The organism is Candidatus Thiodiazotropha sp. CDECU1, assembly GCF_963455295.1.
GTDB lineage: Bacteria > Pseudomonadota > Gammaproteobacteria > Chromatiales > Chromatiaceae > Thiodiazotropha.
In genome coordinates this window covers 115343-172650 of the sequence record NZ_OY734020.1, presented here as the reverse complement: position 1 = coordinate 172650, position 57308 = coordinate 115343, and the positions used below count along the sequence as shown (strand labels likewise).

Below are 57308 nucleotides of genomic sequence, written 5' to 3'. Positions count from 1 at the left end.
GGAGCCGCCTACGGCTCGGTGGTGGCCGATCTGCTGCAGGCCGTCGGCTACGATGTGCATCGTGAATACTATGTCAACGATGCAGGCCGCCAGATGGATATCCTGGCAACATCGGTCTGGCTGCGCTACCTGGAGCTGTGTGACGAGAACCTGACCTTCCCCGCCAACGGATACCGGGGGGACTATGTGTGGGATATCGCCGCCACACTTCACCGTGACCATGGCGAGGCCTACAAGCATGACGTGGAAACGGTTTTTACCGGGGTTGCTGCAGATGAACCCGCCGGGGGCGACAAGGAGGCGCATATCGATGATCTGATCGAGCGCGCCAAGCAACTGTTGGGGGATAACCGCTACCGTTTTGTCTTCGAGTTGGCACTCAACACCATTCTCGACGACATCCGTGATGACCTGGGGCTGTTCGGTGTCAACTATGAGGAGTGGTATTCCGAGCGCAGTCTCACGCAGAGTGGCGCTGTCACCCGTGCCGTCAAGCGCCTGCGCAGCAGCGGTCACCTCTATGACAAGGATGGCGCAGTCTGGTTTCGCTCCACTGACTATGGGGATGAAAAGGATCGAGTAGTGATACGCGATAACGGTCAGACGACCTATTTCGCATCCGATATCGCCTATCACATGGATAAATTGGAACGCGGTTTCGAGCGGGTCATCGATGTCTGGGGCGCCGACCACCATGGCTATGTACCGCGGGTCAAGGCGGCCCTGCAGGCATTGGGTGACGACGCCTCCAAACTGGATGTGTTACTGGTGCAGTTCGCGATCCTCTATCGCAACGGTGAAAAGGTCCCCATGTCCACCCGCTCCGGTCAGTTCGTCACCCTGCGGGAGCTGCGCAAGGAGGTGGGCGCGGATGCGGCCCGCTTCTTCTATGTGATGCGCAAATGCGAACAACACATGGATTTCGATCTCGATCTGGCCAAGTCCCAGTCGAATGACAATCCTGTCTACTATGTGCAATATGCCCATGCCCGTATCTGCAGTGTATTTCAGCAGGCAAGCGAGCAATCGATTCCATTCGAAAGTGATCCTTCCGTGGTCGACTACGGCTTGTTGAACGAACCCCATGAGCAGGCATTGATCACCAGCCTCGCCAAATATCCGGAGATCGTTGAGGCAGCGGCGCTGCACGAAGAGCCTCACCAGCTGACCCACTATCTGCGTGAACTGGCCAACGATTTCCACACCTACTACAACGCCCACAAATTCCTGATCTCAGACACTGCCCTGCGGGACTCCCGGTTACAGCTGATCCTGGCAACCCGACAGGTTGTACGCAACGGTTTGAATCTGCTTGGCGTCTCTGCACCGGAAAAGATGTGACATCATGGCTGACTACAAGCACCGCGCTCAGAAAAAAAAGAACAAACGCCAAAGCAGTGGAAACTGCCTGATCTACCTGTTCGGCGGTATTGTCATCGGCGCCTTCCTGACGGGGCTGGCCTGGTTGAGACTCGGACCCGGCCTCTCCAGCAACACGGTGCCAGGCGTCCCCAAACCCCGGCCAGACGCCATCAAGCAGGAGCAGTCGAACGCACCTAAACCCACCTTTGAGTTTTACACCATCCTGCCCGAAATGGAGGTGGTGATACCGGATGAAGAGATTGTCACTCCGGAGGGTGTCAGTGATAGAAAGATACCCAAGGAGGCCGCCACCCCAAGCAAAAGGGAGTCAGGCAGTTATATCCTGCAGATGGGCTCATTCAGGAAGCATCAGGATGCGGACCGACGCAAGGCAAAGCTCGCATTGATCGGGATAGAGGCGGAGATCCAGAAGGTAAGCATCAACAACCGGGACACCTATCATCGTGTCCGCAGCGGCCCCTATCGGAGCCAGTCCCGCTTGAATGCTGTCAGGCGCCTCGCCAAGGACAACAATATCAACAGCCTGGTCATCAAGCTGAAAAAGTAGCCTGTCCCGATTAGAGGGGGATGGGACCACATGGGAAAGCTGGCAGAAGCCTCAGCGGCTCAATGCCTGTTCAGGCGTTCGATCCAGACATAGAGTTCCATGGCAGCCGGATCACAACGGGTGCAACTGGTGCCGCAATTGGCCTCAACCTTGCGTTGTTCGACCCTGCCCTTACGTACCCACTGTTGCAGCATACCCCTCACCGCATCGGGATCCGCATCCACATGCAATGCGATATCGGCCAGGGTCGCCTGGCCGCGTTTGGATAGATAGTCCCTGATCGTGGTCAGCATCATTGCAGGTTCAGGCCCCCACCTCGGAAATCAACTGTTGCGAGCGTAGCGACCAGTATCTCAAGCCACCGATAATCGCCACCAGCAATACCAGCAGACCGATGATCCAAACAAATGCGCTTTGCGGATGATCGGCATAGGTCGCCAACTGATAGAAGAGACTTGCACTGATGAAGGCGATGCCGGTGGACCAGGCGACCACGAAGGCCGCCCAGCGTGGGCCTGCCTCACGCCGGATGGCACCGATAGTGGCCACACAGGGGGAGTAGAGCAATATGAACAGCAGATAGGCAAAGGCCCCGGCCTGACCATCGAAACGTGCGGCCATGGCGCCGAAGACCCCGACATTGACCTCCTGCTCCTCTGCTGCTGCGGCAGCGCTGCTGATGTCACCCACATCCATGGCCAGGGGATCGGTGAGAAGATCCTTCACCCCGAGGAGATTTTCCGGCACAGTCACCAGGGCACTGGAGACCGCCTGCCAGAAATCGAAGGGCTGATCATCGGCTGAGATACCTGCCTCCTCGTTGGCGAGATGGGTATAGAGGGCATCGAGGGTGCCCACTACCGTCTCCTTGGCCAGAATACCGGTGAAGACACCCACCGTGGCAGGCCAGTTGTCCTCATCTATGCCCATCGGGCCCAGCACAGGTGTTATCGCTTTACTGATGCTGCTGAGCACCGAGTGCTCGGTATCTTCATTGCCGAAGCTGCCATCGGTACCGATCGAATTCAAGGTATTGATCACCAGCACCATCAATACGATCACCTTCCCCGCCTCCTTGATGAACAGCTTGACCCTGTCCCAGGTACGCAACATGACCCCCCTGATGGTAGGCATATGGTAGTGGGGCAGCTCCATCATGAATCCCGCGCTCTCACCGGAGAGCAGGGTCTTCTTCATGATCATCCCAGTGAGAATCGCCACCACGATGCCGATGAGATAGAGGCCGAAGACCAGGTTCTGCCCATTCGCCGGAAAGAAGGCGGCGGCAAACAGCACATACACCGGCAACCGGGCACCACAGGACATGAAGGGATTCATCAGGATGGTCAGTTTTCGTTCTCTCTCACTCTCCAGGGTACGGGTCGCCATCACCGCCGGCACGTTACAACCAAAGCCGACGATCATCGGCACGAACGCCTTGCCCGGTAGTCCTATGGAACGCATGAAGCGATCCATGACAAAGGCGGCCCTGGCCATATAGCCGGAGTCCTCCACCACCGAGAGGAAAAGATAGAGGGCAGTGATGATGGGTATGAAGGTGGCCACCACCTGAATACCGCCGCCGGCACCGTCGGCCAGCAGCACGATCAACCAGTCCGCAACCCCCAGTGATCCCAACACCTGGCCGAAACCGTCGACGAAGATGGCGCCTGCGATACCGTCGAAGAGATCGATGAAGGCGCCACCGATATTGATCGCGAACATGAACATCAGGTACATCACGGCGAGGAACACCGGTATCCCGAAGAGGCGGCTCAATACCACCTTGTCGATACGATCACTCATGGTCTTCTCAACCCGGCCAGGCAGTTGGGTCACATTCTGGGAGATGGCATGGGCATGGCCGTAACGGGTATCCGCAATATGGATATCCGGGTCCTCGTCAACACGATCCTCGATCACCTCCTGCCACTGGTGGACCCGGGTCTGCAATGCCTCTTCCGCATAATCGAGAGCAAAGCGGTCACCCTCCAGCATCTTCAGCAGCAGCCAGCGCCGTTGCAAGTGGCTCTTTTGCCCGGCCTGGCGAAGCTCAGGCTCCATGGCCGTGATCGCCTGTTCCACCACTTCATCCTGGGCCAGGGCGAATCCGCCGCTCACTTCACCGGCGGCCAGATCCTGAATCGCGGCCTTCAGCTTGGTAACACCTTCGCCACTCACTGCTACTATGGGTACCACGGGACACCCCAGGTCCTGACTGAGACGTTGGATATCGATATCGATACCGCGCTTGCGTGCCACATCCATCATGTTCAGGGCCAGCAGCAGCGGCACCCCCATCTCCAGCATCTGAACGGAGAAATAGAGATTCCGCTCCAGATTGGAGGCATCCACGATGTTGACAATGAGATCCGCATCCCCGGAGAGGAGATAGTCCCGGGTCACCTTCTCATCCAGGGAGGTGGCATCCAGGGAGTAGATCCCGGGCAGGTCGACCACACTCACCTCGGTGCTGTCGATGCTGAAGCGCCCCTCCTTCCTGTCTACCGTCACCCCCGGCCAGTTCCCGGTACGCTGACGAATCCCGGTGAGGCTATTGAACAGGGCGGTCTTACCGCAATTGGGATTGCCCGCCAGGGCGATGGTCAGGGGATGCTGTGAGGGTGCAGACTCCGGAGAGCTCTCTTCATGACAGGCCACGACTACACCTAGGCCCGCTTGTTTGCTTCTTCAAGATCGAGTGGCAGCATCAACAACTTCTCGGCGACCCCCGCCCCGAGCGCCACCCTGGCGCCCTGGTTGGCCACCACCACGCCGGCACCGCGTCGTTGTATCAACTCGATTTCAGAGCCCATTCTCAATCCTAAACTCAGTAGTCTGTGGACCAGATGCCTGCCACCCATGATGCGCTTGATCCTGGCACGACGTCCCACCGGCAGCCTGGCCAGGGAGATCAATTCCTCTGTAATGGTGCTGTCGGAGGCCACAAACGATCCACAAACCTTTAAATGTTAATGATTCTCATTAAAGCAGGGAATCGGCCTGCTTGCAATCGGCAAACCAGAGTATATCCCAATTAACTAATATGCTTCCTGCACAGCAGGTCGATCCGGTGCGGCTTGAGAAACTCCGCACCCCGGGGGCCCAGATGTTCCATGAATGCCGCCCTGATCTTGGCATAGCGCTGCGGGTCGATCTGCAGCTTGGTATGGGTGACTTTCAGAAAACGGGATTCAAACACCTCCCAGGAGTCATATCTGCCGGGCACATTCAGGAAATGCTGACCCAGCAGGTCCATATCATCCCTCTCGGACAAAGACCGAATCGCCTTGAAGGCGATCTCTCTGACCCGTTTCTCGTCATGCACCAGGCTCATCAATGCATTGAATTCACCCGCATAGACAGGCTCTGAAAAATAGGCCCTACCGCCAGGTTTGAGCACCCTGGCAACCTCACTCATCGCATCGGGCATGACCGACTCGGGTACATGGTGGAGTGATTTCAGCATCATCACCACATCCACACTCTGATCAGGTTCACTGATCGATTGCGCCCCTTCCAGGCGAAAGCTGACATTGGTCACCGGGTCGTGCAGATTCTTCTCATGCTGAACAGCATCGACCTCAGTGGCAATAAAATGACAATCGGGATGTGCCTGTGCCAATTGACGGGTAATCCAGGCACTGCCGCAGCCTAACTCCAGGACCTTCGAGCCACTGAAGCTCAGCAGCTGTTGCATGAGTTCGATTTCTGTACCCGTTCGGTAGGCCGCCTGATTATCCAGAACCATTCGATTTGCTGACATACCGCTACTGCTCAAGTATATTAACCGACTATTACAAAGTGCCCATCCAGAGACAACCACAACCTGCGTAGACGCCAGTGAGTCATCCCTCGCCGGCGATAGGGACAGCACATAAGCCCGATCTACTCAGGGATGCGAATTCAGGACGTCGACCAACAATCACCCTCAGGTGTAGGCCAGCATATCACCTGACGGTGGCGGATGGACACCCAAGGTTCACATCAATAAACGCTAAACGACAGGTATCCCAATCGTGCCCTTTGCAGGGATTATCAACTGGTTAGACCGACTGCGTCTGCAACTCTCGCGTCACGATGCGCTGGTGATTCTATCCGTTTTAGGATTGATCTGCGGCTTCGTTACGGGGATTGTCATCATACTCTTCCGCCTCCTGGTCGAATCGACCCAGGCCAGCTTTCTGCCCGGCGGGGAGGTGGAGAATTATGAAGCCCTGCACCCCTTGATACGCGTTGTATTGCCCATCCTCGGCGGTCTGCTGCTCGGATTTATCTTTCTTCGTTTTGCCAAGGGCCTGCATGTACTGGGTATTCCAAGGGTGATGGAACGTCTGATCTACCACCAGGGCCATATCTCCCTGCGTGGTTTTATGCTGCAGTTTTTCGGCGCCGCCATCGCCATCATCAGCGGTCACTCGGTCGGTCGGGAAGGCCCCCATGTGTTTCTCGGTGCCGCCAGCGGCTCCCTGCTGGGACAATACCTATCACTGCCCAATAACAGCATTCGCACCCTGGTCGGTTGCGGTACCGCGGCCGGCATCTCCGCCTCCTTCGATACCCCACTGGCAGGAGTCATCTTTGCATTGGAAGTGGTGATGATGGAGTACACCCTGGTCAGCTTCATTCCGATCATGCTCGCCGCTGTCAGCGCCAACAGTCTCTCGCTGATCATTTTCGATGGTGAACGGGTATTCGATACCGCAATCATTGAATTGGGCTCCCTGCATGAGCTGATTTTCATCCTGCTGCTTGGCCTGGCGGCCGGTGTGGCCTCGGCGGCCTATGTCAGCCTGATCCAGTTGATCTCAGACAAGACCCAGAACATGACATTTTGGATGCGTAACGCCGCTGCCGGCGTGTTGATCGGCCTGATTGCCCTTGCGGTTCCCCAGGTGATGGGGATCGGTTATGACACGGTCAACCAGATCCTGCTCGGTGAGCTGGGGTATTACCTGATACTGACCCTGGTTGTGATGAAAATTGTGGCAACCGCGGTCAGTATAGGTTTGGGTATACCCGGCGGCACCATCGGACCCGCCCTTTTTATTGGCGCCGCGGTTGGCGGTGTTATCGCTCCCCTGCCCGGTATGATATTTGAGGGCCAGGTATCCGACCCCGGAGTCTATGCATTGATCGGTATGGGGGCGGTGATGGGGGCCGCCCTGCAGGCGCCCCTGGCCGCATTGACCGCCATCATCGAACTGACCCACAATCCTGAGATCATCATGCCGGGGATGCTTGCCATCGTCATCGCCAGCCTGGTCAACAGCGAGCTGTTCGGTAAATCATCGATGTTTCACACCCTGCTGGAAGCCACGGGCCTCAACTACCATACCGATCCGGTGATGCAATCCTTGCGCCGTATCGGTGCGGCAAGCTTTATGAACCGAAACCTTGCCCAGGTACAACCTCAATTACATCGTGATGCGGCAAGACTGCTGCTCGATAAGAATCCTGAGTGGATAGTGATCAAGGGGGAACAGGATCAGATGGCACTGATGCCGGCAGTGGATCTGCTGCGCATCCTGGAACAGCGAGGGGAGGAGGAGTTCGACCTGCTTTCACTGCCGGCCACCCGCTATGAACTGGCCCCGCTACGCATGCAGGCAACCCTACAGGAGGCGCTGGAATTATTGGACAACAGCCAGGCGGATGCACTCTATATCGAGTGGTACGATGAGGACCACTACTGGCGCATCCAAGGTATACTCACCCGTCCTATGATCGAATCGGCCTATCACTTTTAGTGATGCCCTCATCATTGGAAAAATAGCAACATTAAACGACCAAAAAGCATAAAATATCAGATTGGCAATGCAGCTTTGCAAGAAGGGGGCAATATGAGCGAAGACAACAAAAACCCTGAAACGATCTTAATCGATGAACAGCCTGTCAGGCTCGACGAACTGTTGAGCGACTACGAGCGCGTCAAACAGCAGATTGCGCAAGAGAAAAAAGACGACAAAAAGGCGATTCGACGATACAAAAGGGAGGAGGAGCTAAAGCCCTACCAGGCTGAGCTGATTCGTCTGCAGCAGTACCTGGAGAAGACCGGGACCCGCATGATCATCCTCTTCGAAGGGCGCGATGCCGCGGGCAAGGGCGGCACCATACGTCGGGTTACCCGCTATATGAACGAGAAGCATTATCGGGTGGTTGCCCTGGGCAAACCCACCGATGAACAGAAGACCCAGTGGTTTTTTCAGAAGTATGTCGCACAATTTCCGCGCGGTGGTGAAATAGTGCTGTTCGATCGCAGCTGGTACAACCGTGCAGTGGTCGAACCGATCTTCGGATTCTGTTCCAAGGAGGAGTATAACGACTTCATTACCGGCTGTCCGGGATTCGAGAAAGACCTGGTTCGACAGGGCACCATTCTGGTTAAGCTCTACTTCTCAGTCACCAAGGAGGAGCAGGCAAGACGCTTCGCGCGACGCAAGACGGATGCCCTGCGTCAGTGGAAGCTCTCTGAGATCGACGTTCAGGCCCAGGACCGGTGGGACGACTTCACCAATCAGAAATATGAGATGCTGAAGAACACAAACACCACCCATGCGCCCTGGACCATCATCCGCTCAAACGACAAACACCTGGCCCGCTTGAACGCCATGAAGGTGATCCTCAACTCGGTGCCCTATGATCGTCTCAATCACGATCTCGATTTCGTGCCCGATCACGAGATAGTGATCTCCGGCTCCCGGGAGCTGGAACTGATGGAGGCACAACGCCTGCAGCGGGGCAAGTTCGATCACTGACCGGGCTCAAAACGGGCGGCCTGTGTCGCCCGTTTCAATTGATAACAGGCGCGGACAGATCCCATGCCGACAACAACCGAGCTGATCCTGCTTGCCCTGGTCTGGTTGGTCTATTTCCTGATTCACTCCCTGCTTGCGTCATTGTGGGTAAAAAGGATGCTCGCGCAAAACCTGCCAGCAGTCATGCCCTGGTACCGACTGCTCTTCAATCTGCTGGCTCTGCTACTGATCCTACCGCCCCTCGCCATGCTCTGGTTCTACCGCTCCGATCCTCTGTGGCAGTGGCAGGGGGCCATGGCATGGCTGGCATACGCATTGATGATCCTCGCCGTCGCCGGCTTCATCTGGTCGATGCGCTACTACGACAGCAAAGCCTTTCTCGGCATCCTGCAACTGCGACGCCGGCAACAGGATATTGAAGACCAGGAGCAGCTGCATATCTCCCCGCTGCACCGCTTCGTACGCCATCCCTGGTACAGCCTCGGGCTGGTCCTGATATGGACTCAGGAGATGGATCCAGCGCGCCTGATATCGGCCCTTATCATTACAGCCTACCTGGTCTTGGGATCGCGCCTGGAGGAGACCAAGCTGCTGCTGTTGCATGGGGATCTCTATCGCTATTACCAGCAACGTGTACCGGGACTCATACCGCGTCCCTGGCGTTTTCTGACGCGAAAGCAAGCCGAACGCTTGCTGGCCGGAAAGGAACTTTAAGCCAAAAGAGCTGGCGTGAAGGGTTCACCCCGCGCCATCACCGCCGTCAGGGTCAAACGCCGCTGACCTGACGTGCGGTGAGGCCAGACACCCTACTGGTTAGGGTCCCAAAAGTTTTGTGGTGGGTAAGGTACCGGCCCTGGCCCATAACCATAGCCTTGGCCATACCCAGGGGTCATTCTCGGTGCAGAATCACCCTGACGCATGGCACAACCCTGATGGCCCATGCCACAACCCTGTCCCATTCCACCGCTGTGCCGCATGCCCATATGGCGCCGGTGCATGGCATGACAAGCCGCACGCTCTTCGTCGCTCATTCCCTCGATCACCTTCTGATGCTTGGCCCACTCTTCTTGCATCGCCTTTTGTCGGGCTACCCAGGGTGGGGTTTCAGGCATCTCCATACCCATCTCCTCGGCGCGGGCACGCATCTCCTCATGGCGCTGCTGGCGAAAGGCCTCCCGCTCCTCTTCAGACATGGCCATCATCTTTTTACGATGGGCCATGCGCTCTTCCATGCTCGGGCGCATCATCTGCCCCATCTCCGAACGCCAGGGGGGGCGCTCCGGCAGCATCACACCTGCCTCTTCGGCCCGTTCTCTCAAGGCTTGATACTGCTCCTCACGGGCCTTCCAGTGTTCTCTCATAGCATCTCTCGAGAGGGACTCTGCATCAGAGGCCTCACTAGCCATTGCGGCAGTTTCGGCCTCCCCTGTCCCGGTTTCCGCTGCTGGTGATTCTGGGGACTCGGTGGATACCTCGGCCTCAACGGCTGCCGTTTGCATAGCAACATCCTGGGTGCTGGCTGTTTCCTCCCCTGGGGATGCTGTTTCCTGGCCTTGGCTCTCCCCCTCTTCCGCCCACAGCCCAGGACTGAGCGATAACAGTAACGCGAAGGTCAGGGCTAGTGCTTTGTTGTTGTACATAGGTGCTCTCCTCCAGTGATCCTGACTAAGACACTGATTTATTGTTGGAACGGTGGTTGAATCAAAAAACTCTGCTTAGGGCCTGTTAACACTAATCCAATGCGCCCTGAAGGAAGTGCCCTTGGGGTGCACTCTGCTGGGACTGTTTTTGCGCCCAGCAAGGCAGAATGAGCGTGGTGTAGCCCGGCTACATGAGCGAATGATAACGCCGCTGGGCGCAAAAACAGCCCCAGCCCTTCGGGTTGCGCCCCGCAGGAAGTGCCCTTGGGGTGCGCCTGAAAAAGCGCCACTCAGCGTTGCTCGTCGTTCATTTGGAGTGACCAAACTTCTCTCCTCGCGCCTTGATTGGCGCTTTTTCAGGCACAACAGTGTGCATTGGATTAGTGTTAACAGGCCCTAATTCTTGCTTCCTCAAATCTCTGACAGGCCTACTTTTCAGCTGTGGCGGGGGCCTGCTCACTATTCTTGTTCTTGGCCTTGAGAGATGCAACCTTTTGCGCCAGTTCCGCCAGCAGACCCTCCATGCCCTTGCTCTTTACCAGATTCCGGAAAGAGGTGCGATAGTTGCTCACCAGACTCACCCCGTCCACCGCAACATCATAGGCGTACCAGTCATCATTGCGAAACCTCATCTTGTAGCTGACCGCAAGCTCCTTGTTTGCGGCCACGATGAAGGTCTGCACATTTGCCAACTTGCCTTTGGTGCGCTCCCTGCCCATACGTACTGACTGATCGCTATAGGTGTCAATGGCTGAGAAGTAGGTCTGCTCCAACAGCTCCCGAAACAGGGTGATGAACTGCTCACGCTGAGGTTGCGAGGCCTTGCGCCAATTGGCTGCCAGGATGACCTGGGACATGGATTCATAATCGAAACGCTTGCGTACGATCTCTTTCACCTGGTCGCGACGATCCTGCCTGCCCAAGGAGGAATCCTTCAGCACCTTCAACACCTGGTTTACAGTCTCTTCGATCCGCTCTGAAGGTGTGACCTTGGCTGCGGCGGAGAGACTGAAGGTAAAAAGAAATATAAGAAGAAGTGTGGCTGATAGTCTGATCATGGTTCCCTATTCCCCTAATTCCAACCTGTTATTGTGACAATACAAACACAGAAAGGTGCTTATGTTAATTTAATGACGGGCTATACAAAAACTCAATTAATAATATATAAGTTATTGAATATAAAGTATTTTAATCACGAATACCTTGTTTGCAACATGCATTCTAACCCAGGGGCGGCCAGCTCAGGCCATATAACCCTACAGGTTTACAATTCACACTGTTAACTAATCGGTCGAGTCAACCGCTATGGAGGGGTCTATCTTGCTGGAAATGAGCAGCAGATCCCCACCGGACCTGAAATAGTTATCCACATCCCAACAGATACCCACCCGTTTGCCTGAACCTTCACATTCACCGGGGACGTAGTGACTGTAGTCAAGCACTCTTCTCTCCCCTCCAGCGGGCAGTTGAAGCCGATAGGTGATGCGTATTTCATCCCGGTTGTCGTGGTCAAATAACTGGGCCACGTGTTTCCTGTCCTGCTCATGGACCAGATTCAGGATTGACGCCGGAACTGGTGTAAATTCCCCTCTCTCCTGTCCTGCCATGAGATACATCTCATCATCCCATTGGCAGTTCTCATCGGTCGGATCCCAACTCCACGCGCATGAGGGCAGCACCTCACTCAGAAAGTCCACCTGCTGACGTAAAGACTTGGCACGATAACGATAGCGCTTGGTCTTGTGTTTCAGACTCATCAACTTCTGTTTCAGCAGATTCTCTCTACGACGCAGGCGCTTGATGGATCGCTTTGTCTTACTCCGATGATGAGCCAATGCCTTTTGTGAATGCCGCCTCACCACCCAAGCCAGCAGCAGGCTCCATAGCAACAGAAACAGCCCCCATGAAATGTGGGTGACAACATCGCCTCCCTGCTTCACTGGAGATTCAACATCCTGCCAGTGATACCAGATATCATGCATATCCTCTCTACTGAGCCTGTCCAGGCCTTTTTGCAGCAGACTCTGCAGCACCGGTTCCGTGTAAAGGGTCGCTACCGCTACGTCCACCGTCATATCAAGCCGCATCATCTCTTTCATTCCAGCATAATTCTCCGTGGTTGAGAGCAGATGGTTAACGCTTGCGGCATCGCCAAGGTAGGCCTGGGCCCGGTCAGCGATAACCGCTTGCAGTGCCTGACCCAGATCGTTGAAGGCCATGACGTTCAGGGAGGGCAGGAGGTGGGGTATCCCCTCTTCCCAGATACTTCCGGTGACAACCGATATCTCTAGGCCGTCCAGCGCGGTCAGCTCTTTATCGGCAATCCTGTCGGTGGTGAAGAGGGCCGCGGGAAGGTTCAGATAGGGACGGGTGAAGTGGAGGTCTGGGGGGGAGAGGTGGGTCTGAACAGCCGCACCGATCATATCCACAACACCCTCACGCAAAGCCAGCAGCAACGCCTCCTGATCCGGGAAATGTTGTATCTGCAGCTGCAGACCCAGTTTATCGGCCAGCGCCCTCAGGTAATCGGGTACCAAACCCTTGGATTGGGACCTTTCAACATAGAGGATAGGGGGGGTCATCGGAACCACACCCGCCCTTAGATACTGATGATCTGCCAGCCATCCCTTTTCAGCGGGATTGTAACGTGAGACCTGTGCCACTCCCTGGGAGCAGATTGCAAAACCCAGTAGACAGAGGCCAATAAATCGATACCACACCCTTGCGATTCTCCGATCTGTCTGCCTTTAGGGCCTGTTAACACTAATCCAATGCACTCTGCTGGGACTGTTTTTGCGCCCAGCAAGGCAGAATGAGCGTGGTGTAGCCCGGCTACATGAGCGAATGATAACGCCGCTGGGCGCAAAAACAGCCCCAGCCCTTCGGGTTGCGCCTGAAAAAGCGCCACTCAGCGTTGCTCGTCGTTCATTTGGAGTGACCAAACTTCTCTCCTCGCGCCTTGATTGGCGCTTTTTCAGGCACAACAGTGTGCATTGGATTAGTGTTAACAGGCCCTAATTCAATATATATACCTGAAACCGTTATCATGCCATGATTTTGTATCAGTTGGGATTGAGGTGGGATTTTTGCGACATAACACAGATCTACGTCCTTGGCGGATCAGACTGGCAGCCGACATCATCCACAGGGGTGGTCTGGTGGCCTATCCCACTGAAGCGGTGTATGGGCTGGGGTGCCATCCCCTGGATCGTGATGCGGTGTCCAGGTTGCTGGTGCTGAAGCAGAGGCCCATGGCTAAGGGACTGATCCTGATCGCCGACAAGATAGAATCCCTCTACCCCTATATCGGCAGCCTGTCAGAAGAGATCATGCAACCGGTTCGCGAGAGCTGGCCCGGCCCCGCAACCTGGATCATCCCGGCGACACGCAATGTACCCTACTGGTTGACTGGGGAGCACAGCACCCTGGCAGTGCGGGTTACCGACCACCCCATCGCAGCGGCGCTATGTGGTGCAGCGGGGACCCCCCTGGTCTCGACCAGTGCCAATATCAGCAGGCATCCGCCAGCCCGCAACCCCCTTGAGGTTCACTTACGCTGTGGCAATGGGATTGATCTGATCCTGCATGGCAAGACCGGCGGCCTGGAGCGTCCAACACCCATCCGTGAAGCAGTGAGTGGCAGGGTGATTCGGGGATGAAAAAAAGCCCACCCGGGGAGGGGTGGGCCTAAAGCGCTATATTTCAGCGCCGGAGGAGGATCGAAACCATTAATACCAATTACCCTTTATTACGGCGCGAGATGAGAAAACTTGAGGGATTTTTCACACTTTCAAGCCAGTCGGACCGAAAGCTTGTAACTTATTGAAAAACAATATAATTACTTGATTGGTAAAATGATTGTAACCACTCCGTGGGTGTCAAGTTGTGAATTAAATTCAGCCTCTGGACTATGGCTTTCAGCCCTCGTGCGCACCAGCCAGGTAGTCCCCCAGATGCTCCTCGATCCACTCCCTCAGCCAATGGCTGGCCCTGGATCCATGAAAGCGCCCTATTTCATCACCATCGACAAACAGAATCACGGTGGGAAATCCACGCAGGCGATAGTGCCCGGCCAAGCGCATATTGTCGTCAACCTCGACCTTGGCCAGCACGACCAGCCCCTCCAGCTCTTTTACTACCCTCTCCAACGCCGGCGCCAGGGAGAGACAGGGAGCGCACCACTCAGCCCAGAAATCCACCACCACCGGCTGCTGCCGCGAAGCCTTCAGGACTTTCTCCTCATAGGTCGCCTCCGTGACATCGTAGATATAGGGCGAAAGCTGCTTTTTCTGGCTCATAACTCGCACGCTGACTGATTGGTGAGTGGTTCAGGGCGTGCATGATAGGTTATCTTAGGGGTTTGGCCCAAACCGAAAGAGAATTTGTGATGTCCAGCAACAACACTCGATCACCTTTTCCCACCACACGCATGCGGCGCATGCGGCGTGACGACTTCTCCCGTCGAATGATGCGGGAGACCCATCTAAGCCCCGCGGACTTTATCTATCCGGTATTCGTTCTGGAGGGGGAGGGGGCCCGGGAGGCGGTCCCCTCCATGCCCGGGGTGGAACGCATGAGCATCGACCTGTTGCTGGCAGAGGCGAAACAGATCGCTGGACTGGGCATCCCGGCGATGGCGCTATTTCCGGTTACCCCCCTATCCGTCAAGAGTGAAGATGCACGGGAGGCCTATAACCCTCAAGGGCTGGCGCAACGGGCTGTACGGGCTATCAAACAGGCGGTGCCGGACCTGGGCGTGATTACCGATGTCGCCCTCGATCCCTTTACCACCCATGGGCAGGACGGTCTGATCGACGCCAGTGGCTATGTGATGAACGATGAAACCAAAGAGGTCCTGGTCAAGCAAGCCCTATCCCACGCTGAGGCCGGCGCCGATATAGTCGCTCCCTCGGATATGATGGATGGGCGTATCGGTGCGATTCGGGATGAACTGGAGACGGGTGGCTACATCCATACCCGCATCCTCGCCTATGCCGCCAAGTATGCCTCCAGCTTCTATGGCCCCTTCCGCGACGCCGTCGGCTCAGCCGCCAATCTTGGCGGGGGCAACAAGTACAGCTATCAGATGGACCCGGCCAACAGCGACGAGGCCCTGCATGAGGTGGCCCTGGATCTGCAGGAGGGTGCCGACATGGTGATGGTAAAACCCGGCATGCCCTATCTGGATATCGTCAGACGCGTCAAAGAGACCTTCCAGGTCCCCACATTCGCATACCAGGTGAGTGGCGAATACGCGATGCTGAAGGCTGCATCGCAGCATGGATGGCTGGATGAACAGGCGGTGGTGATGGAGTCACTATTGTGTATAAAACGCGCCGGTTGCGACGGCATCCTCACCTATTTCGCCAAGCAGGCGGCGGAGTGGATGCAATGAGTTTTGGGCTCGTCTTCTGTAGAGCTGATCATTCAACAGAACAAGTACCGTCGGGTCGTCATGGATAAATACGCAGTAATCGGTAATCCCATCGAACACAGCAAATCACCCGAGATTCACAGGGCATTCGCCGAACAGACCGGCGAGCCTGTGGAATATGGCCGCATCCTGGGAAATATGGATGATTTTCCGGCTGATGTACGGCGTTTTGTCGCCGAGGGAGGCCTGGGTCTCAATGTCACCGTCCCTTTCAAGGAGGAAGCATGGCGCCTGGCGGATGAACTGAGTCCGAGGGCGCATACAGCCGGCGCGGTCAATACCTTGAGTCTGCTGGAGAACAATCAAATCCAGGGAGACAACACGGATGGCGCCGGGTTGGTGAGGGACCTGACCGTCAACCATGGCTTCCGCCTGGAAGGAAAACGGCTACTGATGCTGGGTGCAGGTGGCGCCGTACGAGGTGTAATCCGACCTCTGCTGGAGCAGCGACCAAAGCGGATAATCGTCGCCAACCGGACCGCCAGCAAGGCCTATTCTCTGGCTAACGGTGCTGCCGCCTATGGCCAAGTGGCCGGCTGCGGTCTCGACGAATTGGAGGGTATGCAGTTCGACCTGATCATTAACGGTACGGCTGCCGGACTTGCCGGGGAGGTGCCGTTGATTCCCGACACCGTACTGGCCAAGGGCGGCTGGTGCTATGACATGCTCTACGGCAATCAGGCCACCGCCTTCCAGGCATGGGGTTATCAACAGCGCGCGGCGCGTTCCCTGGATGGGCTTGGGATGCTGGTTGAGCAGGCGGCGGAGTCATTTCGTCTATGGCGGGGAATTCTGCCCGAAACAGCGCCGGTCATCGCCATGCTACGTCACTGATGTTATGCCTGATTCCGATGGCGTTTGGCCAATTTCACATAGTGTCCCGCGTTATATGCCATGATCTCCAGCTCCTGATCACTCAGCGGACGCACCCGCCTTGCGGGTTGCCCCAACCAGAGGTAGCCGCCATCCAGACGCTTTCCCTGGGGAACCAAAGCACCAGCACCCAACATCGTCTGCGGCTCTATCACCGCCCCATCAAGAATTATCGCCCCCATGCCGATAAAGCAATTGTCTGCGACCTCACAGCCGTGTAAAAGCACTTTGTGGCCAACCGTGACGCCCTCGCCGATGATCAATGGGCTGCCACCGGGCTGATAAAAACTGTCGTGGGAGACATGCAGCACTGAGCCATCCTGGATATTGCTCCTGGCGCCGATGCGGATCCGATTCACGTCACCGCGGATTGCGCATAGGGGCCAGACCGAGGCCTGAGATGCGATTGACACATCACCGATAACAACGGCACTGTCATCCACATAGGCATCTGCAGCGATGTTCGGATAAGCGGCTTCAAACTGACGTGGTTTTGGCATACAAGATTGAGGATTCTGATCTCATGGAAATTGTTAGCTTCGTCCTGATAGGGACAACCATCGCTATCCTGATCTATGGCGTGCTTATTTACAACAACCTGGTGCGCTTGAAACACGATGTCTCAAAGGCGTGGTCGAACATCGATGTTCTGTTGAAACAGCGCCACGATGAACTGCCGAAACTGGTGGAGACCTGTAAACAATACATGAAATTCGAGCAGGAAACCCTGGAGAAGGTGATGCTGGCGCGAAGCGCGGTCAATAACGCCTTGCGGCAAGGTGATGTGGCTGCAGTGGGTGCCGCAGAAAGCCAGATGCGTCTGGGTCTCGGCAACCTGTTCGCAGTGGCGGAAAACTACCCGGACCTGAAGGCCAATGAAACCTTTCTACACCTGCAGTCGAGAATAACCGGGCTTGAAAACAGCATCGCGGACCGACGCGAGTTCTACAACGACAGCGCGAATATCAACAACGTCCGCATCGAGCAGTTTCCCGACCTGATCCTGGCAAAACAGTTCGGCTTCAAAGCGGCGCAGCTGCTGGAATTCGATGAGACAGAATTGGCAGACGTCGATATGGGCGAAATGTTCAGCTAGGGTACAATGATAGGAAGTCTTGCCAATATCGGCGACGGCTATTTCTGGTCCTGGACCCTGCTGCTGACAGTGTTGACCCTGATCGCGCTCTACTTCACCTTCCGCAATCTCCACCGAGCCCGGTTGATCGAGGATACACCCACCTCCCTGATTCGATCGGCCCCCCAGGGTTATGTGGAACTGGTCGGCGAGGCGGCAATGATGGCCGGTGAGCCGGTGCTGGCCCCTCTCAGCGGCATGCCCTGTTGCTGGTGGCGTTACAAGATCGAAAAAAAGGGTGATAAGGGGTGGCGCGGGGTTCGCTCCGGCAAGAGCGACAGCCTGTTCCTGCTCAAGGATGCAACCGGAGAGTGTATCCTCGATCCCGAGGGGGCGAATATCAGCCCGAGTGAGAAGAGTATCTGGTATGGACCCAATGAGACACCCTCGGCCGGTCCCGATCGTGGCACTGGCACCACCCACCAGAAAGTCGAGCGTTTCGGCGTACGCATCTCCACCAACAATACTTTTGGTGGCGACTATCGCTATATCGAAGAGACCATCGTCCCGGGGGACCCGCTGTACGCCATCGGACGCTTCAGCTCGATTGGTGAACTAGATCGCAAGGCCATGCGTGACGACATGATCAAAGGCCGGCTGCGCCAATGGAAAGCGGATCATGCAACCCTGCTGGAACGATTCGACAGGAATGATGATGGCCAGATCGATTTACATGAGTGGGAATCTGTACGCCGCAGCGCCGCGCGGGAGGTCACCCGTGAACAGATGCAACAGGATCAACAGCCACTCCATACCCTGAGCAGCACAGGGACCCACCGGCGCCCCCTTCTAATATCGACCAAAGGGGAGTTTGAACTGGTGCGTCACTATCGCCTGCTCACACTCGCCGCACTGGCGGCATTCTTCGTGGTGGGATCCGGCGCCGTCATATTTGTCACTTCCCATTTGTCCCGGCTCTGAACTGAACGGCGTATAGATCAAGCTCGGACAAGCTGCCCGGCAGGTGGCTGTAATTTCCTGATGCCATGTAAAAAAATAGATCGGAAAAAGTAAGGCTGAATTTGGCACTGAGCTATTCCTACATTACCGCGGTAATGCGAGAATACGTCGCTGGATCACTGCGAAAACAGGTTGCTGAATGCTATTCCGGACGAATCTATTTGCCCTGATACTACTGCTTGGCATAGCGCCGCTGCAGGCCGATAATATCCTTACGGATGACGCTTCCGATGATCTTCTCTATCAGCCAAAGGCCGCTTTCCAGGAGGAGCAGACACCCCTCCCGGAGAGGATCGACATGGATGATCTCCAGGAATTTGAGGTGGGCGCCAATAATCCCAGATTCAAATACTATGTGGAACGCGGCTCACTCCTGACCGGGGGTGACAAGGTTACCCGATTCGTAGTGATTATCCGTTCACAGTCAGGCGCCACCAACACCTCCTACGAGGCCTTTCGCTGTGGTGAAAGACTACACAAGGTTTACGCTTATGGCAGCGCCGAGAAACTCTTTCCGGCAACGGAGACCCAGTGGCAGGAGATCCCCAAGGACGAGTCCACCGACTATCGCGCCGCCCTCTATGACGACCTGATCTGCAATCTGCTGACCGGCATGAGCAATCCACCCGAGGCCATCTTTCGCGCCATGGGTGAGAATCGTACTCTGAGCCATGACTAATTCGGAGCCCAAGCCATGAATCCCCTGATCAATATGCAAGGACTGCCACCCTTTTCCGCCATCACCCCTGAGATGGTTGAACCCGCCATGGATCAACTGCTGCAGGAGAACCGGCAGACCATTCAGCAACTACTCGGCTCGCAGAGGACGTTCACCTGGGAAAACCTGGTCGAACCCCTGGAGCAGGCAGAGGATCGCCTGAGCCGCGCCTGGTCCCCGGTGAGTCACATGAATGCGGTAGTCAATAACGACGAGCTGCGGGCGGCCTACAATGCCGTACTGCCCAAACTTAGCGAATACTCCACCGAAGTGGGACAAAACAGTCAGCTCTGTGATGCCTATAAGCAGGTGGCGGCTGGACCCGGGCTGGATCAGGCCCAGCAAAAGATGCTGCACAACGCACTCCTCGACTTTCATCTATCCGGGGTCGATCTGGAGGAAGCCAAGAAGCAGCGCTTCAAGGAGATCAGTCAGGAGCTGTCCCAGCTGACCACCAAGTTCGAAGAGAATCTGCTCGATGCCACCAACGCCTGGAGCAAACTCATCACCGATGAATCGGCCCTGCAGGGCCTGCCGGCGTCGGCCCTGGCCCTGGCCCGCCAGACCGCGGCACAGCGCGACCAGGAGGGATGGTTGCTGACCCTGGAATATCCCTCCTATCTGCCGCTGATGACCTACGCCGATGATCCCCAGCTACGCAGGGAGGTGTACGAAGCCTTCGCCACCCGCGCCTCGGATCAAGGACCGGATGCCGGACAGTGGGACAACACCTCAGTGATGGCGCGAATCTTAGAGCTACGCCATGAGCAGGCCGGCCTGTTGGGATTCACAAACTATGCCGATCGCTCCCTGGCAAAGAAAATGGCCCGTTCCAGTGATGAGGTGATCGCCTTCCTGACAGATCTCGCCGAGCGTTCTCGCCCGCAAGCAGAGCGTGAACTCAACGAGCTCAAGGAGTTTGCCCTGGCATCATATGGCATCGAAGAACTGGAGGCCTGGGATATCGGCTACTATGCGGAAAAACTACGCCAGCAACGCCATAACATCAGTCAGGAGGAGCTCAAACCCTACTTTCCGGAAACCCGGGTAATTCCGGGGATGTTCGCGGTGGTGGAGCGCCTATATGGGATTCGCATCGAAGCGGTGGAGGGTGTCGACAGCTGGCACCCCGATGTCCGCTTCTTCGAGATCCGCGACCGAGACCACCACCTGAGGGGTCAGTTCTATCTCGACCTCTATGCCCGCCCCAAAAAACGCGGTGGTGCCTGGATGGACGAGTGTGCAACCCGCTTCTTCACCAAAACCATGGACCAGATCCCGGTAGCCTATCTCACCTGTAACTTTTCCCCCCCGGTGGATGGCAAGCCATCCCTGCTGACCCATGACGAGGTGTTGACCCTGTTCCATGAATTCGGCCATGGCCTGCATCATCTGTTAACCACGGTGGACTACCCCGCTGTTGCAGGGATCAATGGCGTTGCCTGGGACGCGGTGGAGCTGCCCAGTCAGTTCATGGAAAACTGGTGCTGGGAAAAACAGGCCCTTGATCTCATATCGGGTCATATCGACAGCGGCGATCCCATACCCGATGAGCTCTACCAACGCATGTATAACGCGAGAAACTTCCAATCCGCGATGCAGATGCTGCGACAGCTTGAGTTTGCCCTCTTCGATTTTCGCATTCACCGTGAATATGAGCCGCAACGGGGCGGTCGCATCTACGAGATCCTCGAAGAGGTACGTCAGCAGGTGGCGGTGATCACACCACCTCCCTGGAACCGGTTCGCGCATGGTTTCTCGCATATCTTCGCCGGCGGTTATGCTGCAGGTTACTACAGCTACAAATGGGCGGAGGTGCTATCCGCCGACGCCTTTTCCCTGTTTGAGGAGCAAGGAATATTCAATGCAGATACTGGGCAGGCCTTTCTGCAGGAGGTATTGCAACAGGGAGGTTCCAGGGATGCGATGGAACTCTTCGTGGCCTTTAGAGGCAGAGAACCAGAGATCGAACCCTTGCTGCGGCATTGCGGTATCGCGGGTCAGGCATCAGCTCAGGATGTGCAAGGGTGAAAAAAACCGGGTGACGCTGGCGCGTCACCCCTGTCGGGCCAGTTGAATATAATACCCGACAAACACCACTGATCATTGCCTCAGACAATACCTTTCGCCGCTCTCGCAGTTTCGCAGTCGATTGGTAAGGCAGATCAACCAGTATTCGTTATTCTGTACAACGGGATCTAACCCTCTGCGACATAGTCATCCGTATCGTTGCCGCAGACTACTTTACGATCCTGCAATAGCATGTTCTGATAGATACTCTTGGTCACCTCGCTCTCGAAGTAGATCTCAACCCCATTGTCACCATCACCCTCATACAGACAGGGGTGTCCTTCCGTATCTGACACATCGTGCAGGGTAATGGGATCCAGGGTGGTTCGGATATTCATAATCGGCATCTCCCCCGAAGAATCACTTATCACCCTTTAAGCTATAGAAATACCCAGCAAAACAATCAAGTAAATATCGTCCCACAAACAAATGAGGAAAATGGGGAATTTACAGTGACCGCGCCGTTTTAACCTGGCTGACTATTCACCATAATCAGCCAGTTGTTTTTACAACAGCTTGCGCGTCGGTGAAATTCTTAATACCGGGTCTAAGCAGTTGTGAACAGCTCGAAGAAGAGCCAATAGACAAGGCTGGCCAATATAAGGCCGAAAAACATCACCGGCAGACCGGTGCGCATCCAAATCATGGGAGAGATTCTGGCCTCGGGCATGCCGCTCTTTTCCGATTCGCTGACCGCAATAATGTTTGCGGTAGCACCAAGATGGGTGCCGTTGCCTCCCAGACCGACCCCCAATGCCAAAGCCCACCACAGAGGGGCGATATTCACTCCACTGCTCTCGAGCCCGAGAATGATCGGGATCATGGTGACGGTAAAGGGAATATTATCGACCACCGCACTGAGTATCGCCGCCACCCACATCAGCAGCAGCCCGGTCAGCATCAGCATGGCGGGATCCTGTGCCAGATTTGCCAGCATATGGCCGAATAGATCGAGGAGACCCGATGACTCCACACCGCCCACAATGATGAATAAACCGGCGAAGAAAAACAGCACCGACCAGTTCACCGAGCCGAATAACTCCTCCATATCGGGACGCAGCAGCAGGAGTGCCACAGTGAGGCCGATAAATGAGGCATAGGCCGGCAACAGATGCAGATTGTGATGGATAAAGAACAGCACCACCACGATAAACAGGGCAAACAGGACTCTCCTCAGACCCTGTGCATCCTTAATCGCATGTGTCGCCACCAGTTTCTTGGGATCCTCGCCGCTATCTACAAGCTGCTCACGGAAAAGAAACAACATCAGTCCCACCGTGCCGACCCATACCACCAAAACCGGCAATCCCATATGCACCAGAAATGAGTTGAAACTGATATCGGCCGCGCTGCCGATCATCAGGTTCGGCGGGTCACCCACCAGGGTGGCGGCGCCGCCGATATTGGATAGCATCGCCTCCGCCATGAGATAGGGCATGGGATTGATCTTCAGCAGACGACAGATTAGCACCGTCAGCGGCGCGAACACGATCACGGTAGTCACGTTGTCCAGGATCATACTGATCACACTCACCGCAAAGCTGAGATAGATCAGCAACAGCTTGGGATTGCCGTTGGCCCAATGGGTGATGTGCACGGCGGCGTAGTCGAAGGCGCCGGTAGGTCGCAGCAGGGCCACCAGCATCATCATGGCGGCCAGCAATAGAATCGTGTTGCCGTCAACCGCCAGTACCGCGGCCTCCTGGGTATAGAAACCCATCCACATGCCAACACCGATCATCACCACCGCCCCAAGGATAGCGGCGATTGTCCTATGCATCCTCTCTGAAAAGATCAACACATATGAGACCACCAGCACCAGGGCGGAAGTCCACATTTCAGGGGTTATGGTCTGCATATGCTTGGGCGGCTACTCGACACAGCACTCTTTGGTGACAACCGCCCTGGCGATACTCATCCGGGTTACCACCCCCTGATACTCCTCCTCCTCGGTGACAAACAGATATTCGGTATTGTATTGCTCCATAATCGCCAGGGCCTTGATCGCCTGAAAATTGGCCGAGAGATGTATCGCATCGGGAAAAATATAGTTATCCACCGCCTCTTCCATCAGTTCGTCAGCACGCATGTGGGGAAAATCGAGATGTTCGATATCGTCACCGAGCAGATGGGCGCCATGGATCACATCCTCCGGTATACAGCAGAGCAGGAATAGATGTCTGACGGAGAATCGACCGCTCAGTTTACCCTCCGCATTCACATACGGAATACCCGGGACATCTTTCTCCACACACTCCAGCATCACCTCGCCAATACGCATCCCCGGGCGGGCGACTTTAGTGGGAATCGATATATATTTGATCTTCATGGCGGTGTTTCATCCATCAGTGGCTTCATGGCGTGCAGCATATTGGCAAACAGATGCCGGTTCTGCCTCTCCTCCCTGGCCAGCAGCTGTTTTGTATATGCTCGCTGGGTAGGCGCGGTAAAGCAAGCGGGGCAGCTGTCGGGAATAACCGGCAGACCCGCCTCGACAGCAAAGGCACCGGTTTGGGTCTCACGGCAGTAGACCAATGGCCGAATGATCCGGATATCCCCGGCATCGTTGAGGTAGTGAGCCTTCATGGTACGTAGCTGCCCTTCATGAAACAGGGACATCAGCAGACTCTCCGCCAGATCGTCCAGATGCTGGGCCAGGGCCAGTACGTTATAACCCTCGCGGCGGCAGGTGGAATACATAATGCCACGCTTCATCCGCGCGCAGTAGGCACAAAAGGAGTTGCCATCCATGTTCTGCTTGGCCTCCTCCATGATCGGCTGCTCCACATAGTGCCAGGAGACGCCGAGCGCATCATAGTAGGCCTTGAGCGGCGCCGGATCGAAACCCTCGATCTGTGGATCGACGGTGATCACCCCCAGCTCGAACCTGACGGGGGCATAACCCTTCAGGTGAAACAGGATCTGCAACAGCGAGAGGGAGTCCTTGCCGCCGGAAACACCCAGCAGGATTCTGTCACCCTCCCGGATCAAATCGAAATCGGCAATCGCTCTGCCGACTTTGCGCAACAGCGATTTTGGTGGTTTTTGATATTCAGTCATCCCTGCATTCTGACATGAAGCCGGGACCTCACCAATGTTGTGCGTTGCATTTGATGATAGGATCAAGCATCTTTGAGGATGTCAGCACACCAGGGGATCAGACATATGGATATCTTCGTACTTGCCGTCTTGGCGTTAGCCATTGTGATCGTTGTCCTCGGCGCCAAACGGGTGCCTCAGGGAAACGAATATACCGTGGAACGGTTCGGTCGCTACACCAAGACCCTGCGCCCAGGCCTCAATCTCATCGTCCCGATCGTCGATCAGATCGGCAAAAAGATGAACATGATGGAGCAGGTCATGGATGTACCCTCGCAAGAGGTGATCACCAAGGACAACGCCATGGTAACCGTGGATGGGGTGATCTTCTTTCAAGTCCTCGATGCCTCCCAGGCGGCCTACGAGGTGAACAATCTCTACAGCGCCATCCTCAACCTGACCATGACCAATATCCGCACGGTGATGGGCTCTATGGACCTGGATCAGCTGCTCTCCCAGCGCGACACCATCAATACCCAGCTGCTTACCGTGGTGGATGACGCCACCACCCCCTGGGGGGTGAAGGTAACCCGTATCGAGATCAAGGATATCTCGCCCCCCAGAGATCTGGTTGATGCAATGGCCAGGCAGATGAAGGCGGAAAGGGAGAAGCGTGCTGCCATCCTGGAGGCGGAGGGCGAACGCCAATCCGCCATCCTCAAGGCCGAGGGCGAGAAGCAATCAGCGATCCTCCAGGCAGAGGGTGAAAAGGAGGCCGCCTACCGTGAGGCCGAGGCCCGAGAGCGCCTGGCGGAAGCGGAAGGCCGGGCAACCACCGTAGTATCGGAGGCGATCGCCATGGGGGATGTGAATGCCATCAACTATTTCGTCGCCCAAAAATACACCGACGCCCTGCAGCAGATCGCCTCGGCAGAGAATCAGAAGGTCATCATGATGCCGCTGGAGGCGTCGAGTCTGATCGGTTCCCTCGCCGGTATCGGTGAGCTCGCCAAACAGACCTTCGACAGGAAAGCCGAAGGAGCTGATTGATGCAGTGGTTGACGCAACTCGATTACTGGCACTGGTTGATACTGGCCATCCTGCTGATGATCCTGGAGGTATTCTCTCCCGGTGCCTTTCTGCTCTGGATGGGACTGGCCGCGGGGTCGGTCGGCCTGCTGCTACTGCTTATTCCCGGCCTCAGCTGGCAGCTGCAGATCCTGCTGTTTGCCGTATTGAGCGTAGCGACCATCGTCCTGGTGCGGGCCTTTCTGCAGCGCAGGCCCATCGAAACCGATCAGCCCCATCTCAACCGTCGGGGGGAACAGTATATCGACCGTACATTCACCCTCCAGGAACCCATCATCAACGGTGAAGGTAAGATCCGCGTCGACGACACCAGTTGGAAAATAAACGGGGAGGATTGTCCCACAGGGACCCGCATAAGGGTCACCGGCGTGCAGGGTGTGGTGTTGCAGGTCAGTCGAGATGAGTAGCAGCTCAACAGCTATCGAGTTGGGTTAAAAAAACTAGCAACTTTTTGGGAAATTCGACTCAAGAATCCTATACTTAATACCGATAAACCAAATAGACCTGCCACAACATGTTGCTGTAATTCTCGATTATAGTCAGGCCAAGCATTTGGGGAGTATCCTCAGCTCACTCCCTTAATCAATAAACGACTCATGGATGAGCTGCCCTACCGCCTCCCGGCGGTAACGATAGGCGACCGATATGTACACTGAAACCCGTGCAGTACTATTCGTCGACAGCGACCGTAATCAGCTACAATCACTCAAGCGCACCCTGCGTGAATTTAAAAAAAAATGGCAGCTTCACTATGCCGATGACGCCCAACAGGCCTTGGAAATCATGCAACAGGACGCGGTGGATATCGTTGTAAGTGAAACCCAACTCTCCGGCATGTCAGGCAGCGAGCTGTTGAAAGAGATTCAGCTGCACTATCCCAGTGCGACTCGGTTGTTATTTTCCGGACAGGCGATGCGCACACCCGCACAAGAGGTTGTACATCATGCCCATCAGTTCATCGCCAAGCCATGCAATAGAGACGAGCTGATAAACATCCTGCAGCGGGTTTTCCAGCTGCGCAGTCTGCTGAACAACCCATCCATCGAAGAGATGATCAGCAGCCTGGGCACACTACCCAGCCTCCCCTCCACCTATCAGCAGATGATCACCGCCCTGCAATCCGACGCCACTAGCGCCATGGATATCGGCAAGATCGTGGCCCAGGATATCGGTATGTCGGCCAAGATCCTGCAAATGGTCAACTCGGCCTTCTTCGGTCTGCCACAGAGGGTCGCCTCGCCGGAACATGCGGTGACATTGTTAGGCATAGAGGCGGTCACCAGTCTGGCACTCACCGCCGGGGTGTTTTCTCAGCTCGATCCCAAGCTTATGGATGAGTTTCACCTGGAGCAGCTATGGCACCACAGTATGCTCGTCTCGGGGCTGGTACAACGCCTCTCCAAGGCTGCCGGCATGAATCAGCATGAGAGCCAGGTACCAATGCTGGCGGGTCTGCTGCACGATCTGGGCAAACTGGTCCTCGCCACCCATGATACCGATGAGTATCGCCGCATCATGCAACAGACGGAACGGGACAAGCTTCCTCTGTATGAGATCGAATCTGAATCAATATGGTGTAGCCATGCCACCATTGGCGCCTATCTCATGGGGTTGTGGGGGCTCCCCTACAGGGCAGTCGAGGCGGTTGCCCTGCACCACACAGTCGAGAGCCAGAGTCGTGAGCGCCTCGACTGTCTACTGGTGTATGCCGCCAATCTGCTAGTGAATGCGTCAAACCACAATCAATATAGCACCTACTACTCAACGCAACGATTGGAAGCCCTGCTGGCACCTGAAGAATTAACTCAATGGATAGCCATTTGTGAGGAGTATCTAAATGGAAAAACTGCCTGAAAAGGTCCTGATGGTCGATGATGACCGCAATCTGCTTGATTCATTCCGACGTCAATTCCGTAAACGGGTCAATCTGGAAACCGCCACCAGCGGCGCAGATGGGGTACAGGCAGTTCAGGATGGCGGACCTTTTGCGGTGGTTATCTCGGACATGCAGATGCCGAACATGAATGGGATAGAGTTTCTTTCCAAGGTACGCACGATTTCACCCAACACCGTGCGCATCATGCTCACCGGCAACGCCAATCTGGATGTGGCCATTGACGCAGTCAACGACGGTAATATCTTTCGCTTCCTCAACAAACCCGTGGAGACCGATCAGCTCTATCAAACCATTGTCGACTCCATTCAGCAGTATCGCCTGATCACTTCAGAAAAAATACTCCTGAATAAGACCCTCAAGGGCGCAGTCGACCTGATGGCAAACATACTCAGCATGGTCAATCCGGTGGCATTCAGCCATTCATCACAGATCAAGCAATATGCCCACACCATAGTAAACAGCCTCTCCCTGGAAGACAGTTGGCACTACGACCTGGCCGCCATGCTATGCCAACTGGGTTATATCAGCCTACCGGAGGAACTGGTGCGAAAAGTCGCTGAAGGCGAGGAGTTGAGCCAAGCGGAAAACCAGCACTACAACTCCCATCCCGATATGGGGGCGAGGTTGTTGAAACATATCCCCAGGCTCGAGATTGTCGCCGACATGGTCAAGCGGCAAAACGATGATGTGGGAAAAATCGAATTTCAGGGTAAACTGTCAAACGAGAACAAGGCCATTCTCGGTGGTCAGATCCTGCGTGTCGCCATTGCCTATGAACAACTGATCAGCCAGGGCAAGGATGAAAAGGCAGCGATGGATGAACTCAAGGACAATCCCGCAAACTATGATCCGATACTGGTCGAGACCCTGGCCCTGGGTTCTCAGAACCGCAAGGTCGAGGTAATGACACTGCCGATCGACAAGCTCGAACCCGGACTGATACTTGATCAACCGATCAAGACGGAAGCCGGTACACTGCTGGTGGCCAAGGGCCAGACTCTCAGTCAGGCAGTGCTGTTCCGGCTTTTGGCGGCACAGGAAAGCGGGGTGGTGTCCGGATTGGTAAGGGTGTTCAAAGTTACTTGATAGCAACCCGCACTGCGCTCAATGAACAACAGTCAAGATAAGGCAAATCCTGCCAGTCAGATATAACTACTCATTCAGGGTTAATGTTTAGGGGCAACCGCATCACGAATCGGGTGCCTTTGCCCTCTTCAGTCTCGAAAAACAGCTCCCCCTGATGCTTCACCACCACGATATCCTGGGCGATCGCCAATCCCTGTCCGGTGCCACTTCCTATATCCTTGGTGGTGAAAAAGGGGTTGAAGACATGTTCCTGCACCTCTTTGGGTATGCCGGTGCCGGTATCCGCGATACTCATCTCCACGTAATCATCATTAAAGGTGGTGGTGATGCTAATCTTACCCTTCTGCTGCAACTTGGCCGCTTCGATGGCATGGGCCGCATTGATGACCAAATTGAGTACCACCTGGGAGATCTCTCCTCCCAAACATTTGACTTGCGGTAGGCTTTCACCGAGTTTCAATTCCGTATCCGCTACATATTTCCATTCGTTCTTACACACCGCGATCGCATTGCTGATAATCCGATTCAGATCCGCCAACGCCATCTGCTTGGAACCGGGATGGGCAAACTCTTTCATCGCCAAGACAATACGTGCCACCTGGCTGGCTCCGGTGATCGATTGCTCTATCGCATTGGATGTCTCCTCTTCCAGATAGGCCAGATCGATCTCTTCAATGGTCTCCTTTACCTTTGCCACTTCCACCTCCAGTTCGGGCAGTGCAGAGGCCTTTTGCATGAGATTTGAATAGACCTTCAGGAGTGACTCCATATCCTCTTGTGACTCCTTGATAAATCGCAGGTTGTCACCAACATACTGAATCGGGGTATTGATCTCATGAGCGATACCACCGGCCAACTGCCCCACCGCCTCCATCTTGTGGGTTTGATTCAGTTGACGTTCAAGACTTCTACGCTCCTCATCTGCACGTTTACGTTCGGAGATATCGCTGAAGGTGACAACCACACCCATATCGTCATCCTCTCTAAGCAAAGGCGATACAGAGTAGGCAATATCTACCTCCCGGCCCTCCTTGTGGCAAAACACATCATCAAAGCCAGTACGGGTCAATCCATCTTGCAGGGTCAGCTCGATTGCCGATTCCACTGTGTTCACCCTATCAGGATTCCTGCCACAATGAACCAATTCGGAAAATCGCTGTCCCTCCATTTCTGCTGTATTCCAGCCTAGTAACCACTCGCTTTCGGGATTGGCGTATCTCACTGTGCCTTGCCGATCAAGTACCGCGAACCCTTCACTCATGCTATTCGTCACGTCACTCAGAAACTGCTCTTTTACTCTCAATTCATCCTTTGTCCGGTTCAACGTTTGAAACTGACTCCGCAGTTGGTGGATCAGAAAGACACTGGTCAGGGAGATAAGGAAAAATCCGGTAACATGGATGAAGATCATCATTTGTTTGTACTGGTATTGCGAATCCAGTATCGGTTGTGCCATCACCTTGACACTGATACCGCCACGCACATCGCCCACTATTTTTCCCTCATAACCATGACACTGGAGGCACTGCTCCTGCATGAATACAGGTCCCATAAATCTGAAATATCCTGGCTCCTTTTTCAGGTATCCTTGAAACACATATTCAGTGCCACTCTCAAATCGTGTGAGTGCCGCTATTTCCCATGGCTCAGCCATGTTTTCCGGGTTCATCGGTTGAGCGGAAACCACACTATAGGTAATATCCTCCATGACCTGTTTCTTTAATACCGTAGGGTCATTGGCCATCAATACCGGATTGATCTTGGTAAGCCTGACCATCTCATACATAACACGCCCCCGTTCAAAGGCGATATCTTTGACCGAGTTATCTATGAGTGAGAAATTCCATACGAGAGAAGCGAAAGTCAAGAACAGCCAGGACAGTACCGGTATCAACCAGTAATATCTGGATTGCAGCAATCGAATCAACATATCCGCCACCTATTCCAGGATAGGGCAGGTAATGCAGCAGGTTCCTTTTACGGTATGAGTACCAGCTTACCTAGCATCCGTCCTTGTTCGATCAATTTATGGGCCTCTACAGCCTGTTCCAGGGGTAATGGATCACCGACATGAATCCGCAGCGATCCGCTATCTATCATTTCAGCACAATCACTTAGGATAGCGACCTGATTCGCCCTCGCTTGAGGAAGATGGCGTAACATCGGTGTCAGCATCAAGGTGAAGCCAATCCGCAGATTACGATTCCGTGCCTCCTTCCACTCCACTGACGGCCCCGGATCGAGCAGAGTGACAAGATCCCCATAAGGTGAAGTGGCGTTTATGGAGGCCTTGAAAACATCCCCCCCCACGGTGTCGAGCACCACATCTGCACCTGCACCGTCGGTCAAGCGTAGTACCTCGTCCACGAATCCGTGATCCCGATACAGAATCGATTCATCCGCGCCGAGGGCAGCAACAAATGCCTGCTTCTCTTCTGTACTCACCGTGGTCAACACACGTGCACCCGCCTGCTTCGCCAATTGAATCGCCACATGACCGACACCACCCGCGCCTGCATGCACCAACAGGGTCTTCTCTTCAGTTAAGCGCGCACGCCCGAACAGTGCCTCCCAGGCGGTGATCAAAACCAAGGGGGCAGCGGCGGCATGGACGAAATCGATAGATACCGGTTTTCTGCAACATACCGACTCCTCGATAACGGCATATTCCGCATAATTACCCTGTAAACCTCCCAGTCCACCATCGCAGTACCAGACCTCGTCACCTGACCGAAACTGGGTCACCTGACTGCCGGTCTCGACCACAACCCCGGCGCCATCACAACCCAGCACCGCCGGTTCTCCAGGGGACACAAACAGGCCTCTGGCGCGAAGCTTGGTATCGATGGGATTCACCCCAGCACCCTGGATACGGACCTTTAGCTGAGTCGCCAGTGTTATCTCAGGCGTATCGACCTCTTCAAGGGAGAGGACTTCAGGACCTCCGGTTTCTCTCATTACCACTGCCTTCATCTAGATCCTCCAATTGAATAGATCATCTAATCCGCACTCACTCCCTGGATTCACCCAACGGCGCCAACAAAAGATAAAGGATCCACGCGAACCATGAGACAAAAATAACCGCAAGAATCCAGAAAAGCTTTTCGGCACCGTTGGTTTTTCGCGACCGCAGAATCAGCAGAATGGGCAAAAACCATATGAATCCTGCAATTAACAGAGCTGTGAGGCTGAGCCCCAGAATGGATGTCATAACAATTCCCTTCAGTTATTAGGCTAGTTTGGAACCGTTGGAATCAATCTGCAAGCCTTGCACATTTTACTTTTTTCAAATTAGGGATTGTCTGATCTCCATCAGTATCGAATTAAACACCACATGAGCGAAGTGATATTTGATCTATGATAGATTTGGTATTTAATGATTCAAACCAAACCCCGTCAGGATATGTCCTCAGCACTAACTGCACATCAGATAAAGCTCAGGGAGTGCCATCAATGCGAGGCCATGATAGGGCCGGTAGTCACCGGTCAACCCGTTGCCTCACCCATACTCCTGGTTGGCCAGGCGCCAGGGGTAAAAGAGGGCACGGCGGAGAGGCCTTTTGCCTGGACAGCCGGCAAAACCCTCTTCAACTGGTTCGATCCCCTGGGCTTGAGTGAGGAGGTGTTCCGCCAGCGTGTCTACATGTCTGCGGTGTGTCGTTGTTTTCCCGGTAAGAATCCCAAGGGCGGTGACCGGGTGCCGAATGCTGGCGAGATAGAGGCATGCAGCCACTGGCTGAATGCAGAGATCGAGCTGTTGCGTCCACAATTGATCCTGCCGGTCGGCAAACTCGCAATCAGCCGGTTTATCGAGGTGGACAAGTTGACCGAGGTGATCGGCCACATCCATCCCATAACGCTACACGATAATGATTGCGACCTGATCCCCCTGCCCCACCCCTCTGGTGCCTCCACATGGCACCGAACTGAACCGGGAAAGGGTCTGCTGCAACAGGCACTGGATTTAATCGGCCGGCATCGGGCCTGGAAAACCCTACTGGAGACTGATGCATACTAGTGTACTGCTCTAGCGCACATGGATTTGTGTCAATGGGCAGCAGCACGATAAAAAAGCGTATCAATGAGGAGGAAAGCATGGCAGAAGAGATCGGTAAATTCACGATTCACCTCGAACAAGAAGATGATTACGCCTTCAGGGTGAAATTCGATCTGAAAAAGGCGCCAGATATCATCATGGATGAGCCACCCCCACTGGGCGAACGCAATGGACCCAATGCCTCGCGAATGTTGGCGGCGGCAGCAGCCAACTGTCTCAGCGCGAGCCTGATGTTCTGTCTCGCCAAGGAGGATGTACCGGCAAATAACGTCCACACCGAAGTCACCTGCACCATGATCAGGAATGAGAAAAAGCGACTTCGCGTAGGTCGACTGGATGTGCGAATCACGGCAGACGACGAACTACTCGCTTCCAGGAAACTGGATCGCTGCATGACGCTGTTTGAGGATTTCTGTGTGGTCACTGCCAGTATTCGCGAGGGTATTCCGGTTGGTGTCGAGGTGGTAAACAACGCCGGGGATCTTCTGCATAAAGCGGAGTGAGACAATGGGCCGGGAAATTATTCTGAAGACCTCACAGGATGAATCCTTTAACGCCTACCTCGCCGGCGATGAGGCGGCTGAGTCTGGGGTGATGATTTTGCACGAGTGGTGGGGGGTCATGCCTCATAACCGGCAGTGGGCCGACAGTTTAGCCGACATCGGACACCTGGCACTGGTGGTCGACCTCTATGATGGCAGGACCACCGATGATCCGGAGTTGGCTGCGGAGATGATGCGCAACATCGATCAACCACGTGCCGATCGGAAATTACAGGCCGCCATCGATTACCTGCATAGACCCGGCCGGCGGATCGCCACCTTCGGCTGTTCCTTTGGCGGCAAGCAATCGATGCAGGCAAGCCTGCTGCGGCCGGACAAGGTCAGTGCCACCCTGGTGGCCTACTGCCGTATGGAAACCGATGTAGCGCGCCTGAAAAGATTGTCTGGGCCTGTATTGGCCATCTATGCCCAGCAGGAGCGTAACTGGCCGCAGAAGCAGGAGGATTTCGAGGCGGCGATGAAGGCCGCGGGCAAGGAGACAGAAGCGGCCGGATTCGACGCCGCCCATGGCTTTACCAATCCCACCAGTCCACGCTATGAAGCAGAGGCTGACCAGGCGTCATGGCAGTCTATTGTCGATTTTCTGCAGCGTCATCTGCGGGGATCGGGGAATAGCGATTCATCGCCCGCAGGAGACTCTTCTCCATAGGCAGACAGAGTATGGGCGGGTATGGGAACAAGCCGGAGGATCAGCTCGGGTAACAGACCCCAGTTCCTCCGAGCCCGCAATACCCGGCCGGATTCTTGGCCAGATACTGCTGATGATAGGCCTCGGCAAAGTAAAACGTGGGGGCGGACAGTATCTCCGTGGACACCGGCGCGGCCGTCACCTGTTGCAGCGCATGCTGATAGTGGTCACGGGACTCCTCGGCCAAGGCCTGCTGTTGCTCGTCGAAGGTATAGATACCTGATCGATACTGGGTTCCCACATCATTGCCCTGACGCATGCCTTGGGTGGGATTGTGTCCCTCCCAGAAGGATTCAAGCAGGGATTGGTAGCTGACCAAGGCTGGATCGAAGACGACCCTGACAACCTCATTATGCCCGGTCATGCCGGTACAGACCTCTTCATAGGTTGGGTTGGGTGTAACACCCGCTGCATAACCCACCACCGTTGAGTAGACCCCAGGCAGCTCCCAAAAGCGTCTTTCCGCTCCCCAGAAACACCCCATGCCGAACAGGGCGAATTCGCACTGGTCGGGAAAGGGACCCACCAGGGTATGTCCGTTGACATAGTGGCTGTCGCCGGGATGAATCGGGGTCATTCGACCGGGTAGGGCCTCATTCTGATCCGGCAACTTGGTTTTGCGACCCATTCCGAACATGGGATTTCTCCTGTAGGGATATCTGCAGAATATAGCGTTTCCAAACCCGGCTCAAACCCTACAGTCTGTAGCTCTATTTCACCACCCAGGCGGTAGTAGCGACAGCTTTGACATGCCGTAGAGCAGCTATTCTGGAAACAGGAGAAGGATTATTGCCTATGCACTGTCCGTCAGCTACAAGAGCATGAATGCTGCGGCACCGGCAACCGCCAACAGACCCAACGCCAGAACGATCATTAAAGGCATTTTCGACTTCTGTTGCTGACTCTCCATCGCCTGGTGGGCCAGGTGTTGATCGAGCAGGCTCTCCACCGTCTCGGTGGCCACGGAATTGGCAATCTCACCCGCCACTTGGCTGGCGGTCTCATGCACCTGGGCCTCAAGGGACCCCTCGGTAATGACCCGGATATGTTCGATCATGTCGTTTTTTTCCGGTACTTGATTCAGGATCCGTTGTTCCTGATCAGACAGGCGTTGCGAGATGTCATCGGACAACTCTTTCATCTGTCCATAGATACTCGACTCGATCAGATCCCCGACGGTACGTTGATTAAGCTGCCTGACAAACTCATCCAAGTCCTGGTTGACCTGCTTCACCACAGACTCTCGAAGTGCATCGGTATCAACACTCTCCGCTTCGACCTGCTGCAGACCCTGCTCCACCACTGAGATAATCATCGGTTCAAGCTTGTTATCCAGGTAGGCCTGGACTGCGCTCTCTACACGATCCGCAAGGCTCTCCGCGATGACCTTCTCGGCTGCCTCACGGCCGGACTCTCGGGCTGATTGAACAGCAACCTCTCTGGCTATACGTTTGATATCATCATCGCTGAGGCCGCTCTGCATCACCACCGTCTCTGACCCTGTCCCTGCTGCCTCAACCGCACTTTCGGCTGCCGTCCCATGATCGGACGAAGCTGCCTCCACACTCGCCGCGACGTCTTGCTGGTGCTGCTCGATAAGGTTGATGATTACACCCAGACTCTCATCCGTCGGGGGCTTGGCCAGGATGCCAAGGGCGCCGTGGTCGACCGCGGCCTGCACATATTCGTCCCCTTCATTGGCGGTACACATGACCACTGGGGTGTGGGAAAACCTCGGATCCTTTTTAATCTCGGTAATAGTCTCCAAGCCATCCATGCCGTCCATCAGAAAATCGACAAAGATCGCGTCCGGTGTCGACTCTTTGAGACGTTCCAAGGCCTCTTCGCCCGACTGCGCCATCTCGACACCATCGAAGCCGCTTTTTTTCAGCATTCTACTTAGTACAATGCGCGCAGATTTCGAATCGTCGACTAGAAATGCTTGTTTTGACACGTTAAAAATCCCTCAAGAGATTTGGTTTGTGTTTTTTTGTCCGGCTCCCGACCATGCATAAGCGATCATCTCTTGTGTCATCAGACCGCTTGGGTTAATCCCTTGATAACAAAGGATATATCTAAACAGATAAGTTTATGTCGGCACCTCAATCAAGACTAATTTGATCCTGCTTGATTACCAGTTTAGTCGCATCGCGCAAGAGATCTCTCGCCTGCCTCCCGACAGCGCCTTATAATTGGCGGCTGTTTCCGATAAAACCTGAGTATCTAGATGTCACCCGCAACCTCGAAAACTGCTGATCACCCTGTTGAAACACTGCTTAAACAGCGCATTCTCATCCTCGATGGCGCTATGGGCACCATGATCCAACGACACAAACTCGATGAGGGAGATTATCGCGGAGAACGCTTTGCAGATTGGCCTTGTGATTTACAAGGGAATAATGACCTGCTGGTGCTGACTCAACCAAGCATCATCCTTTCAATTCACGAGGCCTACCTGGAAGCGGGGGCGGACATTGTCGAAACCAACAGCTTCGGCGCCAATCGCATCTCCATGGCGGACTATGAGATGGAGTCCCTGGCCTTTGAGATGAGTGAATCCAGTGCCCGACTGGCACGGGAAGCGGCAGATAAATACACAAGCCCGGAAAAGCCCCGTTTTGTGGCCGGCGTCCTCGGCCCGACCAATCGCACTGCCTCCATCTCTCCGGACGTCAACGATGCCAGCCTGCGCAACGTCACCTTCGAGGCCCTGGTAGCGGCCTATATGGAATCTGCCCGGGGTCTTATTGCCGGCGGTTGCGACCTGCTGTTGATCGAGACGGTGTTCGACACCCTGAACGCAAAAGCGGCGGTTTTTGCCTGTGAACAGGTATTCGACACAGATGGGGTCCGGCTTCCGGTGATGATCTCCGGCACCATCACAGACCAATCCGGTCGTACCCTCTCGGGCCAGACCACCGAGGCCTTCTACAACAGCCTGCGCCATGCGAAACCGATCTCCGTCGGTCTAAACTGCGCCCTGGGCCCCGACCTGCTGCGTCAATATGTGGAGGAGATGTCGCGTATCGCCGATACCTATGTCTCTGCCCACCCCAATGCCGGCCTGCCCAACGAGTTTGGTGAGTACGACCTGGATGCACAGCAGATGGCTGAGTATCTTGCCGAGTGGGCGGATACTGGTTTCCTGAATATCGTCGGCGGCTGCTGTGGTACCACGCCACAACATATCCAGGCAATTGCAGAGGCGATGGAGGGTAGAGCGCCACGCCAATTACCGAGTATCGAAATACAGTGTCGTCTCTCGGGACTGGAACCGCTCAATATCGGCGCGGACTCTCTGTTTGTGAACATTGGCGAACGGGCCAATGTCACCGGTTCTGCAAAATTCAAACGCCTGATCCTCAGCGAGGCCTACGATGAGGCCCTGGATGTCTGTCGTGAACAGGTTGAGAATGGTGCGCAGATCGTGGATATCAACATGGATGAGGCGATGCTGGACGGCGTTGCCGCCATGCAGCGCTTTCTCAACCTCTGCGCCGGTGAGCCGGAGATCGCCAAAGTACCGGTGATGATCGACTCATCCAAGTGGTCGATTATCGAGACCGGTCTGCAGTGCGTACAGGGCAAGCCCATCGTCAACTCCATCTCCCTCAAGGAGGGCGAGGAGCCCTTTCTGCACCAGGCCCGGCTATGCCGGCAATATGGGGCGGCAGTCATTGTCATGGCCTTTGACGAAACAGGCCAGGCGGACACCCAGGCACGCAAGATCGAGATTTGTACGCGGGCCTACCGTCTGCTCACCGAAAGGGTCGGTTTCCCGGCAGAGGATATTATTTTCGACCCGAATATCTTCGCCATCGCCACCGGCATCGAGGAACACAACAATTATGGTGTCGACTTCATCGAGGCCACCCGGGAGATCAAGCTGAAGCTGCCCCATGCCCTGATATCGGGTGGCGTCTCGAATGTCTCTTTCTCGTTTCGCGGCAACAATCCGGTACGTGAAGCCATCCATGCGGTTTTTCTCTACCACGCCATCAAGGCGGGGATGGACATGGGTATAGTCAACGCGGGACAGTTGGCGGTGTACGACGATCTGCCGGAGGAACTTCGCACCACAGTGGAGGCGGTTGTTCTCAACACCGACCAACAGGCGGGTGAACGCCTGGTGGAGCTGGCCCCCAAATATCAAGGCGATGGGGCGGTGGTGGAGAGCAAGGAGGATGCGGAGTGGCGATCCTGGCCTGTGGAAAAACGTCTCGAACATGCCCTGGTGAAAGGCATCACTGAATTCATCGTGGGCGATACCGAGGAGGCAAGGCAACGGGCCAAGCAGACCCTGGAGGTGATCGAGGGCCCCTTGATGGATGGTATGAATGTGGTGGGCGACCTGTTTGGCGCAGGTAAGATGTTCCTCCCACAGGTGGTTAAATCGGCCCGAGTGATGAAAAAAGCGGTCGCCTATCTGGAGCCCTACCTGGAGGAGGAGAAGGCCGAGTGCGGCGTGCAGAGCCAAGGCAAGATTTTGATGGCCACCGTCAAGGGCGATGTCCACGACATTGGTAAGAACATTGTCGGCGTGGTCCTGCAGTGCAACAACTACGAGGTGATCGACATCGGTGTCATGGTGCCGGCGGATACCATTCTGCAGAAAGCCCGGGATGAGCAGGTCGACATCATCGGCCTCTCAGGCCTGATCACCCCGTCCCTGGATGAGATGGTCCACGTGGCGAAAGAGATGCAGCGTCTGGGCATGGCGCAACCACTCATGATCGGTGGCGCCACAACCTCCATTGCTCATACGGCGGTCAAGATCGACCCGGAATATGACAATCCCGTGATCTATGTGGCGGACGCCTCCCGTGCCGTCGGCGTGGCATCCAACCTGCTATCGGCTGAACATCGCGATAGCTATACCGCATCGCTGCAGGAGGAGTATGAGGCTGTTAGATTGAGGCGTGCCGGCATCAATCAGTCACGCAACCTGATCTCGATTGAGGAGGCCAGGTCCAACCCGACCCCGATCGATTGGACCCGGTACACACCTGCACGCCCCAAACTTTGCGACCCCGATTTTGCACCTCCGGAATTTGCCAACGTGGTGCGTCTGGATCAGGAGAGTGACAGCGGGAAGCCAGGTGCAAGTCTGCTGGTTATGAAGCAGATACCCCTATCCGAGCTGACCGCCTATATCGACTGGACCTTCTTCTTCCACGCCTGGCAGCTAAAAGGGCGTTACCCCCAGATACTGGATGACGAGCAGAAAGGTGAAGAGGCGCGAAAACTCCACACCGATGCCCTCGCCATGCTGCAAAAAATTATCGAAGAGGGCTGGTTGCAGGCGGCGGCGGTGGTCGGTCTCTTTCCTGCCAACAGCCGCGGCGACGATATCCTCGTATATCAGAATGAGGCTCGAGACCAAACCCTGACAACCCTGCATAACCTGCGCAAACAGGGCCGCCAGCCAAGCGTGAAAGATCAGCGCGGCAAGGGCAATGGGCACTACAATGAATCCCTGGCCGACTACATCGCACCAGAAGAGAGTGACACACTCGATTATATCGGCGCATTCGCCTGCACCGCCGGTATCGGTATCGAACAGAAGATCGACGAGTTTGAACAGGACCATGACGACTACCATGCCATCATGCTAAAGGCCCTGGCGGACCGGTTGGCCGAGGCCCTGACAGAGTGGTTGCACGAGAGGGTGAGAAAAGAGTACTGGGGTTATGCCCAAGAGGAGTCCCTGAACAACCAGGAATTGATAGCGGAAGGCTACACCGGCATCCGCCCGGCCATGGGCTATCCGGCCAGCCCGGATCATACGGAGAAGGAGCTGTTGTGGGAACTGCTCTCGGTCGAAGAGCATACCGGGATCTGGCTGACGGAGAGTAAAGCGATGGTACCCACCGCCTCGGTCAGCGGTCTCTATTTCAGCCATCCCGCTGCCCGCTATTTTGCGGTGGGCAAGCTGAACAGGGATCAGGTGAGTGACTATGCGCGACGCAAGGGACTGCCCCTTGCCGAAATAGAACGTTGGCTTGCGCCCAACCTGGCTTATGAGCCTGGGAAATAAGTAGACGGTCTACGGCTACTCGCTCAAGTCTCAGGATTCTCTGCCTTCGGCCGATGCCTGTTGCTAAGGCCTGTTAACAGGCCCTAGAGGTGAACGGAAGAGTAAACCATGGAAGATAAATTCATTGCAAAACAGCTCATCGCCCTGACAATCAACCTCAAATCCGGGTTGCGTCTCGTGACCGGGCAAAGAGTAGCAGGCAATAACTTCATCTATTCCATCGACCAGGGGCTCTGGCTCCTGGCCCTGCTGGTGTGTCTCGAAATCACAGTCGCCTACCTGACAGTGGATAAGCCGGCGGTATTCTCCACATATGGCCTCAACCACCTGGGTGCCGCCTATCTGTTTGATCTATTGATACTGGTGAGCATCGCCAGACTGGCTCGAGCCGAAACCACGGACACGGGGAGATTGCTGCTTGCATACCTGGCATCAATGCCTCTCATCACAATTGCAATCCATCTCCTCGCCCTGCCTGAACAACTCTATTACTCCCACCCACAGGGTGGCGGCGCGCTGCTATTGTTGCTGTTCCTCTGGCACCTCTACATCATGATCCGCCTGTTACGCATCATACTCCTGGTAGAATTTGGCAAGGCATTCTCCCTGGCGGGCCTGAGCCTGGTGCTCTACCTTTCGAGTATCTGGTTTCTTCCCTACACCCAGCTCTGGTACAGCGATAAACCTACCCAGAGTGATAGCACCTATTCCAAGCTGAACGATCTCAGTGTGGAGGATCTTTTCTACAATCAATACCCGTTGGTGGATCAAGCACTGAACGGGTTGATACCCCAGCGGCCCGGCATACCTGACCTCTACTTGGTCGCAGTGGGAGGATATGGGCTGGAGAAGGTCTTTCTCAATGAGGTCGAGTATGTGCGAGAGCTCTTCGATCGACGCTTCGACACCTCCGGGCGTTCGATGGTGCTGGTAAACAATGTGGAGACTCTGGCCCGCTATCCCCTGGTAAACCGCCACAACCTGGCGGATAGTCTGGACGTGATAGGCCAGATCATCGATCCCGACGAGGATGTACTGTTTCTGTTCATGACTTCCCACGGCAGCAAGGAGCATAAATTCTCCGTGAGCTTCGGTCCTGTGCCGCTTGATGACATGACGCCCATGCAGGTACGTCGAGCACTGGACGATGCGGGTATTCGCTGGCGTGTGATTGTCGTATCCAGCTGCTACTCGGGGGGATTCATCGAACCCTTACGCACACCTCAGACCCTGATCATCACTGCCGCAGCCAACGACCGGAAGTCCTTCGGATGCGGTGCTGAGAGTGAGTTCACCGATTTTGGCACTGCCTATTTCAAACACGCCCTGGATAAACAGTCCAATTTCATCGAGGCGTTCGATATCGCCGCAGAATGGATTGAGGATAAAGAGCGCCGGGAGCAACGCAAACACTCCATGCCGCAACGCTTTGTCGGCGCTGAGATCCGTTCCAAGCTTGCCCAGCTTGGTGGGGTGGCACACTCCGAATCAAACATCACCCAATATACCGATCCCTCGGCGAACTGTGATTCCTGGTCCGACCCGGCATTATGCAGGGGTGACTGACACTAAGCATGTGCTCGATCAAGCCACCTCAGCTACGGAAGCACCACTGGCTTCATGCACAATCTGTGGACCGAGTTCGGCGAATGAGAAGAGCTTGAAGGCGCGTTCACCGTTATAGTCGAGCACCCGCAGATCGTCGCTCTCGTGCAGGTCGTTGGCTACGACACTGAAATGCCCGCCGTAGCGCTCCTTGGCCAACTCATAGGGCACCTCGTAGGCAAGGAATTTTTCAATGCCCTTGCTCGCCAGCTTTTCCAATATCAGAGGATCCTCCATGGAGGCGTGGGATGTGAGAATCATCAACGGACCGCTTCCGGTCATCAGCATAAAGGTTTTCATGACTACCTCCTTCCCGCAGGAATTTGGATTGAAGGTCTACGTCTGTTCCTGTCTTAATTTTAGCTCGCCTAGGGCCTGTTAACACTGATTCTCAGGCTGCCCCCTGGCAGGATACTATTGCAAATTGATATTGCCTTGTTTATCCACAGGAATTTGAAAATGTTTCAATAACGCATTCTGGGTGGACGCATCCAGCGTGCCATTCAAGTCATAGCTGATGCCGGTGCGGCCCAGCAGGGCTGAATAGAGACCGATACCCGCCTGCAGCAGATCGATGGAGAGAGGAACGCTCAGCACCGCGCTGCCACCCTGCATGATATCCACCGGTTTTTCGATCAGACCCTCGGCGATTGCCAACCCGTTCAACTTGAGGTGGTAATTCAACTGCTCCAGCAATAGAGAGAAATTGTTGGGATTGTCCACCTGCAACTGCAACAACAGATCGGCCTTCTCCAGGGAGAGCTGCTTGATCGCCAACGACTTGATCCTGAGCTGCGGTATTTTCGGCACCGGAAAATCGCCTTCGACATTGATGGGTAGGCGCAGCGAGCCAATCACCGGCATTTGAAAACCCAGTCCCAGATCGAGTCGATAGCTTGCCTGATGGGCGCGTTTCAACTCCTGATAGGTGCTCAACAGCTGGCTGAATCCGAGTCGCAGAGGGACCTGGACCTTGCTGTCGCTTTTGGCGGCCAGGCTCAACCCCTGGGATTGTTGCCCCTTGAGAAATGAACGGTCAAAAAGCTGCAGATCGTAATCGAAACCGGTCAAATCGATGGCGAAGGGATTGGGATTATCTATATTCACATCGAATACCAGATCGAGTCCCTCCAAATCGAGACCGCTCAGCCTGACACCCTCAACCTGCGCCGTAGGTTTGCGCCCCTCCATAACCCGATCCACCTGCTCCAGGGAGGAACACCCCTGCAACAGCAAGATTGGGAGAGAGAGCATCAGAAACAGTAGATATCTGTGAGTCATCGGCAACCCCTAAAATGTATTTTTATGATTACCCACTATACTCGGGTGCTGAAACAGCGTTCATAAAACATCTTCGCATAACGTCTAGCCACAGCCAACAATCCCAGCATCAGCATGAACATACCAGTGGCGCCACCGCCACCATAGTCATCCCGGTAATAGTCCTCCAATGGCAACACTGCCAGATCACCATCCTCATAGGGTCCGTAATTGACCTCGAGAAGATCATAATCCGCATCATAGAGCTCGATCAGGACATCGTAGTAACCGCTTGGATAGCCATCCAGCAACCGGGTTACCACCTCATACTCATCATCACTGACATATCCCGAAACGGGAAACACATCGGTAGTGAAATAGTGGTTCCACGGTCCTCCCTCCAAACTGAGGTAGAGCCGGGCATAGACCCATACCTCTTCCCCCGATGTATCCGCATCGAAAACCACCTTCAAACGATGATAATAACCATCATCGTCATCATCCCTGCTGATCACGGAATGGGCATCAAAGATACTCAGGTGATCTCCCGCAGGATGGGCCGCGGAGCTGCGCTGAGCGGTCGCCTCTATCCGACTGCCCGAGACGACCAACTCCTGAAGTTCATCCACATCGGCCTGATCAAGCTCCATCTCGCCTTTCTCGGCGCCGGTGCTGACTACTCCCTCCACGGATTGCGAGAGTCTGACACCACCCTCAGTTGCAAATGCCTGCCCCCCGATCACAAGCATCAGCAATGCAAGTAAAGGATACCACCTGGTTTTGTCGTAACTACCCATAGCTGCTCTCCAACTCAATCCCGACGGTCCCGACGATGGCGGTGTTTATCCCGGTGACCATCGCGCCTGCGATCACCCCGGTAGGCACGGCCGCGACTCTCACTATGCCGGTACTCCCGGTGACGATAGTGGCGATCACCATGGCGATGGGAATGACCGTGGCCATGATAGTGGTTCCAGGAGAGACCAAGGAACAACCCGCCCAGCAATCCATAGGGGTAGTCATAGTAATCATGGGCTTGGGCCGGCGCAGCTGTGACCAGCGAGGCTGAGAGTGCGCTTGCCAAAAGAAGTGCTTTAGCTTTCATCATAGTTCTCCAAAGTGTATGAACTTATGAGTAAGCATATGGCGCCAAGCCTGAATGAAAGCTGAATGAAGCAGAAACCATTCAAAGGATTAAGTTTTGAGTTTTGAGCAAAGCGAACTCATCCACTAAAAACTAAAAACAAAGGAACCTCTGATTAACTCTCTTTTCGTCATCCCGGCGCATGCCGGGATCCAGGAAAATCAAGCACATAGATTCCGGCATGCGCCGGAATGACGGATTAATCAGACCTTCCCTAAAAACTCTTCAGATAGTTACTGATAGGGTGGATTAATAGTGTGGGTATATAAAAGGAGTTATGAGACCGGGGGTTTCTTTAACAGTCCGTTCTGATGCAACACTCGAGCAATCTTTTTGCTCTTCTCAGCCAGACGGCAGAGATCACTGAAGTTGGGAATGGCGCCATTGGCCAGCTTACCCTCCCACTCATCCAGTTCGGTTTCCAGATAGATCAGTACTTTGCCTGAACAGCCCTGGCAGGTATCACCACACAGCACCTCTTCAGGAAGATCGAAAGGGATATCCCTGCGCACACGATCGATCAGCTGGCGCATCGCCGTTCGGGTGTCCGGTTTACGATCTGTTTTACTCACTGATTGTATAATGTCACAGGCCCTAGGTTTTACTGAAATGTGCTAGACGCTTTTTCCCTTTTAACAGTTTCGCCTCTACGAACTTCAGCTCCACTTTCATGCGCTTTTGCTTGCAAGCACTCTGCTCTTTTTTTAACCGATGGCGTAGATGATCCTTCCTCTTCTCGAGTCGTTTTATAAGTTGCTTTAGCTGATCGCGATCATTACCGGTACCTTTTTTCCCTTTCTTGAGATAGTGATGCAGCTGCCGAATTATTTTTTCAATCTTCATACTTCGTTCTTCGACACCTGGAGGAGTGGCGGATATTCCTTGTGAAAGCTTACTCCTCGACGACCTCTTCCGGCGGCACAACAGATTTCGCCATTCGTTTGGCAAAGTAATAGATCCGCTTTTGTTTCTCAATAATATCCACTTCAGTAGTGTAGGCGGCGATACGATTGGGTTCTTCTGCAACCAGTCTCGAGGCTTGATGCAGAGCAGCGGATTCCGCCATCTTATTGATCTCGTTTTTCATATCAATAACACTTTGCGCCACCTTGGCATTAACCTGGGAAACCGACTGAACAGCACCATCCACCGCCTTTTTCACCACCTTATGGAAACCTGTAAGCACATCCTTGGTGGGTTCACTGATGGAAAAACCGTGATTGATGCGTTCGTGGCCTAGTGCGACCATATTGGTTTCGATGGTGTCACCAATATTTTCCAGGTCACCCACCGCCTCCATCAAGGAGAGGAAATCCTCGGTCTGTTGATCCGTCATCGATTGTTTGCTGATCTTGCCAAGATAGTCGACGATCTGCTCATACAGGATATCCACTTCATCATCGAGCAGTGCCACGTCATCCAGGGATTTGTGATCACCACTGAGAATGGCCGGCATGATCTTATCCAACATCTCCATCACCCGCTCGCCCATGTGCAACACCTCCAGTCGCACCCGATCCAGTGCCAGGGACGGAGTGGATAGAAGTTCGTCATCCAGATATTTTGCACTCACCGCCAAGCCCTCTTCCTCCAGCAGGCGATCGGGAATCATCCACTCCACCAAGCGGGCCAACTGAGCGGTAAACCAAATAAAGATTAAGGTGTTGGCAATATTGAAAATGGTATGGGCATTGGCGATCTGACGCGGCGTTTCAGCGCCAAGACGATCAATACCCGAGAGTTCCGGATGGCTGGGCGAAATCATGGCCACCACCTCGGCCAGTTGGGGAATGAACATGATCCACAATACCACCCCTGACACATTGAATATGACATGCACCACCGCCGCTCTTACCGCCTCCCTCGGTTTGCCGATCGATGCCAGCATGGCCGTGACACAGGTACCGATATTGGCGCCGAACGCCAACGCAATCCCGGCTGGCAGGGTGATGAATCCCTGGCTTGCCATCACAATCACGATAGCGGTGGTCGCCGATGAGGATTGAATCAAACCTGTGAATCCGGCAGCCACCAGTATGCCTACCAGCGGGCTCTCCATACTGATCATCAAATCGAGAAACGGCTGGTATGTGCGCAGCGGCTTCATGCCATCACTCATGATGCTCATGCCGAAGAAGACCAGGCCCAATCCCATCAACATGGCACCGTAGTGTTTGAAGCGTTCCTGCTTGGATGCAAACAACATGGTAAAGCCGACACCGATCATCAACAGTGCCGCTTTGGTCACTTTGAAGGCAACGATCTGGGCAGTGATGGTGGTGCCGATATTCGCCCCCATGATGACGCCGATCGATTGCGACAGTGACATCAACCCGGCGGTGATAAAACCGACCACCAATACAGTGGTGACCGAGGAGGATTGAATAACCGCTGTAACGAAGGCCCCTGTGACCGCTCCCATAAAACGATTGGTGGTCAATTTGGCGAGGATACCCTTCATACGTGCGCCTGCCACCGCCTTCAAGGCATCCGCCATCTGTTCCATACCGAACAGAAACAGGGCGAGTCCGCCAAACAACTTCATCCCCATCACACCCCATTCGATGCCCACATCGGCAGCGCCATCCGCGAACACGGGCAGGGCGAAAAACAGGCCTGACAGGCCGATGAGAATGAAGGTTGGAAGGCTGAGGTTGGTTGGTGTTTTTTGCACGGGATTAAAGAGATTCATGTCATGATGCCTCTGCTTGTGGTGGCGCTACCTTCACCACCATTACCGGTAGAGGGCAAAGCTGAACCACGCGCTCGGCCACGGATCCCAACATCAGATGCTTTAGTCCCCTCTCCCCTTTGCTCCCCATCACCACAAATGAAGCATCGATTCTTTTCGCGACCTGTAGAATCCGCGTCACGGGCAAGCCGATAACAAGCATCCGCTCAGCCTTTTTCAGGCGCATTTTGGTGGGTTTTTTTTTGCGGAATTCCTGGATGAACTCCTCCAACATGATGCGTGCGGCATCCTGCATTCTGGAGAGTTTTTTCTTTTTAATCATGTCCGAATAGTATCCAGGCATATCCCCTGGATCATGCACCACATGCACTACCACCACCCTTACCTTGAGACATTCCGCCAGTTCAAATGCCTTCAGTAGTGCCGCCTCAGATGCTGCAGAAAAGTCGACAGGTACCAGGATCGGTTGTTTGCCAGTTTTGTCGGGCATGACCACTCTCCTCTACCATTTCATCATTCAAAGTATCGATTACCTCAGGTCTGTCGTTCTATTCTCACTTTCAGCACGGAACGCTCATCTGACTCGATCACGGTCAGGCGGTGACCCTGTTCCTCGATTGCATCGCCCTCTGACGGTATGTGACGCAGACGACTGACGATCAGGCCTCCCACTGTCAAGGCCTCCTCCACCGGAAATTCCACATGCAGGATATCATTGATCTCAGAAATCGGCATTCTGCCGCTCACCAGATGGCTTTTTTCACTCTCATGTTCTATGTAGATCCGACGTTTCGGGTGGTATTCGTCAAAGTCATAACCCACGTCGATTTCACCCACCACCTCTTCAAAGACATCCTCCATGGTGAGAATACCGATTGCGGAACCGAACTCATCCACCACTACCGCCATATGATCCTTTCTTGCCTGCAGCATCGGCAGCGCACGATCGATGGTCTGCCTCGGCGACAGATAGAGAACCGGGCTGATGTAGTCAACTATCGGCTTATCCTCCAGGTCGGGGGACATCAGGGCCCAGGTATCAAGGGTCAGGATACCTTTGACATTGGTGATATTGCCTCGATAGACAGGCAGGCGATTGTAGCCATGTTTCATGACCAGTCGCACCGCCTCCTTCATGTTACGCACCTCGTTGAATCCCACCACATCCGGTAGTGGGATCATCGCTTCGCCCACTGTAGTGTCGGCAAAACGAATGATTCTTCGGATCCGCTTGCGATCGATGGTTTGCGGATCTGAGGTCGAATCGGATACATCCAGCAACACCCGCAACTCCTCACGGGTGATAAACATGTTCTGCGGCACCGTGCCACCACCGACTATCCGGGTCGCCAACCTGGCCACGCGACTGAAGATAAAGATGACCGGGTAGAAGACATAGGAGAAGAAACGCAGAATATAGATCAAGCGGCTGACCAGGCTGTCCGCTTCCTGTTGGAATACACTCTTTGGCACGACTTCGCCAAGTATCAACAGCACCGGGGTCAATATGATCACCGAGATCAGATCACCGGTTTTACCAAACAGATCGATACAGACCAGGGCACCCAGGGTTGAGATTGTGACAGTGGCTATATTGGTGCCGACCAGTGTCGTACCAAGGATTACATCCGGTGTCTTGAACAGCTTAAGGACCAAATTAGCACCACGATTGCCAAGTTTCCCCTGATGCCGCAATTTAAGCTTGTCAGAGTTCACCATCGCGATCTCTGATCCGGAGAAAAAACCCTTCAGCAACAGAAACAGAAGGATCATTACCAGTTCAACGCCCCAACTCATTTCTCAACCTCCTCTGATTGGGTCTTGGCCATCTTCTGTTGTTCACTCAAGGATTGCTCTTCAACCCCCTCCGCTGGCTTGTCCAGGTTATCTATTTCAACTGCTATCTCTTCTTCCTCGACCTGAGGGGGTTCCTCATCACTGGCCACTATTTTTCGCACCTGAACCTTACTGATGCGCAGGCCTTTCACCTCCTTGACGATAAACTCATAACCTTCGTTGCGCAGGTTATCTCCCTCCTGGGGAAGACGATCAAAGAGGCGGAATACCACACCACCGATGGTTGCCATCACCGGATCTTCGATATCGAAATTGGTGAGGTTGTAAAAATCTGTGAGGCGCATATCGCCGGGAACGATATAGCTGTTGGCATCCTCCTCCTGGTAATACTCCAAACCGGCCATCTTTCCTGTGATCTCGCCAAAGATAAAGGTCAAGACATCCTTCATGGTGACCACACCCAGCACCTCTCCGTATTCACCGAGGACGATGGCGATCCGGGTGTTGTGGGCCTGGAAGTAGTCGAACATCTCATCCACCTTCTTGGTCGGCGGAACGAAATGAGCTGGTTTGATGATCATCTCCAGTGTCACCTGCTCAAGATCACCGCCCCCTCTGACGAGTCGCAGGATATCCTCCGAGTGGATAAATCCGATGACATTGTCCCAATGCCCCTGATAGACCGGGATTCTCGGATGCTGGTAGCTGCGAAATGCCTCAATCAGCTCTTGCACAGGGAGATCCGCATCCAGAAACTGGATACGCGGACCCGGGGTCATGATGCGGGAGATATCGGTCTCCGACGCCTCCAGCACATTATCGATCAACACCCGCTCTGTGGCCTCGATCACACCGCTCTCTTCACCAGCTTCCAGCAGGGTACGCAGTTCATCCGCATGCAGAATATTTTCCCGACTGATCGCCTCGCCCACGATCATGGTGGTGATGCGGTCGGATACCGATCTGACCGCCTCTCTCAAGGGGGTGATAAAGACAATCCATCGCGGCAGGATCCTGGCTGTGAGACGGGTTGCGAACTTGACTGGAAAACTGACCGCAATGGTCTTCGGCGTCACCTCTCCGATCAACAACAGCAGTGGCACCATGATAAGGATGTTGAACCAGGTGACATTGGCATCACCGAAGAGCAACAGCAGGATCGCCGCCATATTTGCGGCTGCGGCGATATTAACCAGCTCATTACCGCACAGTATCGAGATAATCAGGCGTCTCGGCTCATCCAACATGGCGTGGATGCTCTCCGAATGCTTGTCACGACTGTGGCGCAATTTCTGCAAATCGATCCGGCTGAGGGAGAAGAGGGCGGTCTCCGAACCTGAAAAGACTGCTGACAGGGAGAGCAGGAACACTTGTAACAGGGCACGCAACAGCAGCTCCCAGTTTACATCCGCGAGTCCAAGGGAATCGAAAAGTGTTCTCAACTCTTCCATTTAAAAAAATCCGAATCGGTTTCTTGTTGCCACAAAGGGCAGGCAGATTACTCTGAGCGAGGCTTTTTGCTCAGACCACCTGGATTAAAAACCCCTACACCATAGGCTAAAAAAGGGCATGCAGTCATGGGAATTCACATCCTGCATAACCTGCAAGGCATGAATCGACAAAAAATCCGATTATTTTAACTATCAAGATAGAAGGAGCCCTGCCTCAACAAAACAATGTGCATGGCAGTAACTTGCTAATTCTACCTGAAATCGCCCACCCTGGCGAAATGTCGAGACACCCAAGGACTCGCCTGCCATATCAGACAACTCAGAGCAAAACTTCGCTACAGATAAAGATACGCAACAGATGTAATTATTACACAAATATGACAAGTAGATGTCTGATATCGACCATCAAGCCTAATTGCGAGGATAATCGATTGATCATAAATATTTACCAAGTACTGCTTGAAGATCCTAAGATCACCGCTATCCTCAATTTGGGCGCTCAAAAAATAAAGACACAAGATCGTGTGAAGCAGAGTGCGGTCATCAATGGGTATTTAAAAGGTAGCTAGCATGCCCCAGTCAAACAAAATCGTTGATAAACTCAAAAACCTACTCGATTCGGGCTCGAAAAAGGATAAGCCCAAATGTGATCGCATAGCCGAACTCCTGAAAAAGCTTAAAAAGCAGGAGCGGGCGGCCAAAGAGAAGTTGGCGAATGAAAAGGACCGTACCAAACGCAAACGACTTATCACAGAGATCAAGATTCTGCATACCCAACGCAAGAAGGCTATACGCCGCTACAAGGAGCTGAAAAAGAAGTGTTAGCCCAACTACGGGTTATAGATATCCAGCGCCGATCGCAGCCGCTGTTGGACCTGACTGCGTAACTCAGGGGGTGAAACGACCTCCACATCCGGCCCATATTTCAACAGATCCATCAACAGTTCCGATGGATCGGAATAGGGTAGTGTCAACTCGTAACGTCCATCACCCAACCAGCGACTCTGTTGTCTTGGATGCCACTCTTCCGTGGCCACCCACCTGGCCGCATTGGCACTGAATCGTACCACCGCCAGCTCCTTGGCTTGTCCTGAGAATATACCGTAGGCATCTGTAAAGTGGCGCTCCAGCACCGCTTCCTCCACATTCTGCGCCACTTGATCCAGTTGCCATGCCTGCCGAATCGCATCCAGGGCAAAGGTGCGTAAACCTTCACGTAAATGGCACCAGGCATCCAGATACCAGTTATCACGATAGTGGGTAAGGCGCTGCGGTGAAACCTCACGTTCGCTGAGCATGTCACGCGCGCGATTGTAGTAGACGAGATGGAGGCGGCGTCTGGCAGCCAGGCAGCCTGCCAGGAGGGTAAAGAAGGGGCTGGTGGGACGAGCGGTGGCCCGGATCAGGCGAATCCTGTTGGAGAGGGATTCACCGGTATCACCCTGCTGCCGCGCCAGCAGGTCATCGATCTTGCGACGCAAGGGTTGCAGATGGCTCTCCAGAAGACCGGGCTGCACCCGTTCCAACAACTGTTGCACAGCGAGCAGGGCATGCAGCTCAGAAGCATTGAACCAGAGCCCCGGTAGCTCATACATCTCCCCTTCCCGGGGATCGTAACGATAACCGTTGAGTTTTCGATCATAGACGATCGGCGCGTTCAGATAGAGACGCATCTCCTCAATGAGGCGCTTCACGGTCGCGCGGGAGCACTCCAGCTCTCGTTCTAACTGCTGCCTTGAAACCGGATAACGGGCTGCCTGCAGGATACGGTTGAGTTCAAATATCCGGTCAAACCGATCCATGCAGGGGGCTAGGGCCTAGACCCTAGATAGATTTGAGTTTCTGCGAGGCATTATCATCAGGCTCATCCAGAGACCAGAGTCGTTCCAGATGGTAGAAGTCCCGCACCTTTGGCTGCATTACGTGCACCACGACGCCATTGAGGTCCACCAGGGCCCACTCACCATCATCCAGACCCTCGGTACCGAGAGGGGCTTCACCTGCCTGTTTTGCTTTGAAGGCCACGGTCTGGGCAATTGATTTCACATGTCTGTCAGAGGTACCGCTGGCGACAATCATGATATCTGTTATGCTGGTCTTTTCACGTACATCCAGTACCACCACATCCTTCGCTTTCATATCGTCCAGTGCCTGCAGAACGACGTCTCTGAGTTCTTCTATTCGCATTGAGTCCTGTATCTGTTGCCTAATTAAGTGACCGGATCGCCGGTGAGCAGCGATTTTACCCAATCTCATGGACAAGCATAACCTATTGTCGCTATTTTGTATGATCCACCCGATATAGATGATTGTTTTCAATGAGTTGCAAAACCGCTTCAGGCAGCAGGTAGCGTGGCGTCTGCCCCTGGACTAGCAAACTGCGGATGTGACTGGCGGAAATATCGAGCTGGGTTACCGCTTGCTGCAGTATCAGGCCGCAATCCTCTGTCCTGAGTTGCGCCGGCGTGTTGGCCTGAGACCTATGGAGCAGCCTTTTTACCCGGGAGTCCTTGGGGCCTTCCTCCCCTGGGCGCTGCATCACGATGATATGGGCGAGGCGCAGAATTTCATCCGGGCGATACCAATCGGCGAAACCGTTGAAGGCATCCATTCCCAACAACAGGCATAGCGACCTCTGAGGCTGCTCCTCGCGCAGGCTGGCCAGGGTCTCCACCGTGTAGGAGTCCCCGGTACGTCGTATCTCCCTCTCATCTACAACGAAGCCCTGTTGTTGACTGATTGCGAGACGCACCATTTCGAGTCTCAATTCAGCCGGGGTCTCAGGCTGATCCCGATGAACAGCGTTATGCAAGGGGATAAACCGGATCTCGTCCAGACCGACAGACTGCATCACATCCAGCGCTGTGCGCAGATGGCCAAAGTGTATCGGATCGAAGGTCCCGCCAAAGACACCGATCATGTCAGGGGCCATATAAGGCTAACGACGGATGTGGCCATCACCGAGCACGATGAACTTCACCGACGTCAGGCCCTCCAGCCCGACCGGCCCCCTGGCGTGGAACTTGTCTGTGGAAATACCGATTTCAGCACCCAACCCATATTCGAAACCATCCGCAAAACGGGTCGAGGCATTGACCATTACCGAGCTGGAGTCCACTTCGGTGAGAAAACGGCGGGCACGGGTGTAGTTCTCGGTCACGATGGCATCGGTATGTTGGGAACTGTGGCGGTTGATATGCGCTATGGCCGTTCCCAGGCCGTCGACCACCTTGATGGAGAGTATCGGCGCCAGATACTCAGTATCCCAATCAGCCCCGCTCGCCGGCTTGCAATCGGCGATAAGCTCACGGGTACGTTCACAACCCCGCAGTTCAACCCCCTTCTCTATCAGGGCTTCACCAAGCCTTGGCAGGGACTGTTCTGCAATCCCATCCGCCACCAGCAGGGTCTCCATGGTATTACAGGTGCCATAGCGTTGCGTCTTGGCATTCATGGCCACTGCAAATGCCTTTTCCAGATCGGCCTGATCGTCGATATAGACATGACAGATCCCATCCAGATGTTTGATTACCGGTACTCTGGCTTCCTGACTGATACGCTCGATCAGGCCTTTGCCGCCACGGGGAATTATGACATCGATCGATTCAGGCATGGTGATCATCCTGCCCACTGCGGAACGGTCGGTAGTGGCAACCACTTGTACCGCGGCCTCAGGGAGATCCGCCTTTTGCAGGCCAGTATGGATTGAACCCGCAATCGCCTGATTGGAGTAGTAGGCCTCACTGCCACCCCGCAAAACCGCGGCATTGCCCGATTTCAAACAGAGTGCCGCAGCGTCAGCTGTGACATTTGGACGCGATTCATAAATGATACCGACGACACCCAAGGGCACCCGCATCCGACCCACCTGGATCCCGCTTGGGAGATATTTCATATCGAAGATCTCGCCGATGGGATCGGGAAGAGCGGCAATCTGACGCAATCCCTCGGTCATGCTATCGATGCGCCCGGGGGTCAGCTCGAGGCGGTCCAGCAGGGCAGCATCCAGGCCCTTCTCCGCACCTGCCTCCAAATCCCTTACATTCTCTGCCATCAACTCATCTCTGGAGGCGTCCAGCTCATCGGCAATGGCTTCGAGAGCGTTGTTCTTTTGCGCGGTTGTGGCGCTGGCAAGCACCCTTGAGGCTTGACGCGCCTCCTGGCCAAGCACCTGCATGTAGCTGGCGACATCGGATATCTGTTTTGACATGTTCGTATGCTTATCTCGTTTAAACTGCAGCACCGGTCAGGGCAAGCAGACCAGTTAAACCGTTAACTTTAACAAATCTCGAACAAAATAACGCCCTGCCTGGCCCGGAAACACAGCCTGGATATCCAAGCCCCAAACGGCGGAAACCTCGGATCGATAAAACCACTATTGATGTATGGAGATGCAGGACCTGCCCTGCCCCCCTGCTAACGACACCATATCTCATTGATATATTGAGGTAATTTATTATATACGGCAGCCATGGCAGGGGTTGTCTGCAGTATGTTGACAACGGGTGTGGGAATTATTGTCACCCTCGGCTACCAAATTACTTAAGTTCGAGAGCACTTAACCGATCTTATGTAGTAAGACAGATAATCAATGAGCAAAGCCTACAGCCATGATCAAAGCACTACTAAGCGTTATGTGGATAGTCCTCTATAGCGGTCAGCTGTGGGCGGAGCAGTTCGTGTTTGATGTACCCATGTACTCCAAGGGAGCCAGCACCTACTACATAGCCGGAAAGATCGGCAACATGCCCGAGACAGAGTTCATGGTCGATACCGGCTCCAGCTACATGACGATCAACGAGGCCACCTTGAGTGAACTCCAGGCCAACGGCAGTCCACGCTATCTACGGGACCTGAAGGGCATATTGGCCAATGGAGACGTGTTGAGTGTGCCTGTCTACACGATTACCAATGTACGAATTGGCGAAGAGTGTCTACTGGATGAGGTGGACGTTGCGGTGTTTCCCGGCAAAACCCGCCAGATTCTGGGATTGAGTGCACTGTCGAAGACCGCACCCTTCATCTTTTCCACTCAACCACCCCAGCTGCAGTTGAGTCATTGCCATCTGGCCAGGGTGGAGACCGGCAACCAGACAAAGCTGGCTGCCGGCATTGCGACCCCCTGAGCGGGGTCACACATACCTAGCAAAGTTATTTACCTTCAGGTGCGCTGCTAGTGGCCTCGAATGCACTGAATTCGGCCGCATCAACCTGACCGTCCTGATTTGCATCAGCGGTTTCCCAGCCCTTATAGAGCATCTCGCTTGCGGTAGCCTCTTCAGAAGAGATGGCACCATCGGCATTGGCGTCGAGTTTGCTGAAAGCATCCTCGCCAGCAATTGCGGTAGTAAGAAAACCTGCTGCTGCCAGAGCTAGTGCAGACTTGAGGATAGTTTTTTTATTCATCGTAATCTCCTTAACGGAATGTAATGATTTTCGATCCAAAAAGCCCTTCATTCCAGGGGCCCTCCGGTAATTCATGAGACAACTCTGGGACTAGAAATTAAGTGAAGTCAATCACAGAATAACAACTTTAATTCCCAGCCGACATGCTGCCAAGGATTACTCCTTCTGTCCCTGTTTGTCGCTGTTGACTTCAAAGGCGCTGAACTCGGCAGCATCGATTCTGCCATCGTTGTTGGCATCGGCGGCCGACCAGCCGTTGTAAAGCGATTCATTCACAATCGACTCTTCAGCTGAAATGAAACCGTCGGCATTGCTATCCAACTTTATGAAGGCATCTTCCCCGGCTACGGCGCTACATACACCGCCCACCGCAAAAATTGCAATCACCTGTTTCATAGTGGTTTTTGTCATCACTTGCTCCTTGTTGATGAGAATAGGATTCCAAGCCCCTGATGGGCCCGGGTGTCAGATCAGACAACGCCGGGAGAAATAATGGCTTGACCTGGTTCACAAATAAGAATTTCGTTCTTTTAAGGCCAATCACTACTTGAACAGGGTGAGGAACAGGTCACATCTGCGGTAATCCGGCCATTCCCCGGGCAAGTTGCTGAAACAACAACCAGGGATCCGCGGGATGGAGACCTTTTATCGCCTTGTCCGCAATTGCGCAATCCGCAAGCAATCCCTGCCAATGATCCACCTGCCGCTGCAATGCCTTTCGCAGGATCGGTTTGCGTCTGTCCCAGACACGATGTTTTGCCATAATCTGGTCCACCCCCCCGCCGTGCTTCAACTCAAATCCCATCTCGGCAAGCAGACGAATCTCCCGGCTTACCGCCCAAAGCACCACCGGGGCGGCAACACCCTCGCCCTTCAGCCCCTGCAGGATACGTAATCCCTTGCTGATATCCCCATCGAGCAGGGTATCGACCAGGCTGAAGACATCGAAGCGTGCACTATCGGCCACGGCCTCGATGAGCTTTTCCGGGCTAACCACACCCTGGCCATACAACAGCAGCAACTTCTCTATCTCCTGGCTGGCCGCAAGCAGATTACCCTCTACCCGATCGGCAAGCATCTCTACCACCCCCGCCTCGGGAATCAACCCCGCACGTCGCAGTCGCTGCTCAATCCACGGCATCAGACGCCTTCCTTCGACCGGCCAGATCTGAATCGCCACACCCAGCCGTTCAACCGCCTGAAACCACTTGCTGTTCAGCTGGGCCCGATCCAACTTGGGCAGGGTGATCAACAGCACAGTATCCATTGCAGGGCGTTCACAATAGGCGCTGACGGACTTCCCCCCCTCCGCACCCAGCTTTCCACTGCTGAGACGAAGTTCCAGGAGACGCTTATCACCAAACAGGGAGAGGCTTTCAGCGGCATTGTGCAAACTCGACCAGTCAAAACCACCCCCCTGATCCAGGATTTCCCGTTCGCTGTAGCCTTGTTCACGGGCCGCATGCCGTATCGCATCCGCTGCTTCCTGCATCTGCAGGGGCTCGTCCCCGCTCAGCAGATAGACAGGGGCGAGCTGTTGCTGCAGATGGTTTGCCAGTTGTTCAGTTCGCAGACGCATGGTGTGACCTGTGCTGATGATCGCCAGCTATTTGATGGCTTCGAGGCGACGAATTATCTGCTCCGCCATCTCGTTTCGCATATCATACTTCATCAAATCGGCTTCGTTTCTTTGACCCAACTCATCGTCGCCACTGAAGCTGAGTTGACGTAGCAGTTCCAACTGCTGCTCCACACCTTTTTCGCCACTCCCCGGCACCCTGGCGCGAATCAGTGCGGATAGTTGCATCTCTTTGTCGAGGGCCTTACCGCCGGCATCCACAGACAGCACCCTGCTGGTGAATTTTTCCTCTAGGATCTCAATACTGAGCTTGGCAGCCGCCAGTTCCGGCGCCAATGCCGCACCCCTGCCCTGCAGATTGTCATGCAGAACAGCCGCCAGGCTCTCAGGTTTCTCGAAT

Annotated in this window: 59 protein-coding genes and 1 pseudogene (2 of these 60 running past the window's edge); 24 read left to right on the top strand and 36 right to left on the bottom strand. The window is 54.5% G+C overall.

What is annotated here, in order from left to right:
• Together argS and R2K28_RS00785 are read left to right on the top strand one after the other, a co-directional pair.
• Nucleotides 1-1341: the 3' portion of an arginine--tRNA ligase gene (gene argS, locus R2K28_RS00790; RefSeq protein WP_316367537.1), read on the top strand. 420 nt of this gene lie to the left of the window's left edge; the window shows 1341 of its 1761 coding nt (coding positions 421-1761); the start codon falls outside the window, past its left edge; the stop codon is at nucleotides 1339-1341.
• A 4-nt stretch (nucleotides 1342-1345) separates the two neighbouring features.
• Complete coding sequence (locus R2K28_RS00785) at nucleotides 1346-1930, top strand: SPOR domain-containing protein (protein WP_316367536.1); 585 nt, start codon at nucleotides 1346-1348, stop codon at nucleotides 1928-1930.
• Between the two features lie 59 nt (nucleotides 1931-1989).
• Here R2K28_RS00785 and R2K28_RS00780 read toward each other — a convergent pair whose 3' ends face one another.
• From R2K28_RS00780 to R2K28_RS00765, 4 genes are all read right to left on the bottom strand, one after another.
• Entirely contained in the window at nucleotides 1990-2226 is a 237-nt protein-coding gene (locus R2K28_RS00780; protein WP_316367535.1) for a FeoC-like transcriptional regulator, read from the bottom strand.
• 7 nt (nucleotides 2227-2233) lie between these two features.
• Nucleotides 2234-4591, bottom strand: a complete 2358-nt coding sequence (gene feoB / locus R2K28_RS00775; RefSeq protein WP_316367534.1) for a Fe(2+) transporter permease subunit FeoB — start codon at nucleotides 4589-4591, stop codon at nucleotides 2234-2236.
• 8 nt (nucleotides 4592-4599) lie between these two features.
• The gene (locus R2K28_RS00770; protein WP_316367533.1) at nucleotides 4600-4878 is read right to left on the bottom strand and encodes a FeoA family protein; all 279 of its coding nucleotides are present in this window, start codon (nucleotides 4876-4878) and stop codon (nucleotides 4600-4602) included.
• 89 nt (nucleotides 4879-4967) lie between these two features.
• On the bottom strand, nucleotides 4968-5696 hold the full coding sequence (locus tag R2K28_RS00765) for a class I SAM-dependent methyltransferase (RefSeq protein WP_316367532.1): 729 nt from the start codon (nucleotides 5694-5696) through the stop codon (nucleotides 4968-4970).
• Between the two features lie 253 nt (nucleotides 5697-5949).
• Between R2K28_RS00765 and R2K28_RS00760 the strand changes: the two genes are divergently transcribed.
• The 3 genes from R2K28_RS00760 to R2K28_RS00750 all read left to right on the top strand — a co-directional run bounded on the left by R2K28_RS00760 (nucleotide 5950) and on the right by R2K28_RS00750 (nucleotide 9402).
• Entirely contained in the window at nucleotides 5950-7680 is a 1731-nt protein-coding gene (locus tag R2K28_RS00760; RefSeq protein ID WP_316367531.1) for a chloride channel protein, read from the top strand.
• Nucleotides 7681-7773: 93 nt separating this feature from the next.
• The gene (gene ppk2, locus R2K28_RS00755) at nucleotides 7774-8688 is read left to right on the top strand and encodes a polyphosphate kinase 2 (protein WP_316367530.1); all 915 of its coding nucleotides are present in this window, start codon (nucleotides 7774-7776) and stop codon (nucleotides 8686-8688) included.
• A 63-nt stretch (nucleotides 8689-8751) separates the two neighbouring features.
• A complete protein-coding gene (locus R2K28_RS00750) occupies nucleotides 8752-9402 on the top strand; it encodes a methyltransferase family protein (RefSeq protein ID WP_316367529.1) in 651 nt (216 codons plus the stop codon).
• Between the two features lie 92 nt (nucleotides 9403-9494).
• Here R2K28_RS00750 and R2K28_RS00745 read toward each other — a convergent pair whose 3' ends face one another.
• The 3 genes from R2K28_RS00745 to R2K28_RS00735 form a co-directional block, all read right to left on the bottom strand.
• On the bottom strand, nucleotides 9495-10328 hold the full coding sequence (locus R2K28_RS00745; protein ID WP_316367528.1) for a hypothetical protein: 834 nt from the start codon (nucleotides 10326-10328) through the stop codon (nucleotides 9495-9497).
• A 428-nt stretch (nucleotides 10329-10756) separates the two neighbouring features.
• Nucleotides 10757-11386 carry an MlaC/ttg2D family ABC transporter substrate-binding protein gene (locus tag R2K28_RS00740; RefSeq protein ID WP_316367527.1) on the bottom strand — a complete coding sequence of 210 codons (630 nt, stop codon included), beginning with the start codon at nucleotides 11384-11386 and terminating at the stop codon, nucleotides 10757-10759.
• A gap of 225 nt (nucleotides 11387-11611) precedes the next feature.
• The gene (locus tag R2K28_RS00735) at nucleotides 11612-13048 is read right to left on the bottom strand and encodes a transporter substrate-binding domain-containing protein (protein WP_316367526.1); all 1437 of its coding nucleotides are present in this window, start codon (nucleotides 13046-13048) and stop codon (nucleotides 11612-11614) included.
• Between the two features lie 357 nt (nucleotides 13049-13405).
• Between R2K28_RS00735 and R2K28_RS00730 the strand changes: the two genes are divergently transcribed.
• Nucleotides 13406-13987, top strand: a complete 582-nt coding sequence (locus tag R2K28_RS00730; RefSeq protein ID WP_442871414.1) for an L-threonylcarbamoyladenylate synthase — start codon at nucleotides 13406-13408, stop codon at nucleotides 13985-13987.
• Between the two features lie 258 nt (nucleotides 13988-14245).
• Here the strand turns inward: R2K28_RS00730 and R2K28_RS00725 are convergent, their stop codons facing one another.
• On the bottom strand, nucleotides 14246-14626 hold the full coding sequence (locus tag R2K28_RS00725) for a thioredoxin family protein (protein ID WP_316367524.1): 381 nt from the start codon (nucleotides 14624-14626) through the stop codon (nucleotides 14246-14248).
• Nucleotides 14627-14715: 89 nt separating this feature from the next.
• Here R2K28_RS00725 and hemB point away from each other — a divergent pair, with 89 nt between their 5' ends.
• Entirely contained in the window at nucleotides 14716-15723 is a 1008-nt protein-coding gene (gene hemB, locus R2K28_RS00720) for a porphobilinogen synthase (protein ID WP_316367523.1), read from the top strand.
• A 60-nt stretch (nucleotides 15724-15783) separates the two neighbouring features.
• Nucleotides 15784-16596: a shikimate dehydrogenase gene (gene aroE / locus R2K28_RS00715; RefSeq protein ID WP_316369804.1), complete on the top strand. Its 813-nt coding sequence runs from the start codon at nucleotides 15784-15786 to the stop codon at nucleotides 16594-16596.
• A 2-nt stretch (nucleotides 16597-16598) separates the two neighbouring features.
• On the opposite strand, the gene R2K28_RS00710 is transcribed toward aroE, so the two are convergent.
• On the bottom strand, nucleotides 16599-17135 hold the full coding sequence (locus R2K28_RS00710; RefSeq protein WP_316367522.1) for a gamma carbonic anhydrase family protein: 537 nt from the start codon (nucleotides 17133-17135) through the stop codon (nucleotides 16599-16601).
• A gap of 23 nt (nucleotides 17136-17158) precedes the next feature.
• Here R2K28_RS00710 and R2K28_RS00705 point away from each other — a divergent pair, with 23 nt between their 5' ends.
• The 4 genes from R2K28_RS00705 (at nucleotide 17159) to prlC (ending at nucleotide 21479) form a co-directional block, all read left to right on the top strand.
• Nucleotides 17159-17731 (top strand): LemA family protein, encoded by a 573-nt coding sequence (locus R2K28_RS00705; RefSeq protein WP_116446606.1) that lies wholly within the window; start codon nucleotides 17159-17161, stop codon nucleotides 17729-17731.
• Nucleotides 17732-17737: 6 nt separating this feature from the next.
• Nucleotides 17738-18691 (top strand): GIDE domain-containing protein, encoded by a 954-nt coding sequence (locus R2K28_RS00700; protein WP_316367520.1) that lies wholly within the window; start codon nucleotides 17738-17740, stop codon nucleotides 18689-18691.
• 178 nt (nucleotides 18692-18869) lie between these two features.
• Nucleotides 18870-19409 (top strand): CNP1-like family protein, encoded by a 540-nt coding sequence (locus tag R2K28_RS00695; protein WP_316367519.1) that lies wholly within the window; start codon nucleotides 18870-18872, stop codon nucleotides 19407-19409.
• A 15-nt stretch (nucleotides 19410-19424) separates the two neighbouring features.
• Nucleotides 19425-21479, top strand: coding sequence for an oligopeptidase A (gene prlC / locus R2K28_RS00690; protein WP_316367517.1), 2055 nt, complete (start codon nucleotides 19425-19427; stop codon nucleotides 21477-21479).
• Nucleotides 21480-21646: 167 nt separating this feature from the next.
• On the opposite strand, the gene R2K28_RS00685 is transcribed toward prlC, so the two are convergent.
• The 4 genes from R2K28_RS00685 to R2K28_RS00670 form a co-directional block, all read right to left on the bottom strand.
• Complete coding sequence (locus R2K28_RS00685) at nucleotides 21647-21856, bottom strand: hypothetical protein (RefSeq protein WP_316367516.1); 210 nt, start codon at nucleotides 21854-21856, stop codon at nucleotides 21647-21649.
• Between the two features lie 209 nt (nucleotides 21857-22065).
• On the bottom strand, nucleotides 22066-23376 hold the full coding sequence (locus R2K28_RS00680) for an ArsB/NhaD family transporter (RefSeq protein WP_316367515.1): 1311 nt from the start codon (nucleotides 23374-23376) through the stop codon (nucleotides 22066-22068).
• Nucleotides 23377-23388: 12 nt separating this feature from the next.
• The gene (locus tag R2K28_RS00675; RefSeq protein ID WP_316367514.1) at nucleotides 23389-23847 is read right to left on the bottom strand and encodes a CBS domain-containing protein; all 459 of its coding nucleotides are present in this window, start codon (nucleotides 23845-23847) and stop codon (nucleotides 23389-23391) included.
• The gene (locus R2K28_RS00670; protein ID WP_316367513.1) at nucleotides 23844-24578 is read right to left on the bottom strand and encodes a tRNA 2-thiocytidine biosynthesis TtcA family protein; all 735 of its coding nucleotides are present in this window, start codon (nucleotides 24576-24578) and stop codon (nucleotides 23844-23846) included. The genes R2K28_RS00675 and R2K28_RS00670 overlap by 4 nt, the downstream gene beginning before the upstream one ends.
• Before the next feature lie 105 nt (nucleotides 24579-24683).
• Between R2K28_RS00670 and R2K28_RS00665 the strand changes: the two genes are divergently transcribed.
• From R2K28_RS00665 to R2K28_RS20365, 5 genes and pseudogenes are all read left to right on the top strand, one after another.
• On the top strand, nucleotides 24684-25607 hold the full coding sequence (locus R2K28_RS00665; RefSeq protein ID WP_316367512.1) for an SPFH domain-containing protein: 924 nt from the start codon (nucleotides 24684-24686) through the stop codon (nucleotides 25605-25607).
• Nucleotides 25607-26053 (top strand): NfeD family protein, encoded by a 447-nt coding sequence (locus R2K28_RS00660; RefSeq protein ID WP_116446589.1) that lies wholly within the window; start codon nucleotides 25607-25609, stop codon nucleotides 26051-26053. The genes R2K28_RS00665 and R2K28_RS00660 overlap by 1 nt, the downstream gene beginning before the upstream one ends.
• A 238-nt stretch (nucleotides 26054-26291) precedes the next feature.
• Entirely contained in the window at nucleotides 26292-27500 is a 1209-nt protein-coding gene (locus R2K28_RS00655; RefSeq protein ID WP_316367511.1) for a response regulator, read from the top strand.
• A pseudogene (locus R2K28_RS20370) lies at nucleotides 27484-27777 on the top strand (response regulator); the annotation flags it as partial. The gene R2K28_RS00655 and the pseudogene R2K28_RS20370, both read left to right, overlap by 17 nt.
• A 141-nt stretch (nucleotides 27778-27918) precedes the next feature.
• On the top strand, nucleotides 27919-28629 hold the full coding sequence (locus R2K28_RS20365; RefSeq protein WP_442871456.1) for an HD domain-containing phosphohydrolase: 711 nt from the start codon (nucleotides 27919-27921) through the stop codon (nucleotides 28627-28629).
• Nucleotides 28630-28699: 70 nt separating this feature from the next.
• Here R2K28_RS20365 and R2K28_RS00645 read toward each other — a convergent pair whose 3' ends face one another.
• From R2K28_RS00645 to R2K28_RS00635, 3 genes are read right to left on the bottom strand one after another with little or no spacing between them, the layout of a single operon-like run.
• Complete coding sequence (locus tag R2K28_RS00645) at nucleotides 28700-30559, bottom strand: ATP-binding protein (protein ID WP_316367509.1); 1860 nt, start codon at nucleotides 30557-30559, stop codon at nucleotides 28700-28702.
• A 47-nt stretch (nucleotides 30560-30606) separates the two neighbouring features.
• Nucleotides 30607-31602, bottom strand: a complete 996-nt coding sequence (locus R2K28_RS00640; protein ID WP_316367508.1) for a zinc-dependent alcohol dehydrogenase family protein — start codon at nucleotides 31600-31602, stop codon at nucleotides 30607-30609.
• A gap of 37 nt (nucleotides 31603-31639) precedes the next feature.
• Entirely contained in the window at nucleotides 31640-31840 is a 201-nt protein-coding gene (locus R2K28_RS00635; protein WP_116446594.1) for a hypothetical protein, read from the bottom strand.
• A gap of 165 nt (nucleotides 31841-32005) precedes the next feature.
• Here R2K28_RS00635 and R2K28_RS00630 point away from each other — a divergent pair, with 165 nt between their 5' ends.
• From R2K28_RS00630 to R2K28_RS00620, 3 genes are read left to right on the top strand one after another with little or no spacing between them, the layout of a single operon-like run.
• Entirely contained in the window at nucleotides 32006-32647 is a 642-nt protein-coding gene (locus R2K28_RS00630; protein WP_316367507.1) for a uracil-DNA glycosylase family protein, read from the top strand.
• Between the two features lie 32 nt (nucleotides 32648-32679).
• The gene (locus R2K28_RS00625) at nucleotides 32680-33189 is read left to right on the top strand and encodes an OsmC family protein (protein ID WP_316367506.1); all 510 of its coding nucleotides are present in this window, start codon (nucleotides 32680-32682) and stop codon (nucleotides 33187-33189) included.
• Nucleotides 33190-33193: 4 nt separating this feature from the next.
• On the top strand, nucleotides 33194-33898 hold the full coding sequence (locus R2K28_RS00620; RefSeq protein WP_316367505.1) for a dienelactone hydrolase family protein: 705 nt from the start codon (nucleotides 33194-33196) through the stop codon (nucleotides 33896-33898).
• A gap of 40 nt (nucleotides 33899-33938) precedes the next feature.
• Here R2K28_RS00620 and msrA read toward each other — a convergent pair whose 3' ends face one another.
• Both msrA and R2K28_RS00610 read right to left on the bottom strand, forming a co-directional pair.
• Nucleotides 33939-34574, bottom strand: a complete 636-nt coding sequence (gene msrA / locus R2K28_RS00615) for a peptide-methionine (S)-S-oxide reductase MsrA (RefSeq protein ID WP_316367504.1) — start codon at nucleotides 34572-34574, stop codon at nucleotides 33939-33941.
• Between the two features lie 174 nt (nucleotides 34575-34748).
• Nucleotides 34749-35891, bottom strand: a complete 1143-nt coding sequence (locus R2K28_RS00610; RefSeq protein ID WP_316367503.1) for a response regulator — start codon at nucleotides 35889-35891, stop codon at nucleotides 34749-34751.
• Nucleotides 35892-36164: 273 nt separating this feature from the next.
• Here R2K28_RS00610 and metH point away from each other — a divergent pair, with 273 nt between their 5' ends.
• Nucleotides 36165-39974: a methionine synthase gene (metH, locus tag R2K28_RS00605; protein ID WP_316367502.1), complete on the top strand. Its 3810-nt coding sequence runs from the start codon at nucleotides 36165-36167 to the stop codon at nucleotides 39972-39974.
• 108 nt (nucleotides 39975-40082) lie between these two features.
• Nucleotides 40083-41540 carry a C13 family peptidase gene (locus R2K28_RS00600; RefSeq protein WP_316367501.1) on the top strand — a complete coding sequence of 486 codons (1458 nt, stop codon included), beginning with the start codon at nucleotides 40083-40085 and terminating at the stop codon, nucleotides 41538-41540.
• Nucleotides 41541-41558: 18 nt separating this feature from the next.
• Here R2K28_RS00600 and R2K28_RS00595 read toward each other — a convergent pair whose 3' ends face one another.
• The 10 genes from R2K28_RS00595 to R2K28_RS00550 all read right to left on the bottom strand — a co-directional run bounded on the left by R2K28_RS00595 (nucleotide 41559) and on the right by R2K28_RS00550 (nucleotide 49923).
• Nucleotides 41559-41879, bottom strand: coding sequence for a hypothetical protein (locus R2K28_RS00595; protein ID WP_316367500.1), 321 nt, complete (start codon nucleotides 41877-41879; stop codon nucleotides 41559-41561).
• 114 nt (nucleotides 41880-41993) lie between these two features.
• Nucleotides 41994-42860 (bottom strand): LEA type 2 family protein, encoded by an 867-nt coding sequence (locus tag R2K28_RS00590; protein WP_316367499.1) that lies wholly within the window; start codon nucleotides 42858-42860, stop codon nucleotides 41994-41996.
• A gap of 35 nt (nucleotides 42861-42895) precedes the next feature.
• Complete coding sequence (locus R2K28_RS00585; RefSeq protein ID WP_316367498.1) at nucleotides 42896-43636, bottom strand: choice-of-anchor H family protein; 741 nt, start codon at nucleotides 43634-43636, stop codon at nucleotides 42896-42898.
• A 14-nt stretch (nucleotides 43637-43650) separates the two neighbouring features.
• On the bottom strand, nucleotides 43651-43947 hold the full coding sequence (locus R2K28_RS00580) for a hypothetical protein (RefSeq protein ID WP_316367497.1): 297 nt from the start codon (nucleotides 43945-43947) through the stop codon (nucleotides 43651-43653).
• Nucleotides 43948-44258: 311 nt separating this feature from the next.
• Nucleotides 44259-44555, bottom strand: coding sequence for a hypothetical protein (locus R2K28_RS00575; RefSeq protein ID WP_316367496.1), 297 nt, complete (start codon nucleotides 44553-44555; stop codon nucleotides 44259-44261).
• 22 nt (nucleotides 44556-44577) lie between these two features.
• Entirely contained in the window at nucleotides 44578-44826 is a 249-nt protein-coding gene (locus R2K28_RS00570) for a hypothetical protein (protein WP_316367495.1), read from the bottom strand.
• 49 nt (nucleotides 44827-44875) lie between these two features.
• On the bottom strand, nucleotides 44876-46675 hold the full coding sequence (locus tag R2K28_RS00565) for a Na/Pi cotransporter family protein (protein WP_316367494.1): 1800 nt from the start codon (nucleotides 46673-46675) through the stop codon (nucleotides 44876-44878).
• Nucleotide 46676: 1 nt separating this feature from the next.
• Nucleotides 46677-47165, bottom strand: a complete 489-nt coding sequence (locus R2K28_RS00560; protein WP_316367493.1) for a universal stress protein — start codon at nucleotides 47163-47165, stop codon at nucleotides 46677-46679.
• A 44-nt stretch (nucleotides 47166-47209) separates the two neighbouring features.
• Entirely contained in the window at nucleotides 47210-48472 is a 1263-nt protein-coding gene (locus R2K28_RS00555) for a hemolysin family protein (RefSeq protein WP_316367492.1), read from the bottom strand.
• Nucleotides 48469-49923 (bottom strand): hemolysin family protein, encoded by a 1455-nt coding sequence (locus R2K28_RS00550; RefSeq protein ID WP_316367491.1) that lies wholly within the window; start codon nucleotides 49921-49923, stop codon nucleotides 48469-48471. Before R2K28_RS00550 ends, R2K28_RS00555 begins: the two co-directional genes overlap by 4 nt.
• A gap of 570 nt (nucleotides 49924-50493) precedes the next feature.
• On the opposite strand from R2K28_RS00550, the gene R2K28_RS00545 reads away from it, so the two are divergent.
• Nucleotides 50494-50748 carry a hypothetical protein gene (locus R2K28_RS00545; RefSeq protein WP_316367490.1) on the top strand — a complete coding sequence of 85 codons (255 nt, stop codon included), beginning with the start codon at nucleotides 50494-50496 and terminating at the stop codon, nucleotides 50746-50748.
• 5 nt (nucleotides 50749-50753) lie between these two features.
• Here the strand turns inward: R2K28_RS00545 and R2K28_RS00540 are convergent, their stop codons facing one another.
• From R2K28_RS00540 to R2K28_RS00525, 4 genes are all read right to left on the bottom strand, one after another.
• On the bottom strand, nucleotides 50754-51725 hold the full coding sequence (locus R2K28_RS00540) for a helix-turn-helix transcriptional regulator (protein WP_316367489.1): 972 nt from the start codon (nucleotides 51723-51725) through the stop codon (nucleotides 50754-50756).
• Between the two features lie 22 nt (nucleotides 51726-51747).
• Entirely contained in the window at nucleotides 51748-52110 is a 363-nt protein-coding gene (gene rsfS, locus R2K28_RS00535) for a ribosome silencing factor (RefSeq protein WP_316367488.1), read from the bottom strand.
• A 91-nt stretch (nucleotides 52111-52201) separates the two neighbouring features.
• Nucleotides 52202-52855 carry a nicotinate-nucleotide adenylyltransferase gene (nadD, locus tag R2K28_RS00530; protein ID WP_316367487.1) on the bottom strand — a complete coding sequence of 218 codons (654 nt, stop codon included), beginning with the start codon at nucleotides 52853-52855 and terminating at the stop codon, nucleotides 52202-52204.
• 6 nt (nucleotides 52856-52861) lie between these two features.
• Complete coding sequence (locus R2K28_RS00525) at nucleotides 52862-54133, bottom strand: glutamate-5-semialdehyde dehydrogenase (RefSeq protein WP_316367486.1); 1272 nt, start codon at nucleotides 54131-54133, stop codon at nucleotides 52862-52864.
• Nucleotides 54134-54533: 400 nt separating this feature from the next.
• On the opposite strand from R2K28_RS00525, the gene R2K28_RS00520 reads away from it, so the two are divergent.
• Nucleotides 54534-55049 carry a retropepsin-like aspartic protease gene (locus R2K28_RS00520; RefSeq protein ID WP_316367485.1) on the top strand — a complete coding sequence of 172 codons (516 nt, stop codon included), beginning with the start codon at nucleotides 54534-54536 and terminating at the stop codon, nucleotides 55047-55049.
• A gap of 25 nt (nucleotides 55050-55074) precedes the next feature.
• Here the strand turns inward: R2K28_RS00520 and R2K28_RS00515 are convergent, their stop codons facing one another.
• From R2K28_RS00515 to R2K28_RS00500, 4 genes are all read right to left on the bottom strand, one after another.
• Entirely contained in the window at nucleotides 55075-55329 is a 255-nt protein-coding gene (locus R2K28_RS00515) for a hypothetical protein (protein WP_316367484.1), read from the bottom strand.
• 156 nt (nucleotides 55330-55485) lie between these two features.
• The gene (locus R2K28_RS00510; RefSeq protein WP_116476188.1) at nucleotides 55486-55740 is read right to left on the bottom strand and encodes a hypothetical protein; all 255 of its coding nucleotides are present in this window, start codon (nucleotides 55738-55740) and stop codon (nucleotides 55486-55488) included.
• A gap of 157 nt (nucleotides 55741-55897) precedes the next feature.
• Nucleotides 55898-56908 carry a DNA polymerase III subunit delta gene (gene holA / locus R2K28_RS00505; RefSeq protein ID WP_316367483.1) on the bottom strand — a complete coding sequence of 337 codons (1011 nt, stop codon included), beginning with the start codon at nucleotides 56906-56908 and terminating at the stop codon, nucleotides 55898-55900.
• A 27-nt stretch (nucleotides 56909-56935) separates the two neighbouring features.
• Nucleotides 56936-57308, bottom strand: partial view of an LPS-assembly lipoprotein LptE gene (locus R2K28_RS00500; RefSeq protein ID WP_316367482.1) — the 3' portion only. It continues 137 nt past the right edge of the window; 373 of the gene's 510 nt are visible here — the last part of the coding sequence; its start codon lies off the right edge, out of view; it ends in the stop codon at nucleotides 56936-56938.

Coding starts and splice junctions, on each gene's coding strand:
- R2K28_RS00640 (WP_316367508.1), bottom strand. CDS start 31,602: ATGAAGGCAGTGGTAATGAGAGAAACCGGAGGTCCTGAAGTCCTCTCC.
- R2K28_RS00645 (WP_316367509.1), bottom strand. CDS start 30,559: ATGTTGATTCGATTGCTGCAATCCAGATATTACTGGTTGATACCGGTA.
- R2K28_RS00540 (WP_316367489.1), bottom strand. CDS start 51,725: ATGGATCGGTTTGACCGGATATTTGAACTCAACCGTATCCTGCAGGCA.
- R2K28_RS00585 (WP_316367498.1), bottom strand. CDS start 43,636: ATGGGTAGTTACGACAAAACCAGGTGGTATCCTTTACTTGCATTGCTG.
- R2K28_RS00740 (WP_316367527.1), bottom strand. CDS start 11,386: ATGATCAGACTATCAGCCACACTTCTTCTTATATTTCTTTTTACCTTC.
- R2K28_RS00670 (WP_316367513.1), bottom strand. CDS start 24,578: ATGACTGAATATCAAAAACCACCAAAATCGCTGTTGCGCAAAGTCGGC.
- R2K28_RS00555 (WP_316367492.1), bottom strand. CDS start 48,472: ATGAGTTGGGGCGTTGAACTGGTAATGATCCTTCTGTTTCTGTTGCTG.
- R2K28_RS00705 (WP_116446606.1), top strand. CDS start 17,159: ATGGAAATTGTTAGCTTCGTCCTGATAGGGACAACCATCGCTATCCTG.
- msrA (WP_316367504.1), bottom strand. CDS start 34,574: ATGTTCGGAATGGGTCGCAAAACCAAGTTGCCGGATCAGAATGAGGCC.
- R2K28_RS00550 (WP_316367491.1), bottom strand. CDS start 49,923: ATGGAAGAGTTGAGAACACTTTTCGATTCCCTTGGACTCGCGGATGTA.
- R2K28_RS00590 (WP_316367499.1), bottom strand. CDS start 42,860: ATGACTCACAGATATCTACTGTTTCTGATGCTCTCTCTCCCAATCTTG.
- R2K28_RS00660 (WP_116446589.1), top strand. CDS start 25,607: ATGCAGTGGTTGACGCAACTCGATTACTGGCACTGGTTGATACTGGCC.
- R2K28_RS00765 (WP_316367532.1), bottom strand. CDS start 5,696: ATGTCAGCAAATCGAATGGTTCTGGATAATCAGGCGGCCTACCGAACG.
- R2K28_RS00675 (WP_316367514.1), bottom strand. CDS start 23,847: ATGAAGATCAAATATATATCGATTCCCACTAAAGTCGCCCGCCCGGGG.
- R2K28_RS00565 (WP_316367494.1), bottom strand. CDS start 46,675: ATGAATCTCTTTAATCCCGTGCAAAAAACACCAACCAACCTCAGCCTT.
- aroE (WP_316369804.1), top strand. CDS start 15,784: ATGGATAAATACGCAGTAATCGGTAATCCCATCGAACACAGCAAATCA.
- R2K28_RS00700 (WP_316367520.1), top strand. CDS start 17,738: ATGATAGGAAGTCTTGCCAATATCGGCGACGGCTATTTCTGGTCCTGG.
- R2K28_RS00525 (WP_316367486.1), bottom strand. CDS start 54,133: ATGTCAAAACAGATATCCGATGTCGCCAGCTACATGCAGGTGCTTGGC.
- R2K28_RS20365 (WP_442871456.1), top strand. CDS start 27,919: ATGGCAAACATACTCAGCATGGTCAATCCGGTGGCATTCAGCCATTCA.
- R2K28_RS00560 (WP_316367493.1), bottom strand. CDS start 47,165: ATGCCCGACAAAACTGGCAAACAACCGATCCTGGTACCTGTCGACTTT.
- R2K28_RS00580 (WP_316367497.1), bottom strand. CDS start 43,947: ATGATGAAAGCTAAAGCACTTCTTTTGGCAAGCGCACTCTCAGCCTCG.
- prlC (WP_316367517.1), top strand. CDS start 19,425: ATGAATCCCCTGATCAATATGCAAGGACTGCCACCCTTTTCCGCCATC.
- R2K28_RS00685 (WP_316367516.1), bottom strand. CDS start 21,856: ATGAATATCCGAACCACCCTGGATCCCATTACCCTGCACGATGTGTCA.
- R2K28_RS00695 (WP_316367519.1), top strand. CDS start 18,870: ATGCTATTCCGGACGAATCTATTTGCCCTGATACTACTGCTTGGCATA.
- holA (WP_316367483.1), bottom strand. CDS start 56,908: ATGCGTCTGCGAACTGAACAACTGGCAAACCATCTGCAGCAACAGCTC.
- R2K28_RS00625 (WP_316367506.1), top strand. CDS start 32,680: ATGGGCAGCAGCACGATAAAAAAGCGTATCAATGAGGAGGAAAGCATG.
- R2K28_RS00780 (WP_316367535.1), bottom strand. CDS start 2,226: ATGATGCTGACCACGATCAGGGACTATCTATCCAAACGCGGCCAGGCG.
- hemB (WP_316367523.1), top strand. CDS start 14,716: ATGTCCAGCAACAACACTCGATCACCTTTTCCCACCACACGCATGCGG.
- R2K28_RS00600 (WP_316367501.1), top strand. CDS start 40,083: ATGGAAGATAAATTCATTGCAAAACAGCTCATCGCCCTGACAATCAAC.
- R2K28_RS00665 (WP_316367512.1), top strand. CDS start 24,684: ATGGATATCTTCGTACTTGCCGTCTTGGCGTTAGCCATTGTGATCGTT.
- R2K28_RS00655 (WP_316367511.1), top strand. CDS start 26,292: ATGTACACTGAAACCCGTGCAGTACTATTCGTCGACAGCGACCGTAAT.
- metH (WP_316367502.1), top strand. CDS start 36,165: ATGTCACCCGCAACCTCGAAAACTGCTGATCACCCTGTTGAAACACTG.
- R2K28_RS00570 (WP_316367495.1), bottom strand. CDS start 44,826: ATGAAGATTGAAAAAATAATTCGGCAGCTGCATCACTATCTCAAGAAA.
- R2K28_RS00520 (WP_316367485.1), top strand. CDS start 54,534: ATGATCAAAGCACTACTAAGCGTTATGTGGATAGTCCTCTATAGCGGT.
- R2K28_RS00785 (WP_316367536.1), top strand. CDS start 1,346: ATGGCTGACTACAAGCACCGCGCTCAGAAAAAAAAGAACAAACGCCAA.
- R2K28_RS00545 (WP_316367490.1), top strand. CDS start 50,494: ATGCCCCAGTCAAACAAAATCGTTGATAAACTCAAAAACCTACTCGAT.
- R2K28_RS00745 (WP_316367528.1), bottom strand. CDS start 10,328: ATGTACAACAACAAAGCACTAGCCCTGACCTTCGCGTTACTGTTATCG.
- R2K28_RS00725 (WP_316367524.1), bottom strand. CDS start 14,626: ATGAGCCAGAAAAAGCAGCTTTCGCCCTATATCTACGATGTCACGGAG.
- R2K28_RS00750 (WP_316367529.1), top strand. CDS start 8,752: ATGCCGACAACAACCGAGCTGATCCTGCTTGCCCTGGTCTGGTTGGTC.
- R2K28_RS00635 (WP_116446594.1), bottom strand. CDS start 31,840: ATGACATCCATTCTGGGGCTCAGCCTCACAGCTCTGTTAATTGCAGGA.
- R2K28_RS00630 (WP_316367507.1), top strand. CDS start 32,006: ATGATTCAAACCAAACCCCGTCAGGATATGTCCTCAGCACTAACTGCA.
- R2K28_RS00510 (WP_116476188.1), bottom strand. CDS start 55,740: ATGACAAAAACCACTATGAAACAGGTGATTGCAATTTTTGCGGTGGGC.
- R2K28_RS00620 (WP_316367505.1), top strand. CDS start 33,194: ATGGGCCGGGAAATTATTCTGAAGACCTCACAGGATGAATCCTTTAAC.
- R2K28_RS00515 (WP_316367484.1), bottom strand. CDS start 55,329: ATGAATAAAAAAACTATCCTCAAGTCTGCACTAGCTCTGGCAGCAGCA.
- nadD (WP_316367487.1), bottom strand. CDS start 52,855: ATGGCCCCTGACATGATCGGTGTCTTTGGCGGGACCTTCGATCCGATA.
- ppk2 (WP_316367530.1), top strand. CDS start 7,774: ATGAGCGAAGACAACAAAAACCCTGAAACGATCTTAATCGATGAACAG.
- R2K28_RS00710 (WP_316367522.1), bottom strand. CDS start 17,135: ATGCCAAAACCACGTCAGTTTGAAGCCGCTTATCCGAACATCGCTGCA.
- rsfS (WP_316367488.1), bottom strand. CDS start 52,110: ATGCGAATAGAAGAACTCAGAGACGTCGTTCTGCAGGCACTGGACGAT.
- R2K28_RS00595 (WP_316367500.1), bottom strand. CDS start 41,879: ATGAAAACCTTTATGCTGATGACCGGAAGCGGTCCGTTGATGATTCTC.
- R2K28_RS00680 (WP_316367515.1), bottom strand. CDS start 23,376: ATGCAGACCATAACCCCTGAAATGTGGACTTCCGCCCTGGTGCTGGTG.